Genomic DNA, 57671 nt, shown 5'->3' with positions numbered 1-57671 from the left:
ACCTGCTGCTATCGCCGCAACAAGTCGACTGGGCCGAAGACGGCCAACGCTGCCAGCCGGATCTTGACGATCGCATGGCGTTCTTCGAAGCCACTCGCGACTGGTTGATCCAGCATCAACAGCCGCTGCAGGTTATTGAAGGCAACTGGGTCGAACGCCAGGCCCAAGCCTTTGCGGCGGTCGAGCGTCTGTTGTCCGCCTGAGCCACCACACCGTTATTTTTTGGCGCATCTGTCCGTTTTTGAAACACTCCTGCCCTCGCAAAGCCGCGTCCAAACGCTGTTCATCAATCCGTGACGCCATCTGTTACGTCAATGAAACACATCGGCGCAAACCCTTGTGCCAGAGCTTTCCAAAGTCGATGTCCACTCAAGCGGCTCTCGCTGTGTTTCAAAAGTGAAACAGTAGCCACACACCTGCCTCGCTCAAAATAACTAAGCCCTTGATTTAAATAAACAATCCAAACCCGGCACAGCTTTCGCTCTCTCCTTCACAACGCTGAACAACCCAGCCCACTGAAGAAGGAATCGCCGCCGTGGGGAATCTCAATAAAAGCCTGACCTGCCTCCTGCTGATCGGATCAGCCGCCAGCGCATTGATCAGTGTCAGCGCCCAGGCCGAAGGCAATGGAGTGATCGTCCTCAACCGCGACGTTCAGCCAATCCCGATCGGGCGTAATGGCGGCAAAGACCCCTACCCGACCACCGTCAATGCCAACCCTTCGGCGCGGATCAATCAGACCCTCAGCAGCACCGAACTCAGCGACGGCGATTTCGCCAGTGTCGCCAGTGGCTCGTCGATTCGCGGCAACATGACTACGCCCAGTTCCAACCTGCCAGGCATGAACACCCTGACCAACCAGAACGGCCTGCCCGGCATGCGCAGCGGCAGTGGCGGCGGTTCTGGCGCCTCGATTTCCAACACTGTCAACCGGGCGATGAGCACCGGTCTGGCGCCTCTGACCCGCATGGCCGGAGGCCAATGACATGAATCGCACTCTGCTGCTTCTCGCCCTGCTCGGCTGCACCAGCGCCATGGCCGATTCGACCTCGGTCAACAAAGCGAATATTCAGGATTCCGGCGCTCAGTATCGCGGCAACTTCAACGTCAACCAGGCAGCCGGTGACCAGATGCAACAAGCCAACACCAAGGCGATTGCCATCGGCACCGAATCCCATGCCACCACCAGCGTCAGGCAAACCATCGACACGCCTGCCAGCCGCGCCATCGACGCGAGCGCGAACATCGGCGGCAACTCTTTCAGCAATGGCAACGGCATCCTCGGTGTGAACCAGGGCGCCGGTGCCAACAATCAAATGGCCAACGTGACGCGCGTCAGCATCAGTGCCGGCCCGCAGAGCGTTGACGACAGCGCCCTTTCGCAACAGAACGTGGCGTTTTTACCGAGCTCAGGAGCAACTGGTACCTCGATCGGCAGTCGCCAGGTCACGACAAGTGATCAGGCCTTCACCGGCAGTCGCGGGGTAATCCAGGTGAACCAGAGTGCCGGGGTGGGGAACCGCATGGCTAACACCCTGAGCATCCGGGTCGCTGACTGACCCATACAAAAAAGCAGTGCAATTAGAAAAGTCCCAACACTTAACCAACTAATAAGCACGACGGAGAAACACCATGAAACCTACAATGGCTCTCAAACCACTGGTTTTCGCACTCGCAGCAGTGATGGCAATGGCAGCACAGGCCGGCGGCCGTGGTGACGATAACGGTCATGGTAACGGGCACGGCAATGGTCACGGCCAGCCTCAAGGACCTAACCTTGAACAACTGCTGCAGATCACCGCAGGCGCCGGCGCCGCTGTCCTCGACGCGCAAAACAGCGACGGCAACGTGGTAAAAAACCAGGGCACCCTCAACAACGCCAATGCCAGCGACTCGCTCAATGGCTCCAACGGCAACATGGGCGCCAACGTGGCTGGCGGCGACGGCAACCAGCAGGACAACGCTGCTGCACTGGCCACCGCTGACGAAAGCTTTATCTTCGGTAATGCTGTTGCCGCCTCGAGCGCGACTCAGGTGAACAACAACAACTACGTGAAAAACTCCTCCACCTTCAACAACGCCACGCTCAACAACGCTGGCAACAACGGTTCCGGCAACATTGGCATCAACGTGACCGCCGGCAACTTCAACCAACAGAAAAACAACCTCGCCATCGCCGTTTCTGGTGGTCGTGTAGCGCAGGCTGCTGCCTCTGCCAACCAGTCCTCGACTGGCCTGGTCGTGGAAAACAAAGGCGTGCAGGCTTACAAAACCGACACTCTTACCGGTACTTATGCAGCCGCTGGCGTATTCAAAGCCAAAGGCACCGCGACCATCGAAGACGACAACAACCATGGCGGTTGGGGTAACCGTGGCGGCGGCCACGGCGGCAACGATGATCAGAAAGCCAAGTTCGAAGCCGTGGGCAGCTTTGGCCTCGCTGGCGTCACCACGCAACAAGTGCTGACCAAAGATGGCTGGAAAACCCCAGTCGTCAACAATGCCAACATGACCAACTCGATGAACAACTTCTCCGGCAACGGCGGAGCCAACGTCTCGGCGGGTGTGGGCAACCAACAAAGCAACTCGCTGTCCATCGCCGCAGGTTGCAAAGCCTGCATGTAATCGCGATCGAAACGAAAGCCCCGGCAACGGGGCTTTTTCCCAGGTTCCACAAGGCGTATTCGATCATGCGGACTCCTGCCCTCCTCGCTCTGCTTTGTCTGTGCGGCCTGACTCAGGCAGCCCAGATGCCGGTCGCTGCCCTGCCGGGTGGCGTGCTGGTCTACAAGGACGTGCAAAGCATTCGTGAGCGCAAGTTTGCCGACATCGTCGAACAGAAAACCGATTTCAGCTGCGGCGCTGCTGCACTGGCAACGGTCCTGCGCCAGGCCTATTGGCTCGACGTCGATGAGGAGCACATCATCAAGGGCATGCTGGTCAACGCTGACCAGGACCTGGTGCGAACCCAGGGTTTCTCCATGCTCGACATGAAGCGCTACGTAGAAAGCATCGGCATGCGTGCCCGTGGCTACCGGATCCCGCCCGAGAAACTCGAAGCGGTGACCATTCCGGTGGTGGTCCTGATGGACATTCGCGGCTACAAGCATTTCGTCGTCCTGCAGCGTTCGGACAAGGATTGGGTCTATATCGGTGACCCGGTTCTCGGCCACAAGCGCTACAAACACGATGACTTTGTCAAAGGTTGGAACGGCATTGTCTTTGCCATCGTCGGCCCCGGTTATGACAAGGCCAACGCCTTGCGCAGCCCTCCCGTGCCGCTGACGGCGAAGAATTCGCTGGACGGTTTCAACCCGGTCAAAGATGCGGAATTGATGGATTTCGGGTTCATTCAGAGCGACTTCTTTTAATCGCCGAGTTAGAGAATGGGACTGGATGTCCCGGGAGCAGCAGATGAAAAGCTCATACTGGCTGGCCGCCGCCTGCCTGGCAGCGAGTGCGTCAGGCTTTGCCCATGCCGGATTCAAACCCATCGAAATCAAGGACCAGGAGCTCGCCGAGCTTCGCGGTCGGTACGTCATGCCGGGGCGGATCATCAGCTTCGGCATTGTCATGAGCAGCACCTGGCGCAACGCCAGCGGCGACCTGATCGGCGCGGCCACCTCGATGCAGGTCCAAGCTGCAACGGTCAAACCGGAATTTTATGTCTCGACCATCAAGGAGTCGGGCAATGGCGGTACTCCCACGCTGGGAACGGGCACCGTGATCGGTGGCGCCGGCCTCAACAGCACTCAGGGCGTGACGCAAAGCGTGCGCGCCGCCGGCGATGGCAACACCGCCAACAACAACGTTGCGATCAACGTCAGCGAAGCCAGTCAGGCGCCGGCACTGGTGCCGTCGCAAGGCCAGGCCCTCGTCGCCGGGCAAACCATCACCGGCAGCAACGGCGCCGGCAGCGTCGCGGTTTCGGCCAATGGCGGTGGCGTGCAAATGGCCATTCAGGCCAGCGGCAATCAAGGTAACGCACTGCAACAGGTCGCCCAGGGCGGGCTGCTGCAGAATACCCGTTTGCTGGGCAGTGCCAACGTGGTCAACAACCTTACGCAACTCAACGTCGTACTTAACAATAACGGCAGAAGCGCCGGTGCACTGGACTGCAACCTGACCCAACTCGGGGCCCTACGCAATATCGGATATTGAACTACGCTGAGTCTCGATCATTGGGCTAAAAGGGACGGCTTATTCATGTATCGATCAGTATCACTGCGTGCTGCAGTGTGTTTGAGTACCCTTCTCCCGGCGGCAATGCTGCAAGCAGCACCCGACGCCGATGTAGAAGCCCTGAAACGGGAACTTCTGGAACTGAAGCAACGATACGAACAACAACAACAAGCGCTGGCGGTACTTGAACAACGGGTCCGCCAGGTAGAAGAAACACCCGCCGCCCCACCGCCAAAACGGCTGGCCAAATCGCCGTCCGACATGAAAGGCAATCGCGTCGCTACCGGAGCCGCCACAGGCACCGGTGCGGCCGCTGCATCGGGAGGCGCCGCCGGGGGCAGTGGCGCTTCCTACGGTCAATCGCTGGCTGACGATTCGCAACCGGCGCAAAGTGTTTCCAACCTGTACGACGAGGCCAGCGGCTTTTTCGGTGGCGGCAAGTTCAGTTTCGAAACCGGTGTCACCTATTCACGCTATGACACCCGCCAGTTGATCCTGAACGGGTTCCTCGCGCTGGATTCGATCTTCCTGGGCAACATCAACCTCGACCGGATCAAGGCCGACACCTGGACCCTCGACCTCACCGGCCGCTACAACTTCGACAATCGCTGGCAGTTCGACCTGAACGTGCCGGTGGTCTATCGCGAGTCGACGTATCAGTCCGGCGGCGGCAATCAGGGCGCTGCAGGGGTGACCACCGAAGAAACCGTGACCAAGGATCCAACCATTGGCGACGTCAACTTCGGTATCGCCTACAAGTTCCTCGACGAGTCGGTCAACACCCCGGACGCCGTCGTCACCTTGCGCGTCAAGGCGCCGACCGGCAAGGACCCGTTCGGCATCAAACTGCGCCAGACCGACGCCAACTCCAACCTGTTCGTACCCGACACCCTGCCCACCGGTAACGGCGTCTGGTCGATTACCCCGGGCATCTCGCTGGTCAAGACGTTCGACCCGGCGGTGCTGTTCGGCAGCTTGTCCTACACCCACAACCTCGAGGAGTCGTTCGACGACATCAGCTCCACCGTCAACCAGAAAACCCCGGGCAAGGTACGCATCGGCGACAGCTTCCAGATCGGCGCCGGCATCGCCTTCGCGCTCAACGAGAAGATGAGCATGTCGTTCTCGGTCTCCGACCTCGTGCAGCGCAAGAGCAAGCTGAAACAGGACGGCGGCGATTGGGAATCGGTGGTGTCGAGTGACGCCAACGCCGGTTACTTCAACGTCGGCATGACCATCGCGGCCACCGACAACCTGACAATCGTGCCGAACTTGTCGATCGGCATGACCGATGATGCGCCGGACTTTTCGTTCAGCCTGAAATTCCCGTATTACTTCTAGGTAAAAGCAAAAGATCGCAGCCTTCGGCAGCTCCTACATTCGGATTGCGTAATCCCTGTAGGAGCCGCCGAAGGCTGCGATCTTTTGATCTTCAGCTGACTAACGAATCTGATGCTTATGCAACAACCGATAAAAAGTAGGCCGCGAAACCCCGAGGACCTTCGCGGCCACACTCAAATTATCACTATGCCGGTTAAGCACATCACATAACGCCTGCCGCTCCGCCCGGGTCTTGTAATCCTCCAGCGTGCCCATCGGTGTTGCGATGGAATGCTGGCTGATCAATCCCAGATCCCGCGCCTCGATCTGCCGCCCCTCTGCCAACACCAACCCGCGCCGTACCCGGTTCGCCAGCTCGCGGACATTCCCCGGCCAGTCGTGCTTGCCCATGGCAATCAGCGCATCTTCGCTGAAGCTCCTTGGCCGGCGGCCGGTCTCATGGCTGTAGAAGTGCGAAAAGTGGTTGGCCAGCATCGACAGATCGCCGTGGCGTTCACGTAATGGTGCGGTCACCACTTGCAGCACGTTGAGCCGGTAATACAGGTCTTCACGAAAACGCTTTTTCTCGATCGCTGCTTCCAGGTCGACGTGGGTTGCGGCCAGCACTCGCACGTCGACCGGGATCGGCTGACTGCCGCCGACCCGCTCGATGTGCTTTTCCTGGAGAAAACGCAGCAGATTGGCTTGCAATTCCAGCGGCAGGTCGCCGATTTCGTCGAGGAACAACGTGCCGCCGTTGGCGGCTTCGATGCGCCCGACCTTGCGCTGGTGGGCGCCGGTAAACGCGCCTTTCTCGTGGCCGAAGAGTTCGGACTGGATCAAATGCTCGGGAATCGCGCCGCAGTTGATTGCTACGAACGGTTTGTTGTGGCGCTGGGATTGTCGGTGCAGGGTGCGGGCGACCAGTTCCTTGCCGGTGCCGCTTTCGCCGCGAATCAGCACGGGCGATTCGGTCGGTGCAAGTTTGCTCAGCAGTTTGCGCAGTTCGCGAATCGGTTTGCTGTCGCCCAGCAGTTCGTGTTCCGGCTGGTCGACATGTATCGTGCCCTGCCCGCGCAGGCGCGCCATGCCGAAAGCACGACCCAGGGTGACCTGTACGCGCGAGACGTCGAAGGGCAAGGTATGGAAGTCGAAGAACCATTCACAGACGAAGTCGCCGACGTTCTGCAAACGCAAGACTTCCTGATTGAGTACGGCGATCCATTCGGTGCCGCTGCGGCTGATCAGCTCCTTGACCGCTTCAGGGCGTTCAAGGTGAAACGGCTGCAAGCGCAGCAGGCCGACGTCGCAGGCGCGCGCGCTGGCATTCTCAAGATTACAACTGTCGACATCCCAGCCTACGGCGCGCAATCCGGGCAACAGGCGATGACAGTCGTCGCAGGGATCGACCACCAGTAAACGTCTCGACGCAGGCGCTTCAATCATGACTGTTCCTTGGCGCCAAACATTGGAAATGATTGTAAAAACAGTCATTTGGCAGACCCGGTTGTAACACTAGCAAGATTTTGACGGGGGCTTGTATCGATTGCTTATAGGGGGTTGTTAAAAGAGTTATAAGAAAGATGGTTGTTAGTTAGCTATCGACTATTTGCGTTGTGTCAGAGAGCGGCCGCCTCACCCTAATCCTCTCCCGAGGGAAAGGGAACTGACCGAGGTGTTTGCACGGGGTACGCCGATCTGAAAGACCAAGCCGAACTTGAGTTTGAAAAGCCCACAAATCGGCTCCCTCTCCTCGGGGAGAGGGTTGGGGTGAGGGGTGAATTCAACGCGGTGTTCAGACATGGCAGGATCAACGAAACGAACTTACGTTATGTAAAGAACTTGAAATTTCTTTGTTTCACTTGTGACCCGCCCCCCGGTTGCGTGCATCAGTACAAGTAACCCGCCGCACGGTAAGCCCAACCGCCGGCACATCACTTGATTGGGCGCTAATAGAGAGAAGACCCCATGACTGCCCCGCTCCGTATCAACGAAGCTCTTTTGATTGCCAACCACGCCTTCAAGCCTTTTCAGTGCGTGGCCTGGGCGCCACAAGACGGCAATGGCGAACTGAGCCTGACCGTCGTCGACCGCACCAACTCCCATATCGGTCGCAAACAGATCCCGAGCAGCGCCTATTCTGACCCGGCGCAACTTGAACAACTGCTGCAGCAGGCCCGCGCCGAGTTGAGCGAAGAAGGCCACACGCTGCAATCGTGGTCGATGCCTCACTGATGACAGAACAAGGGCGGATGACGTTAAAGTCATCCGCCCTTTTCATGTGAGATAGCCGTTAGTTCTCGGGTCAGATATTGCTTAAATGCTTGGCTCGCTTGCGACTGGTTCAACAAGACACTGTTCTGGCACAGTGCGACCGTCGTTCTGTTAGTTCTTCCAGTTGTACTTCTCGTGGTTCAGGGATTGAATGTTTCGCTCATGCAGTCAGCCGCCCAATCACTGGGTATCGGCTCACTCGCAAGGAGCCTCGCGCATGTCCACCCTGAGCACTTATGCCCTACCTACCGCTTGGAATAATCCGGGATCGCTCGATTCGGCATTCGCTATCGGTGGCGTTGCGCAAGTGTACTTTGCCGGCAGTCTCTCCAGTCTGACCCAGCACGTTACCCTCGATGCACAGGGCCGAATTCTCGTCGCCGCGAAAGTAGGTACAGCCAACGGCAGCCGTTTTGGCTTGGCACGGTTGCTCGCCGATGGCTCCGCCGATTTGTCCTTCGGCCATCAGGGCAGCGTGATCGGCAGCTTCGTCAAAGGTTTCGAAGCCAGGGCCGGCAAGGTCCAGGTGCTGCCTGATGGCAGAATCATGCTGGCAGGTCTGCACTATGAAAATACCCATCGCACCCTGCCGGCCCTCGCTTTGTTTGATGCCAACGGCCAGCCAGATCAACGCTTCGGTGCTGTCGGCTTCCAGGTCGTGCGGCTGCCCGGCGATTTGTCCATGGGCACCCGTGACAGTTGGTTGCCACCGGGGGTGCCGGGCGTCGAGGCTTGTGATTTTGCGGTGCAGGAAGACGGCCACATTCTGCTGATCGCCAACCATCATTTCAGCCTCGCCGATCATGCCGGAATGCTGATTCGCCTCGAACCCGACGGTGGCCTGGACCAATCCTTCAACGGGCGCGGATTTGTCATGGTCCGCCACCTGCTGCTCAATACCTGGTTGAGCACGCTGCTGTTGAAGCAGGATGGGCGCATCGTCGTGGCCGGCTCGATCGACTTTCCGCAACAGGGACTGCTGGCAGTATATCGGCCCGATGGAAGCCTGGACGAGCGCTTTGCGGTTGACGGCTTCATGGCTTTCAAGGCGCAGGGCAACAGCGCTCAGGTCAATCAGATCATTGAATCTGAGGACAGGCTTTATTGTTTTGGCAGCAGTCGCGATCCGATCCGCTGCCTGACATTTGTCCTGCACACCAATGGCAGACCGGATTTGCACTGCCACCACGGCCTGCCGCAAGTGTTGGACATTGGCCCCAGCGGTTGCCAATGGAATGCGGCTCAGTTGATGAGCGACGGTCGGATCATCGCTGTCGGGGCAACCATCGGCGGGGTTGAGGCGGATTTCATGGTCGCCCGCTATCAACGCAATGGCAGCCTCGACCCAGAGTTTGGCCAAGGCCACGGCTGGCTGCGCACGCGGTTGGGTAGAAGTCTCGATACGGCGAATTCGTTAGCGGTCCAGGCTGACGGGGCCATTGTCGTCGGCGGGTATTCGCTGGATGGCAATTACCGGGCCTTGGTTGCGCGCTATCTGAATCAATAGTGCGTTCGACAGCCAATGCGAGGGGCCGCTTGATCTTCCCTGAAACATCCGGCAACTTTCGCGCTTCTATATAAAAGGAGCAGCCGATGTCCGGTTCAATCGCCCAAGCGTTCGCGCACAACTTCCTCGGGCAATCGCCACGCTGGTACAAGGCGACCATCGTCGGTTTTCTCATTCTCAATGCTGTGGTGCTGTTCACCATCGGTCCGGTTGCGGCGGGTTGGCTGCTGGTGATCGAATTCATTTTCACCCTGGCCATGGCGCTCAAGTGCTATCCGTTGATGCCGGGCGGCTTGCTGCTGATTGAGGCGTTGCTGCTGAAGATGACCACGCCGCAGGCGCTTTACGATGAGTTAGTGCACAACTTTCCGGTGATCCTGCTCCTGATGTTCATGGTCGCCGGCATTTACTTCATGAAGGATCTGCTGCTGTTCCTCTTCTCGCGCCTGCTGTTGGGCGTGCGTTCGAAAGCCATTCTGGCGCTGATGTTCTGCTTCTTGTCGGCATTTCTTTCGGCGTTTCTTGATGCGTTAACCGTGACGGCGGTAATCATCAGTGCGGCTGTCGGGTTCTACTCCGTGTATCACCGGGTCGCGTCGGGCAATGATCCGCGTCAGGACAGCGAGTTCAGTGACGATCAGCATTTACCTTCGCTGCATCATGACGACTTGAATCAATTTCGCGCGTTCCTGCGCAGCCTGCTGATGCATGGCGCGGTCGGCACGGCGCTGGGTGGCGTCTGCACACTGGTGGGTGAGCCGCAGAACTTGTTGATCGGCCACGAGATGGGCTGGCATTTCGGCGAGTTCTTCACCAAGGTGGCGCCGGTTTCGCTGCCAGTGCTGGTGGCAGGTCTGGTCACCTGCGTACTGCTGGAGAAGCTGCGCTGGTTCGGTTACGGCACGTTGCTGCCGGACAATGTGCGGGCTGTGCTGGCCAACTATGCGGCGGAAGACAACGCGAAGCGCACCTCGCGCCAGACGGCGGCTTTGCTGGTGCAAGGTGCAGCGGCGCTGATTCTGATCGGTTGTCTGGCGTTTCACTTGGCGGAAGTCGGCCTGATTGGTTTGATGGTGATTGTGTTGATCACTGCGTTTACCGGAATCACTGACGAACATCGCCTGGGTAGCGCGTTCAAGGATGCGATGCCGTTTACCGCGTTGCTGGTAGTGTTTTTCGCCGTAGTGGCAGTGATTCATGATCAGCAATTGTTCGCCCCGCTGATCCAGTGGGTGCTGGCGCTGCCTATGGATCAACAGCCGGGCATGTTGTTTATCGCCAACGGCCTGCTCTCGGCGATCAGTGACAATGTGTTTGTCGCGACCATTTACATCACCGAAGTGAAACAAGCGTTCCTCGCCGGGCACATGAGTCGCGAGCATTTCGAGGCGCTGGCGATTGCGATCAACACCGGGACCAATCTGCCGAGTGTGGCGACACCGAATGGTCAGGCCGCGTTTTTGTTTCTGCTGACCTCGGCGATCGCGCCGCTGGTACGCTTGTCTTACGGGCGCATGGTGTGGATGGCGCTGCCGTATACCGTGGTGATGGGCCTGCTGGGCTGGTACGCGGTGAGCTACTGGCTCTGACAGAACACTGATTGAAACTGTGCAAGCGGGCTTGCTCGCGAAAGCGGTGTGTCAGTGAACTGATTTGTTGCCTGACCCGGCGCCTTCGCGAGCAAGCCCGCTCCCACACTGGTTTTGTGTTTTTGCCGGGATTTTGTGCACGCCGCTGAAACCTTGTGGGAGTGAGCTTGCTCACGAAGGCGGCGGCACATCCACCCTCTCAGTCGCCTGACCCGGCGCCTTCGCGAGCAAGCTCGTCCCACAATGGTTTCCGGTGAGCCGAATTCCAGGCAGCCCATATCAGGCTTTGGTTTGACTCAGTGCGGGAGGATGTACTTTTTGATCGCCTGGGCCACGCCGTCTTCAGTGTTCGGCGCGGTGACGACGTCGGCCTGGCGCTTAACCGCCTCTTCCGCCTGGCCCATGGCAATCGACAAACCTGCACATTTGAACATCGCCGGGTCGTTGCCGCCGTCGCCGATGACGGCGGTCTGTTCCAGCGGTACGCCGAGGTACTCGGCAATCGTCGTCAACGCAGTGCCCTTGTTGGCCTCCAGCGCAGTGACGTCGAGATACACCGGCTGCGAACGCGACACCTGAGCCATACCGTTGACCTTCGGCAACAGCTGCGCCTCCAGTTCGATCAACAGTTCTGTGTTGTTGCTGGTCGCGACAATCTTGTCGATCCGCTGCAGATACGGCTCAAAACTCTCCACGACCACCGGCGGGTAACCGAGGCCACTTTGCTCACGCGGAACCATCGGCCCGTGCGGGTCCTTGAGCAGCCAGTCACCGCCGCTGAACACCCAAACCTCGACGTCCGACTGATCGGCAAACTGCGCCAGCGCAATCAGTGCGGTCGTCGCCGGCAAATAATGCGCGGCCAACAGTGTGCCGTCCGGTTTGACGATGGTGCCGCCATTGAACGCCGCCGTCGGCAGATCAACGCCCAGGGCCTCGATCTGTTGCAGCATGGCTTTCGGCGGGCGTCCGCTGGCGAGGCTGAACAGCACGCCGGCCTCGCGCAATGAGCGCACGGCGTCAATGGTGTGTTGATTCAGCGTGTGATCGGGCAGCAACAAGGTGCCGTCCATGTCGCTGAGGAGAAAACGGATGGGTTGTTTCGCCAGGTCACTCATCCCAGACCGTGCCAGACGCGGCCATCGCGAGTCAGGAGATCTTCCGCTGCTTGCGGGCCATCGTCACCAGCCGCGTACAACTCGACGCTGGCGTCCTGCTGCCAGGCATCGAGGAATGGCTGAACGGCTCGCCAACCGTTCTCGATATTGTCAGCGCGCTGGAACAGCGTCTGATCACCGGTCAGGCAGTCGTAGATCAAGGTTTCGTAGCCGGTGGAAGGCTGCATCTCGAAGAAATCCTTATACGCAAAACCCAGCTCTATATTGGCCATGTTCAACGCCGGCCCCGGCCGCTTGGCCAGCAGGTCGAACCACATGCCTTCGTTTGGCTGGATCTGGATACGCAGATAAGTCGGCTGCAGCTCATCGACTTCGGTGTCGCGGAACTGCGCGTACGGCGCCGGTTTGAAGCAGATGACGATTTCCGTGTCGCGTACGCTCATGCGTTTGCCGGTGCGCAGGTAGAACGGCACGCCGACCCAGCGCCAGTTATCGATCATCACCTTGAGCGCCACATAGGTTTCGGTGGTGCTGTCGGGCGAGACGTTGGCTTCTTCGCGATAACCGTTCAACGGTGTGCCGTCGCGCTCGCCCGATGTGTACTGGCCGCGCACTGAGTTGGCCCGCGCCTCTTCGGTGGACCAGGGGCGAATTGCCCCCACTACCTTGGCCTTCTCGCCACGCACCGCATCGGCGCCGAATGCGGCCGGCGGTTCCATGGCGACCATGGCCAGCAACTGGAACAAGTGATTGGGCACCATGTCACGCAGTGCGCCGGTGTGTTCGTAAAAACTGCCACGGGTTTCGACGCCAACGGTTTCCGCCGCCGTAATCTGCACGTGGTCGATGTAATGATTGTTCCAGAACGCTTCGAACAGGCTGTTGGAGAACCGGCTGACCAGAATGTTCTGCACGGTCTCCTTGCCCAAATAATGGTCGATCCGGTAGATCTGCTTCTCGGACATGACCTTGAGCAGGCAAGCATTCAAGGCTTCGGCGGTGTGCAGGTCGGAGCCGAATGGCTTCTCGATCACCACCCTTCTGAACGCTTCGGGCGTTTCTTCAAGCAAACCGGCGCTGCCGAGGCGGCGCACCACCTCACTGAAGAAACGCGGCGCGGTGGCCAGATAGAACACCGCATTGCCAGTGCCGCTGTCGGCGATTTTCGCCGCCAGGGCTGAATAAGTGCTGTCGTCGAGGAAGTCGCCCTGGACGTAGCTGATGCCTTTGGCGAGCTTGGCCCACAAGACCGGATCAAGCATCTGATCGCCCTTGCCGACCTTCGCCGCCACTTCGGTGCGGATGAAGTCCTCGAGCTTCTGCGCGAAGGCTTCATCGGTAATGGCGTTGTGATCAACGCCGACGATCCGCAGATTCTCGTCGAGCAGGCCGTCGCGACTGAGGTTGTACAGCGCCGGCATGAGCAAACGCTTGACCAGGTCGCCGTGGGCACCGAACAGGAACAGCGTGGTCGGTGGTGCGGGTTCTGCCTTGGATTTTCTGCGGATCGTACGGGTCATTTTTTCGCGGTCTCCACGTGGCCGCCGAAGCCGAAGCGTTGTGCCGACAGGATCTTGTCACCGAAGGTGCCCTGCCCGCGCGAGCGGTAACGGGAGAAGAGCGAGTTGGACAGCACCGGTACTGGCACCGCTTGCTCCATGGCCGCTTCGATGGTCCATTGCCCTTCGCCGCTGTCAGCCACGGAACCGGAGAAACCGTCGAGCTTCGGATCGCTGGCCAGCGCATCGGCAGTCAAGTCGAGCAACCAGGACGAAACCACGCTGCCACGACGCCAGACTTCGGCGATGTCAGCCACGTTCAGGTCGAAACGCTGATCTTCAGGCAAACGTTCGCTGGATTTGGTCTTGAGGATGTCGAAGCCCTCGGCGAACGCGGCCATCATGCCGTACTCGATGCCGTTGTGAATCATCTTCACGAAGTGCCCGGCACCGGCAGGACCGGCGTGGATGTAGCCATGCTCGGCGCGATGGTCGTCGGACTTGCGGTCCTTGGTGCGCGGGATGTCGCCCATGCCCGGCGCCAGCGCGGCAAACAGCGGGTCGAGGCGCTGCACGGTTTCAGCGTCGCCGCCGATCATCATGCAATAGCCGCGCTCAAGGCCCCAGACGCCGCCGGAGGTGCCGACGTCGATGTAGTGCAGGCCCTTCTCGTTCAAGGTCCTGGCCCGACGGATGTCATCCTTGTAGTTGGTGTTGCCGCCGTCGATGATGGTATCGCCGGGTTCGAGCAATTCGCTCAGGGTGTTGATGGTGTCTTCGGTCGGCGCGCCGGCCGGCAGCATGACCCAGACCGCGCGCGGCTTGTCGAGGCCGGCGACCAGCGCTGGCAAGTCGGCGACGCCAGTGGAGCCCTCGGCGACCAGGTTATCGATGAAAGCGGTATTGCGGTCGTAAACAACGGTGGTGTGCCCGTTGAGCATCAGACGTCGCGCAATATTGCCGCCCATGCGGCCCAGTCCAATAATCCCGAGTTGCATGTGCTGATGCTCCTTACTACAAATAAATGTGTGTCATTGGTTATAGCCCAACGCGACTGATGGAGGTTAGTCCAGAGCGTTGCGATGAAGTTTCCGGGCATTGTGCCCGATCCAGAGTGATAACGCCCCGAATCCTGCCGAAGACACACCGACCATGAAAAATAAAAAAGTTCCCTTTAAGGGCAAAAGAAATCAAAATTGGCGCCGATAGTAAGTCAAGCGCCTCGGCACGAGGAGTGACTTACAGTTGATGCACGCCATTTGCGAGGTGAGCAATGGGCACAGTACACACAGTAATGCCGCCACAAACCCTCTACGTTACGATCCGTCGCGATGAATTGCGCCAGTTGAAAGACGAGCGCGACCAGTTGCAGCACGAATTGGCGCAATTGCGCGCACTGACCCAAGGCTCGCAGCCGCAACCGCGTCCGGTTGTGCAGCGCGCACCGCACGCCTGATCCCCGCTTGCTTCGGGAACGGCCATCGTCGTTCCCGACACGTTGCACCTCTGAACGCCTGATACCCATCATAAGCCGGCTTAACAAATCTTTCACATGCCCTTGGGGATACTCCGCCCCATTCTGGCCGTACCTGCGCGTACGGCCTCTGTTCGTCGGTGTCATGGAAGCGTTCCGGCGTGGGTTTGATGATTGAGCTGGAGCGCGTAATGGCATTGTTCAAACGCAGCAAAACGACTGCGAGCGGTTTCGACTGGGCCGGATTTATCTGGCTGTTCGTCTTCTTCTGGTATTTCTCGGGGATCACCCAACTGCTGATCCAGCTGACCGGCACATCCGGCTTCACCGGATTTCGTCAGGCGTTCGTGATGAGCGCGCTGTGGCTGGCGCCGATGTTGCTGTTCCCCAAACACACTCGCCTGCTCGCCGCCATCATCGGCGTAGTGCTGTGGGCCTGCTCGATGGCCAGCCTCGGCTACTTCTTCATTTATCAGCAGGAATTCTCGCAGAGCGTCATCTTCATCATGTTCGAGTCGAACGTGTCGGAAGCCGGCGAGTACATGACGCAGTACTTCGCCTGGTGGATGATCCCGGCGTTCCTCGCCCATACCGCGTTCGCTTACTTTTTATGGACGCGTCTGCGCCCTGTTTACATGCCGCGCGGTCGCGCGCTTGTAGCGGCGACGGCGATTGTAATCGCCGTGGTCGGCTACCCGCTGGTCAAGCAGACCCTGCGCATGGGCACCTTCGCCCAAGGCTTCGAGAAATTCGAAACCCGCATCGAGCCCGCCGTGCCGTGGCAGATGGCCGTGGCGTATCACCGCTATCAGGAAACCCTCGGTGACATGCAGGGCATGCTCGACAGTGCGAGCAAGATCCCGCCGCTGAAAAACCTCAAGGACGCCTCTGCCGGTCAGCCGGCGACTTTGGTGCTGGTGATCGGCGAATCGACCAACCGTCAGCGCATGAGCCTCTACGGTTACCCGCGCAACACCACGCCGGAACTGGACAAGCTCAAGGATCAACTGGCGATCTTCGACAACGTCATCACCCCGCGCCCCTACACCATCGAAGCGTTGCAGCAAGTGCTGACCTTCGCCGATGAGCAGAACCCGGATCTGTACCTGTCGACGCCATCGCTGGTCAGCGTGATGAAACAGGCCGGTTACAAGACCTTCTGGATCACCAACCAGCAGACCATGACCAAGCGCAACACCATGCTCACGACCTTCTCCGAACAGGCCGACGAGCAGGTGTACCTGAACAACAATCGCAACCAGAACGCCGCGCAATACGATGGCGACGTGATCGAGCCGTTCAACAAGGCACTGACTGATCCGGCTCAGCGCAAACTGATTGTCGTGCACCTGCTCGGCACACACATGAGCTACCAGTACCGTTATCCGCCGACTTTTGACAAGTTTCAGGATCGCCAGGGCGTCCCTGCCGGCGTACGCGACGATCAACTGCCGACCTACAACAGCTACGACAATGCGGTGCTGTACAACGACTTCGTGGTCTCGAGCCTGATCAAGGACTACGCCAAATCTGATCCGAACGGCTTTTTGCTGTACCTGTCCGACCACGGCGAAGACGTCTTCGACTCGGCCGGCCACAGCACGCTGGGCCGCAACGAGAACAAGCCGACCGCGCCGATGTACACCATCCCGTTCATGGCCTGGGCCTCGCCGAAGTGGAAGCAAAACCACGACTGGAACTTCGCTGGCGACCTCAGCCGGCCGTACAGCAGCTCGCAGTTCATCCACACCTGGGCGGATCTGGCCGGGTTGAGTTCGGATGAACTGGATCGCAGCAAGAGTCTGGTCAGCGACCGCTTCGTGCCGCGCAAACTGTTGATTGGTGATCCGTATCAGACGGCGAAACGCTCACTGATCGATTTCAGCTTGATGAAGCCCAAGCAGCCTGCTCCGGGAGAGGTGGCGCAGAAGTAACACGACAAAGGGCCTGCGAGGGCCCTTTTTTGTGTGTGCTGATGGGCGTGCTGCGTCGGCACTCCACATTGAAATACCCGGCAATATTTGCCCTTGACCCGCGTTAACCCATTGTTAATGGCCGCAACGCAGACTCTCTTCCGCGGTCTGCTTCACGGACGAACCGACTCCCACTTGTTCAGTAGGAGGCAACATGAAAATCACCCCTTTCATCCTCACCACCCTGCTCGCCCTCGGTTCCACCAGCGCCTTCGCTGAAGGCGGTGCCGAGCGTATGCGTTATTACTACGACAATTTCCCGGTCCAGCACGCGCAAAGCGAGCAGAAGGCCGACGCCAGCGCGAAGGAAATTCGCGTCCCTGCTGACCAGACGGCGCAGGTGACCGAGTCTTATCGCGACTGAGTTTTATCGAGCAACCGATGGACCTCCCGTGGCTCCGCTCTGGCCCGGGAGATGACAGTTGAGGCGCCCTGATTGGGGCGCCTTTTTTTGGTCAGGCAGATTGGGCCAGTTCGATGTATTGCGCCCGGCCAACTCGGTCAGTCACCTCTCCCTCTGGGAGAGGGTTAGGGTGAGGGGATTTTCAGGCCTGTAAATCCTTTATCCAGAACAGCATCCGTCCGTGATCCGGATTGAACATCCCCGGTGCAAAGCCGAATTTGCGATACGACCCTTGCGCCACCGCATTGCCTTCCAGCACCTCCAGGGTGATTTTGCAGCAACCGCGCTGGCGGGCGATTTCCTCGACTTTCTGCAGCATTTTCTGGCTTAGCCCCAAGCCGCGGAATTTGCCGACCACCGCGACGTCGTGAACATTGACCAGCGGTTTACAGGCAAAAGTCGAGAAGCCCTCGAAACAGTTGATCAGCCCGGCCGGATCGCCGCCAACGAAGGCCAGCACGCTGAAGGCATGCGGGCGGCGGGCGAGTTCTTCGGGCAGGCGTTGCAGCAGTTCAGGGGCGATTGGATGACCGCCGCCCATGGGATCTTCGGCGTAGTGGTTGAGCACGATGCCGATGGCTTCGGCGTGCACCGGGTTGCTGTAGCTGGCCTGAAGTACGAGTATTTCTGCGGAATCCATTTCCATCCCCGATTAAGCAAAGAGCCCCGGCGCGCAAGGTGCTAGCTGAAAGGCTGGAGGGGACATTAGCTTGGGTGCGCCGGAGAGGGCAACTTGAAAAGCTGAAGATCAAAAGATCGCAGCCTCGTTGCACTCGTCAGCTCCTACGGTCCGATATGTGTAGGAGTTGACGAGTGCAACGAGGCTACGATCTTTCGTGGTCAGTGGCCCCAGATAAGCTCTTCAGTCCAGCCCAGTTCGGCGAAGTCTTCGGCGCGCAATGCGCTTTCCCCTGCACAGAAAAACTCATCCAGTTGTGGCGGTTGAACCGTCGTGCCGCTGAGCATTGCGTGCACCTGGCCGCGATGATGGATCTGGTGTTCGAACAGGTGAGAAAGCATGCGCAGGCGGCTGTCATGTTGCGGCGTGTCACGGGCGATGGTGACGATTCTTGGCAGATCGGCATCGCGCAGTTGCTCGCAATAGGCGATCAGCCGGCGATCGACGCGAACCTGTTCTGCACGCAGCGCGGCGGCGGTGGTAAACGGCTCGTCCTGATTGAAGAACACATAGCAATCGGGATGCGGCTCGTCACCGCGCAATTCGCGCTCCAATGCGTCGACGTAGAACCAGTCGCAGGTGAGGATGTGGTTGAGCGTCAAGCGAATGCTCGGGAAGAAACTCACCCGCGGCGCGACCAGTTCAGCGGCATCGAGCCGGGTCCAGGTTTTGGCCAGGCGATGATTGGCCCAGGCATTCTGGTAAGCCATGGTCAGCAAATGATGGGACAGCGGTTGACTCATGTCGGCGCCCTCTTCTGTCAAACTTCGGCGAAACGCTGCAACTGCATCTCCTGCAAACGGCTGAGGGTGCGGCGGAACGGGAATTCCAGATAGCCCTCGGTGTAGAGCGCGTTCATCGGCACGCTTGCCTCGACGTACAGCGGCACCTTGCGGTCGTAGCATTCGTCGACCAGCGCGATGAAGCGGCGCACGCCATCGTCGTGTACTGACAACTGCGGCAGCTCCCGATCGCCGGCGACGACACGCTCGGCGCCGTCTTCGGTACCGCGCGCGATGCGTCCCTCGCGCTTCTTGGCGCTGAGGTTCGGCACTTCGCTTAACAGGATAGCCCGGTAGCGATCACACAGGGCAATGAAGTCCATGGCGGCGAAAGGTTGTTCGCACAGATCGCTGTAACGGCACCACAGTACGGATTCACTGGCCTGTACCACTTTGAGCATTCGATGGCCCACGGCGACGGGCTCTTCGCTGACAGTCTCATCTGAAGCGAGCGACTGGAACACGGCATCGAGTGCACTCGGCGAATCGGTCGTGCTGACAAAATAGCGCTGTGCGATCGCCCCCGGATGCAAGCGATGGTCCTCGGCGCCATTCACCGCGACCACCTGCATATGCGCCTTTATCGCCGCAATCGCCGGCGTAAAGCGATCACGGTTGAAGCCATCGGCGTATAGATCATCGGGCGGCAGATTGGAGGTGCAAACGATCACCACGCCTTCCTCGAACATCACCTGAAACAGCCGGCCGAGAATGATCGCGTCGCCAATGTCATTGATGAACAGTTCGTCAAAACACAGCACACGCACTTCGCCAGCCAGTTCCTTGGCCAGCGCGCGCAACGGATCGGCGATGCCACTGAGTTGAAACGAACGCTGATGCACCCAGCCCATGAAGTGATGAAAGTGTTGACGCCGCGCCGGCACGCGCAGGCTCTGGTAGAACTGATCCATCAACCAGGTCTTGCCACGACCGACCGGCCCCCACAGATACACGCCGCTGACCGAGCGGGCACCGGCGTGCAAGGCTTCATGGCATTTCTGCAAGGCCCAGACCGCGTGTTCCTGGGCTTCATCCTGAATGAAGCCCTTGTAGTCGACCGCGTATTGCCAGGCACTGAGGGGGAGTCGAAAGTCATGCGCGGGAGTATGCCACGGGCGATTGGCCATTGCTGATCGACGCACGCATGATCGTTCCCGCGCTCTGCGTGGGAATGCCTCAAGGGACGCTCCGCGTTCCAGCTCTGGAAGGGACGCGGAGCGTCCCGGGCTGCATTCCCACGCGGAGCATGGGAACGATCAGAAGAGCAGGCTCGCTCCCACAAAGGCAGTAAAACCTGACCTTTCAGGCAGTTATTGCTCGTTGCCCTCGCCGCCCGCTTGCGGCATTCTGCGCACCCATTTTCTGACCCGGCCCCGCCTCGCGGCGCGCACCTGACCATGACCGCCTCTGACAAAGCCTCGCGCAACAACGACCTGATCTACGGCCTCAACGACCGTCCGCACCTGACCGCCACCGTGTTCGCCGCGCTGCAACATGTGCTCGCGAGTTTCGTTGGCATCATCACCCCGACCCTGATCATGGGCGGCGCGCTGGGCCTGCAGAGTGAAATCCCTTACTTGATCAGCATGGCGCTGTTCGTCTCCGGTCTCGGCACTTTTGTCCAGGCCAAGCGCTTTGGCCCGGTGGGTTCCGGTCTGCTGTGTCTGCAAGGGACCAGCTTTTCCTTCATCAGCGTGATTCTCAGCGCCGGGTTCATGGTCAAGGCGCGTGGCGGCGGTACTGACGAAATCCTTTCGACGATCTTCGGTGTGTGTTTCTTCGCAGCATTCATCGAAGTGGTGCTCAGCCAGTTCATCGGCAAGCTGCGCATGCTGATCACTCCCGTAGTGACCGGCACGATCATCACGCTGATGGGCCTGTCACTGATCAAAGTAGCCATGACCGACATCGCCGGCGGCTTCGGTGCGCCCGACCTGGGCGCGGCCAGTCATGTCTTTCTCGCGGCACTGGTGATCGGCACTATCGTTGTGCTGAACCGCGTCGACGTGCCGTTTCTGCGGCTGGGCGCGATCGTCATCGGCCTGACCCTGGGTTACGTGGTGGCATGGCTGATGGGCACGGTGGATTTCGCCTCGATGCCCGAAGTGCCGCTGGTCAGCGTGCCGGTGCCGTTCAAGTACGGTTTCAACTTCGATTGGGTGGCGTTTGTGCCGGTGGCGGTGATTTTTCTGGTGTCGCCACTGGAAGCGGCCGGTGACCTGACCGCCAACTCGATGATCTCGCGGCAACCGGTCAAAGGCCCGCTGTACATCCGCCGGATCAAATCCGGCCTGCTCGCCGACGGTCTCAACTCGGCCATGGCGGCGGTGTTCAACAGCATGCCGATGGTGACTTTCGCGCAGAACAACGGCGTGATCCAGCTGACCGGTGTGGCCAGCCGTTATGTGGCGTTTTTCATCGCCGGGCTGCTGGTGCTGCTCGGTTTGTTCCCGATGATCGGCGCGGTGTTGCAATTGATGCCAAAACCGGTGCTGGGCGGCGCCGAACTGGTGATGTTCGGCACCGTCGCCGTGGCCGGGATCAAGATCCTCGCCGAGGCCGGCCTGCATCGACGCAACATGCTGATCGTGGCGATCTCGCTGGGCATGGGCCTGGGCATCGCGGCGGTGCCGGAAGTCTTGCGCGAACTGCCGCAAGCGCTGCGCAACATCTTCGAATCGCCAATTACTGTCGGTGCGTTGTGCGCTATCGTGCTGAACATCTTCCTGCCGGAAGAATTCATCGAGCTGGAAGAAGATGATTTCGACCCGGAGGCGTCGATTCTGCAGGTCATGGAAAACCCCGACGTCACCGCCAAAGCTGAACCTGACCAAGCGGCGGCTGTCGCACAGTTGAACCGCTGACGTCGCGCCTCGGAGAAAAGGGCTGCACCGGCAACGGTTCAGCCCTTTTTTGTCGAGAGATTCTTATGCGCCGCGTCCACGCCGTCATCCTGTCGCTCTTGCTGTCGTCCCTCAGTGCCTGCGCGCTGTTTCCCAACCGCGACCCGGTCAACATCAACGTGGTCGGCCTCGAACCGTTGCCCAGTCAGGAGCTGGAAGTACGCTTCGCGATCAAGCTGCGCGTACAGAACCCCAATGAAACGGCGATCGATTACAACGGCATCGCCCTGGATCTGGAGGTCAATGGTCATTCGCTGGCTTCCGGCGTGAGCGATCAGAGCGGTTCGATCCCACGCTTCTCTGAAGCCATTGTCACAGTGCCGGTCAGCGTCTCGGCGTTCTCGTTCCTGCGCCAGACATTGGGCCTGAGCCAGACGCAAAGCCTCGATAACCTGCCCTACGTGCTGCGCGGCAAACTGGCCGGTGGGGTGTTTGGCACAATGCGCTTTACCGACAGCGGCAAGTTGAGCCTGCCCAAGGCGAGCGCGGCGACCTGGTAGTCCGCGGTCCAAATCGGCAGAACAACACACAACCCCTGTGGGAGCGAGCCTGCTCGCGAAGGCGGTGGTTCAGGCAACTGCGATATTCATGGTGCCTACGTCTTCGCGAGCAGGCTCGCTCTCACAGGTTCTCTACAAGTTTCAAGGTCAGGAGTTGAACCGCACCCCCGGCTTCGCGCGCTCATCGACGGTCAACTCGAATACATCCGGCCGCGCATAGTGGCCGACCACATCGTAGTCATACCGCGCGCGGACCAGTTCATCCGTGTCGATCTGCGCCGTCAGCAATCCCGCCTCGCCACGCAGCGGTCCCGCCAGTACATCGCCCATCGGCCCGACAATCACACTGCCGCCAGCAATCAACGGTCGATCACCCGGCCAGTTGGCAATTTCCACCCCCAATTCATTCGGCGAGGCCTGCACCTGGCAGGCGCTGACCACGAAACAACGGCCTTCGTGGGCGATGTGGCGCATGCTGACCTGCCACATCTCGCGCTCGTCCACGGTGGGTGCGCACCAGACTTCGACACCTTTGGCATACATCGCCGTGCGCAGCAGCGGCATCATGTTTTCCCAGCACACCACGGCGCCGAGCTTGCCGACCTGGGTGTCGAACGCCGGTAGCGTCGAGCCGTCACCCTTGCCCCAGATCAGTCGCTCGGTTCCCGTAGGCATGAGCTTGCGGTGTTTGCCGACCAGTCCTGCCTGAGGGTCGAAATACAGCACCGTGCAATACAACGTGCTGCCGGCGCGCTCGATCACGCCGATCACCAGATTGGCCCCGGTGCGCGCTGACAATCCGGCCAGTGCGTCGGTTTCCGCGCCAGGCACATCAATGGCGTTGGCAAAATACCGCGCGAAGGCCTCACGCCCCTCGGGCAGTCGATAACCCAACTGGGTGCCAAAGCCCTCGCCCTTCGGATAGCCACCGAGCAGGGCTTCCGGCATCACCACCAGCGCCGCGCCGGATTGGCGGATTGCGTCTTCCCAAGCAAGGATCTGCTCAAGGGTTTCGCCTTTGCCGCCGGGCAAGGCACCGATCTGCAACGCCGCGACTATGGATTTGGCCATCGTGTTTACTCCATCAGGTTCAGGTGTTGCTGATTCTCCAGCGTCACGCGATCATGAATAAAGCCCTACCCACTGCTGAATGATATGAGTCAAATGAATATCGCCGACATCGACCTCAACTTGCTGAAAGTCTTCGAAGCACTGCACGATGAATCCAGCGCCAGCCGCGCCGCCCTGCGCCTGGGCGTAACGCAATCGGCAGTCAGCGCGGCATTGCGTCGCTTGCGTGAGGTGTATGGCGATCAGTTGTTCGTGCGCACCGGGCGCGGTCTGGCGCCGACGCTGCAAGCCAATCAGCTGAAACCGGTGATCAGCGATGCCCTGAACAAATGCCGGCAAAGTCTGGCCATGCTTGATCCCGCGGCCAATCAATACGACGGGCGCACGGTAGCGATTGGTCTGTCAGATGATTTTGAAATTGCCTACGGCCGCCGCCTGATCGAAGAAATCGCCCGTCGCGCGCCAAAGCTGCGGCTGATTTTTCGCCAGACCCACAGCCAGATCGTCGCCCGCGCACTGATGGAACGCAGCATCGACCTGGCGATCACCGCCGGCGGGTTTGCCGAGCGCCTGCTCAGTCGTCAGGTGCTGGGTGAAGGTGGCTACGCGTGTCTGGTCGATCGCGACAGTCTCGCGCCCGGCCAGCAGCAGATCGAGTTGCAGGAGTTTGTTGCGCGCGAGCACATTCTGGTGTCGTCCGGCGGCTTTATCGGCATTACCGACGAGGGATTGGCGGCAGTGGGATTGAGCCGCCGAGTCTGCGCGTCGACCACGCATTTTGCCGCGCTGCCGTTTCTGCTCAAGGGCAGTCAGGCGGTGGCGACGATCCCGGCCCATGCCGCCGCAAGTATCGCGGCCCTGAGCGGACTGGCGCTGCTGCCCTGCCCTTTGGCTTTACCGCGTTATCCGGTGGAGCTCGGCTGGCGCACCAGCACGCAGATCGATCCGGTGCTGGTCAAGGTTCGCGAGGCGATTGCCGCCACGTTCAGCCAGACGTGAAGTGGTTCACTTGTTCGCCGCCATCAGGCGATTGACTTCGCTGCGCACCATGTTGGCGAACTCCGGCGGCGACATGCCGTCCAGCTCGGCGCGAACCCACTCGGCCCATTTGCCCTTGCGCTTGGAGCGCTCGCCAAACAGACGTGCGGCTTCGCCTTTGGCTTTGCCCAGATTGTTCTGCCAGAGTTCGAACAGACGGGATTTCTCATCTTCCAGCGCGGCGCGCTCTGCGAGGGATTTGTCGGCCAGATTGAAACTCATGGGGATTTGTCCTGCTGCGTAAAATGGCGACATCTTACACGCTTGGCACAAATCTCCGGTGCAGGTTTTCCCTCGTCCGCGAATGACATGCAACTTTTCGCCTGCCGCTACACTCCATTGGTCACTGTCCATTCACCTGCAAGGAGTCATCCAATGGCCCGTAAAACCGCCTCGCAAGCTGCCGAAGAGCAAATCAAGGATCAAGCTTTCAGCGAGCTTCAGGCTCTGATCGAAGAATCGGACAAACTGCTCAAGAGCAGCGCTTCACTGGTAGGCGAAGAAGCAGAAACGCTGCGTGCACAAATCGCCCAGAAACTGCAGCTGGCGCTGGACTCGGTGTCCAGCGTGCGCGACCGCACCAAACCTGCCGTCGAAGCCACAGAGAACTACATTGGTGGCCATCCATGGCAGACCGTAGCGATCTCCGCCGGTTTCGGCCTGGTGGTGGGCCTGCTGCTCGGCCGCCGCTGAGTTCAGCGTCACAAAAAAAGGCGAACCTTGCGGTTCGCTTTTTTATGCCTGCGCAATCGACTCCTCCGCCATTTCTCGCAACTGCCGTAACGTTTGCTCATCCAGGGCGATCCCCTGTGCCATCGAGCGACTGCGCTGCAGATGCCGTCGATCCCCCGGCAGGCGCTTGAGCCCGACGCCGTGCATCTGCCGCACCAGTTCCTCGCTGCGCTGGGCAAAACTTTGTCCGGCCGCCTTGTCCGGGTCGATCACAATCAATAGCTGACCGGTCCACGGTGTTTTCGCGCCGGGATGGTTGGACCAATCGAACTCGAAGGAAAAATTGCCGCCGGTCAACGCCGCCGCCAGCAGCTCGACCATCATCGACAGTGCCGACCCCTTGTGCCCGCCAAACGGCAGCAACGCCCCGCCCTCGAGAATCGCCTTGGGATCCTGGGTCGGTTGGCCGAGGCTGTCGACGCCCATCCCGGCCGGAAGTTTCTCACCTTTGCGCGCGGCGATCTGCACATCGCCATGGGCGATGGCGCTGGTGGCGAGGTCGAAAACAATCGGCGCGGCATTGGCCCTTGGCGCGGCGAAGGCGATCGGGTTTGTGCCGAACAGCGGCCGATCAGCCCCATGAGGTACGACGCAAGTCATGCTGTTGACCACGCTCAACGCCACCAGGCCTTCATCGGCAAACGGTTCGACATCCGGCCATAGCGCAGCGAAGTGATGCGAGTTACGAATCGCCAACACCGCGATCCCGGCATGACGGGCCTTTTCCATCAGCAGCGGTCGGGCCGCGGCCAATGCCGGCTGAGCAAAACCATTGCCGGCATCGACGCGGACAAACCCAGGCGCAACGTCTTCCACCTGGGGTACCGCATGACCGTTGACCCAGCCGCTTTGCAGCGTCGAGACATAACCGGGCATACGGAACACGCCATGGCTATGAGCGCCATCACGCTCGGCGCCGGCGCAGTTGGCCGCGAGCACGCGCGCCACTTCGCTGGAAGTGCCGTGCCGCAGAAATATCGTTTCAAGCAATTGCGTGAGTGCTTCGAGGGATAACGAGGACGAGCCCTGATCGTGTGGCGCAGACATCTGAAGCTCCAGAATGATTATTGGAGGGAACAACAGCGTACGGTCGTTTTGCCCACCGATTAACTGCGCCCGGGCTGTCGGCTGTCAACCCTTGGGTTGATCGACCCTGCGGTCGCCGTCCGGATGCACATTCAGCGTTGGCGGGTGCGGTAACTGAATACCGCAAGCGTGGCCGGCCGCGGATTTATGGTTGAGTCCCTGCCCGATGGCGCCCCGTTCAGAGTCCTTATGATGTCCAGTTCGCCCACCCCACTGTTGTTTCCCGACATTTTGAGATCCCCCGGCCTGCATCCCGGTCTGGCCAAAGCGCATGGTCTGAACAGCAAAGACTTCAGCTGGCTGGCGCATGTGCGGCTGGCGACCCACGCCCTGCGCAGTGAACAAACCCCGCCAATGCTCGCCGAGCGCATTTTGCTCAACGCCGAGAAGCAATCACCTGTGCCGCTGGCTGGCAGTTTCGTCCTTGGCACCGGACCGGATGACGGCGGGGTATTTCTCTATACCCCCTACGATGGCTTGAAAAAATTCAGTGACGATCAGGCGCTGACGCAGGCGTTGCAAACGCGCCTGGACAACGCCGATGAAGAGGACGATCTGCTGGCCTTTCTCACGGTATCGATGCGCAAGGAGCTGGTGGAAAAACGCGGCATAACCATGACCCGCGAAACGATCACAGGGGATGTGTTCGACGACCAGTCAACCGCCATCAAAGCGCAATTGGGTGCTTGCGCGAACGATATGCTGGACGAGCTCAAACGCCTGCCTTCGCTCTCCAGCCTGTTGCAAACCATTCTCGATGCACAACTCGAGACGCACTTTGGCGACCTGCAACAATCGGCAACTCGGGTCAGTTTTTACCCGACTACTGCGCAGACCGCCGGTGAAGTCAGGCAGCCAACCCAGTCGCTGTCGCTGAGTGAAGCGCTGCTGCTGCACTTTCGCCGGCAGGGCTGGCCCCGTGGCCAGACCGTCGAGTTTTCTCACCCCGCCAGGTCAGCCGCCGCAGATGACCAGTCAGCCTGGTCAACTGCGATCAAGTCAGCATCGGGCAAGCTGACCATTCTGCTTTTTCGGCAACTGGAAACGTATTGGAATGCCGCCTCATTCGAGGGATCCTCACGACGCGCGTTCTTCAGTCGGACGCTGCAGGATCAGGCCCGTGCGGACCTGATGATCAAACGTGAAACGGAAATCCTCTCCGCTGGCGAGTTCGATGCCCTGCATACCTTGATCCGCGAGCCCGCCGTGGCGGTGCAGCGTCCGACCTTTGAAACAGTGTGTTTAAGCGAAGAGACGGCTTCCGTCGAGTTGGCCGGCTCGCTGATGATCAACCACGACAAGGCTTACCTCTACACGCCCAGCCAAGGCATGCAGGTGCTCACAAACTACGTCGATCTCCAGCGAACGCTGACTGCCAAGCTCGCGGCGGTTGGCCATGAGGACGAACTGTACGGGCTGATGAGCCTGGAGGAACGCAATCGCTATCTGGGTTTCACCCACGCTCGGGTATCCGGTGAAAACATCGCCGGCGAGATCATGACCACGCTGTTCGAGGCGATCATTACCAAACAACGGCAGAACGTCGAATTTGCCTTGCAGTGTTTTCGCCAGAGCGAGCGTGCCACCGACATTCATGCGCTGTTGGACAAGGCGCTGGATATCCGATCGATGATTCACCAACGTCTGCTCAACATTGACGTCCACGCGCGCTGGAGCACCCGACCGCTGTTTTCCAGTACTCCACCGGCCTCGCGTGTCCAGGCAGACAAGGCCAGGCAACTGACACGAAGCCTGAACGCCACTTTGGACAGTCTCGCCAGCAGCTTTGTAGATCAGCCAACCCTGACCGGCGACGATCAGCGAGCCTTTGTGCAAAGCATTCGCTGGAAGCTGGCGCGAGCATTCGAGGATGGCCTGCGCAGTGAAGCGCAGATGCGTGGCCTCAAGGATTCTTCGCCAGGTATTGACCGCAAGATTGTCGAAACCGTCTTCGATGCGAGGCGCACGACACGTAACGATCGTCAGTCAATCAACGGTTTCCGTCCGGACGCCTGGTCACTCTCGCTGACCTGCTCTGGCCAAAGCGGTGCGCTACCGCTTGCGTATTGTCTGCTGATGACCGAACGCGGAGGAATGGATAACGCGCATTCCGGGCACTGCGTGCTCTGGACACCGACCGCAGGCCTGGAGTCGTTCAAAGACATCGACACTGCGCGCACGCAATTGCAACGCCGACTGGACGACAACAACCAGAGCCACACACTGTTGGAAAATCTGCCGCCAGCGCAACGTCGACTGGATCAGCAATACACGCTCAGCACTTTTCAATTGATCGAAGGCAGCGTCGCAAGCGAGCGCATGCAATCGGCCATTGAACATTACCTGGCGGAGTGTGAGCTGTTGCGCACGTGTATCAAGGACAGACAAACGCTTGCAAACTTCCTGGACTGCATGAAAACCAAGGGTATCAATACCAATCTGCGTCGGGCCATTGACCTTGCGCAAACAGTTTCCACTCACCTGGACTACCCCGACTGGTTGCGCATGGCGCCCATAACAGAGCAACGCACACACCTTGCGCTGCTGGATGAAGTGCGTCGCGCGTTTCTTGACGGCAAGGATTTTCTCGACGACGTTCCGGCCTTGGCCACCTATGTCGAGCAGACCCTCAAAACATTGCTCGACGCCAGATTTCCCGACAATGGGCTAACGCCTCAGGACATCTTGATCACGCCCAACCTGACCCTCGCCGGACCTGCATGCGATCTGTTGGAGTTTGCCCTGCATCATTACAACGTTGTGCAAGGCACCGGTTTCAAAGTGGCCTCGAAAACCGCCACGGTATTACCGGAAAAACTTGACCCGGCCGCCGTGCGCCAACTGTTGCAGTCGCTGGAGGTGGCCACGACCTACACGAGCAAAGTGACCGAAGCACTGACAGCGGACGATGACGCTGCGCGCGCGCGCAAACAACGGTTCTTCCGTCAGTTGCCCTGGCAGTTGATCCAGCACGCACACGCGTTGAAGTTACAACAACAACTGTCAGATACCGGCTACGACTATGTGTGCCAGGTGCTCGATATGCCGGACGGGATGGCGCGTACGATGGTCGAGGGTGCCGATGCGATTGTCAGCCCCCTGGCGTTGATCAAAACCGCGCACGCCGATCCCGTCGAGGCGCTGGGCATGTATGTCTTCGGGCCTGGCGCAGGAACAAGCGGCCCACGGGTGCTCTATGCGCCCTACTCCAGGTTCGTATTTCGCGAGTTCGAGAATCAGAGCCAGTTGATCGATGCGCTGAACACTCCCGGGCATTTTCAGGATCTGGTGATCCGGCGCCTGCCGGTCCCCCAGCAAAGTGTCTTCAAGAATTTATTGAACACCACAATCGGCCAAACCAGCGAAATCACCCTCCAGGACACCGCCATCAAAGGCAATGCACTGGAGCGATTCCACAAAGATACCCTCAGCCTCTTGCCGCGACTGCTGAGTAGCCAGCCGCAGATCAACGCCCAGTCCGATTGGGAAGCAGCCAAGTTTCTGTTCAGCCACGGGGTCCGCCTGGTTCCGCATTTGCTGCCAGGAAAACTGGCGTCGCTGTTTTTCCTCTGGAAAAGCTACCAGGACTTCAAGGAGTCGGCCGATGACCTTCAGGATCATCACTGGGCCAACGCTCTCAAGAGTTTTATTGCCGGTGCCATCTCCCTGTTGAGTCTGGGGCGCGTGGCTTGGGATCCGGAGCGCGAAGGCGCAACGTCCGAATTCGCCGCTGAGCCAGTGTCAACCTCGTCGACGCCGACTAAGACCCGAACAGAGACGCCGGTGAAGGCTGTCTCGCGCTGGTCCAGAGTCCCGCCAGCGACGTCCTCTCGCGCCAATCTGCAACGCTTCGAAACTGCCACCGCGCTGGAAGACCTCAAGCTGGAGAGCAATAAACTGGTGTACGCCGACGCGTCGAAATTGCATAGATACGCTGCGATTGCCGGCAAGGTCTATCCGGTAGCGCAATCGGATAACGCCTGGTTTGTGCGCAAACCGGATGGCGGCGAAGGGCCGGCGCTTGAACAGAAAAATTCCAGGCTGGTTGTTGCACGCCCAGGCCATTCCATCCAGCGCTGCCGATCAAAACGCGGCAAGATGCAGCAAGAAGAAGTCGAGCGCAGCCGCTCAATCCTGATGTACGTTCAGGCCCAGGGCATGACACAGATCCATCGGCGATATCCGGCCAGGGCCTTCGTCATACAGCAGGCAGTCGGCCGGGCGCGAACCTATGCCCTGAACTGCCTGCATAACTTCGTCGTGCATCGCGACAACCTGGGTGGCACCCGGGTAGAAACAGTGCTCAGGCAGTTCTTCGAAGTGCCACAAGTGACTTCCTTCCTGCTGCGCAAGATCGAAAAGGTGATTCTGCCGATTTGTCGCGAGCTGACCGATCCGAAAGACGATCTGCTCTATACCGAACGGTTTTTCGCCGGGCTCAATGCCTACTATGACGACGACACCGTGGCCTTTGTGTTCAAAGAGGACAAGCGACGGATTGTCCACCTGACCGAACATTTCTTTAATCCGGACATGGATGCCTATACGCCTGTGTTGCCTGCCAGGTTCAACGTTGATTCCCACGCTCGTGCGGTCACGTTGATCCACGAGCTGTCGCATCTGATTTGCGACAGTGAAGACTTGGCTTCCGTCGAAGCGAGGGCGCCTTACACGAATCTCATTGACACGACTTCCTCGGACGGGCAGCTGATCAAAGCCGACCTTGAACGTCTGCGCAAGTCCCTGTCGAGATCTACGCCGCCGTCGCGTTTGTTCACCGGAATTGGCCCGAACGGGAAACGGATGGATCTGGACCAATTGCCACTGCAGATCAACGAGTACAAGAAGCTTCTCAAACTGACGAAAACCACAACGCTTGCCGATGCCCGCAAAGTTTTTCGCAATCCGCTTGGGGTTGAGCCGCGCATCGAGGTGATTCTGGCCAATGCCGACTCGATCGCGCTGCTGATCAGCGAACTGGGGCAAGTCCTTGATCCGCTCCCGGCGCCTATTCCCTTACCGGCACCTGAAACAAGCGGGACATCATCCCCGCCGTCATCTTCATAAACGCTGTTACAAAAAATGCGCTGGCTCGACGCCAGCGCATTTCGTACATACAGCAAAGGTTGTAACGGTGCGTTAATCCTTCTGATCACGCAGCACGTTGCCCGACGCCCCATCGATGCGGAATTCGTAAACGCTGCCATCGGCCTTGCGCCCTTCGCCTTCCCAGTAACCGTCATTGTCGGCACCGATCTCATAGAGCTCGACATAACCGGCCTTGGTCTTGGCGACTTCGATGGCTTTTTCGATGGTGATCCAGCCTGCGCCTGGCTTGTCCGCGAGAGCGGCACCGGCGCTGAGCAAACCGGCGGTGGCAATCAGGGCTGCGAATGTCTGTTTGATCATTTTTTCACTCCATTTATGGATAGTAGGCAGTTGCTTCCTGTTTTTTGGGCGCCACAGGGAAAAATAAGTTCCACGTTGATGGGTAAATGCCATGACGGATGTTCTCGGCAGCCTGCCGGCGAGGTTAGAATGAGCGAAATCAGGACGAGTCAATGACCCAAGACACTCTCTCGGAAGCCGAATACGATGCGATCACCGATGCCGCCGCGCACTGGTGCATGCGTCTGCACGCCGCTGACTGCACGGACGAGGAGCGTCGCGCATTCCAGGAATGGCACGATGCCCATCCCCTGCACGCCTTCGAATACGAAGCGATGCAGGAAATCTGGGAAGTCGCCGGGGACCTGCCTCGAACCGAACCGGGGGAGCTGGTCGCGCAACGCAAACCGTCGCGTCCGTGGCGCAAGTTCGCGGTCATCGCTGGCACCTGTGCGCTAGCCTTGCCACTGGCGGGCTACAGTGGCTGGAGTCTGGGCTGGTTGCCCGACAGTTATCAGCATTACGCCGCGACCGACAGTGTGCGTCATGTCACCCTGAGTGACGGCAGCCAGCTGGAACTCAACCTGAACACCGACCTGACCTTCAGCAATTACAAACATGAACGTCGCGTGACCCTGAACAAGGGCGAGGCGTTTTTCCATGTCAGTCACGACACCGTGCATCCGTTCGTGGTGCGCGCCGGCGAAGGCAAGATTCGCGTCACCGGCACCCGGTTCAATGTGTGGATGTATGAAGATCAGGTTCGCGTGAATCTGGTCGAAGGTTCGGTGCTGGTCAGCAGCAATCGTGATCTGCCGGGTGACGGTTTGCGCCTGACGCCTTCGATGCAGGCACGCTACCGGCATGGCGATTACGCCCCGCAAATCAGCCAGACCTACCCTGGCGACACCTCGCTGACCTGGCGCAGCGGCCGACTGGTACTCGACAACCTTGCCCTGCACGACGCCCTGCCGCTGATCAACCGATACCTCGACAAACCGTTGATGCTGGCCGACACCGGTACCGGCGCGATTCGCGTGGGCGGCGTGTACAACATCAAAGAGATGAGCAACCTCGCCAACAGCCTGCCGAAAGTGCTGCCGGTCTACCTGACCCGCAACAAGGAAGGCAACCCGGTGATCAATTCGATGCCGCAACGCCCCTCCAAAAGCTGAAGGCCGCGTCCCTTGCGGGAGGCGGCCTTCGTTTGTTTCAGGCGATGACTGTTCTACTGCGCTGCCACTTTCCCTGCCTGATCCTGCTTGATCGTCTGAACCTGATATTGCGGATCCGCCTGGATCTGTTGTTCGGTGAACGGCAGCAGACTCCACTGTTTCTTCGAAAACGCCTCGGTCTGATCACGCGAATATTTCGACACCGGGTCACTGGATAACGAGAACGCCAGCAGCCCTTGGGCATGTGGGCCTTTTTCGTCGAAGCTCACCACTTGCAGATAGCTGGTGCCGCTGACCACCTCAAGTTTGCCGTCCTCACGGGGCACGCTTTGCATCGCGTTGTAGATGCCCAGCGTACCCGGCCCGCCATGAATCGGCGTTTGTTGGCCGCCGCTGCTGACCACCTGGATATCACCCCAACGCATGTCTGGCTTCAGGCCCATTTTTCCGACCTGCTCGACCGACGCCAGCATCGCCTCGCGCAGCGCTTTGGCAACCGCCGGTTGCTCGACCGCCAGACCACGCGGCGTGTTCTGCGCATCAGCGGGATTGAATGCCACCCGCCAGATATCCGGTGATTCAAGCAGCGTTTGCATGATGTTTTGAAAATGCACCAGACCAAGCCCGGCATCCAGATTGGCGCGGCTGTCCCAGGCTTTGAGGCTGGCGCAGGCCGGCTTCAGCGTGGCCGCATCGCTGCCCAGATCGGATCCGCAGAACCTCAGCAGATCCGGCATGACCTGCGCGGCCAGATAAACCTGATCGTCCATCACCATGTGCTGTAGATCCTTGACCGCCAGTGGGCCTTTTTTCTCAGGTCAGCCAAACGATCAAGGGCGAATCGCGAGCGCAGGCCGAGCGGTTGGCCGTCCTGGCTGATCAGCGGCGAATAACCAGCGAGCGGCTGCGCCGGGTTGGCCAGCCATGCCGAATCGTTGGAGTGCTGGACGAAATCCTTGCGCAGCAATTGCGGTAGCTGGCTGGAAGCGAATATGCCCTTCTGCGCCGCTTGCGGATCGATATCCCAGGCACAGCCGCTGTTGGAGCCGTCCAGCACGATCATGCGCAGACCGAGGCGCGGGTCGCTGCACTTGGCCAGTTTTTCCACGCTGACGTTCGGCACCACCGACAGGTTCATGTACAGCGTCTGCCCCTTGTCATCCACTGCAAGGGTATTGACCCACGGAATGCCCTGTATCTGCTGCACCGCGTCTTGCAGATCCTTGAGATTGCCGGCCTGGTTCATCGCATACCACTGTTTGAGCACGCGATCATTTTCCAGGTTGGCATCGCGCAAGCTGTAGGCGTATTGCTTGTCCCAATCGAGCTTGCCCGGCCATTGCACAATCGGCCCGAATTGCGAACTGTAAACATCGCGGGCCACCGGCACGACCTGGCCGTCAGCCTGCTTGACCTGCACGGTAACCGTCTGTTTGCTCAATGGCAGCGACTTGCCGTCCAGCAAATACCGGGTCGAATCCTTCGGATCGAGTTGCAGGCGATACAACGTGAAGTGCTTCGACGAATCGACGGTGTGGGTCCAGGCCAGATGCTGGTTGAAACCGATGTTGATCATCGGCAATCCCGGCAAAGCGGCACCCATGACATCGAGCTTGCCGGGAAGGGTCAGGTGCATCTGATAGAAGCGCATGCCGCCGACCCAGGGGAAATGCGGGTTGGCCAGTAACATGCCGCGGCCGTTGAACGAGCGCTCGCTGCCGACCGCCACGGCATTACTGCCACGATCCAGGGCGAAACGCTGCTGACGTGCGTCGGCCAACTGGAACGCCTCGGTGCCATGCTGGACCTGAGCAGTAGCTTGCGGCGGCGTCGCGCCAGCCAGGGCTTCAGCGAATTGGCCCACACCGCCTTCAACCAGTAGGCGCCGCGTCAGCTTGACCAGATCCTCGGCGTGGATATCACGCACCCATTCACCCTGGCATTGCTGCGGCAACCCTTGCGGACGGCGTTCAGCCAGATAACGGTTGTAACCGGCGGCGTAACCCTCGACAAGATCACGCACCTGAACCGGTTGCGCCTGCCAGAATGCGTTGACCGCCTCGGGTGTGTTGAGCCAAGTGAAGAACACATCACTGACACGGTTTTCCCGTTGCTCGACCGTGAACTGCTCGGGACCGAAATACCGCGAGCGCTGACCATTGACGGTGACTATCTCGTTAGCCAGCAGGCACAGATTGTCCTGGGCGTAGGCGTAGCCGATGCCGAAACCCAGACCGCGTTCGTTCTCGGCGCGAATGTGCGGCACGCCAAACGTGGTGCGGCGAATGTCCGCGCGGGTGTCCGCAGACGGACTCAGCGCGTGGGCCGACAGGCTCAGCCCGAATAAGGTGCCGGCAATGGCCAGCCCGGTGAGTTGCCTGGAAATAATCACGCTCGCTCCTGATCGATAGGTCGATTGCCCCTGCGTCCACGCGCAATGAGCCTGTCGAAGAAACGAAGCTGAGGAAAAAAATTTAGCGGGCAATCCAATCAGGCAAGGCCGGCATCACAAGGCCGAGACGAATTTGCGACGAAATTTCTACATCTTTTCTTTCATGATTTGTCGAGCTGAAACGTCTTGTTTAGAGAGCGCAACAAAACCTTTCCCGATCTGGCTCTGAAAAGGAGTAATCGCATGTACAACTCGCAACTACCATCGGACGGTAGCCAGACGCCACAGAGCGTTTCCATGAGTTCGCACACCGGCAATTTCACCCAGCGCGGCGAACGCCCGGGCAATGAGCGTATCCGGGTTCTGCTGAAGAGTTTCGGCCTGCGCACCAGCCTGATTCGCTTGAAGGTCATCGACGCCCTGTTGGTGGCGGCACAGAGCGATCGTCGTCTGGGCGTGCGAGGCGTGCATAGCCAGTTGCTCGATCTGGACGTGCCGTTGTCGTTTCTCAGCGTGCGCGAAGTGCTCAAACGCTTGTGCGCCGAAGGCGTGATCACCTTCAACGCCGACAAGAGTTACAGCCTGCACCCGCAGGCTGCGGCGGTCCTCAACCACGATTGAGGCCCCGGGGGCTCGCCGTCAGGGCTTGACCTTGCGGCGCATCACGCCGTTGATTACCACCACCACGACCGCCACGCCGATCGCCACGTACTGGAAAGTCTTCTCGGTGATCATGCCGGTGTTCTGCAGCCAGGACAGGCCCAGCATGATCGCCAGGACGGACAGAGCGATCAGAATCGAGTAAATCAAGCGTTGCTTCTGGGTCATTGCGGTTTCCTGAAACGTTGGAATGTATGCGCTTGCCGGGGTAAGCGGGGCCTCATGTTACCGCCACTGAAGGTTTTTCGCTGCATGACCGGCCGACCCTGAGGCTCGGACCGCTCAGTCGATTGGCTGCAAACAATGCCCGCACCGTCGCGGGCATTGTTGTTTCTGCGTGGGTGGCAGCCAGGTAACCATGTTTGCCGCCGCGCCAAACGTTTAAACATTCCGTAAGTTTTTGAAATCTGCTGACGCAGCAAACGCCTAGGTCCGCCGTGCGTCTGCGCCTAGGCTCTGCGAACTTCCTACAACTGATAAACAGGGATGTTCATGCAGAGAACACTGATAAACATCGGCCCCAGACAGGTAGCAGGTTTCTGCCTGGCGTTGACCGCTTTCGAACTCCTCACCTACATGGCCAGCGACGTGATCATGCCGGCGATGCTTGACGTCACGACCGAGCTCGAGGCGGACGCGCGGCATGTTCCCAATGCCTTCAATCTCTATCTGTTAGGTGGCGTCTGCCTGCAATGGCTACTGGGCCCCTTGTCCGATCAATTCGGGCGCAGGCCACTGTTATTGATCGGCAGTGCGCTCTTCGGCGTGTCGTGTGCTGCAGCCTTTTTCATTGGCAATATCGAAGCTTTCAACCTGTTGCGTCTGTTGCAAGGCATGGGGCTGGGGTTCGTTGTCGCGGTCAGCTATCCGGCATTGCAGGAGGTCTTCTGCGAAGCCGACGCCGTCAGGCTGATGGCGTTGCTCGGCAACGTTGCGTTGTTGTCGCCGCTGCTCGGCCCGCTACTGGGAATCCTCTTGCTGGAATGGCTGAGCTGGCGGGGAATTTTTCTACTGCTTGGTCTCGCAGCGGCGCTGGTCTGGTTCGGCCTATTGTTGTGGATGCCGGAAACCGTTGGCGTTGAGCGCCGCGATGGTCGACGCACTCCCGCTGTGCCCTTCTCCTGGCGCCTGACTTCTCGCCGCTACGCAACGCTGTTCAGCAATCCACGCTTCCTCTGCGCCAGTCTGGCGCTAGGCCTGATGAGTCTGCCGCTGATCGCCTGGATCGGTCTGGCACCGTTGCTGCTGGTGTGGGTGCTGGAACTGTCGCCGCTGGAATATGGCCTGTGGCAGATTCCGGTGTTCTCGGCAGTGATCGCCGGCAATCTGCTGCTCGACCGCTTACTCAAGACCCGCTCGTTGCAGCAGTTGATCCTGCTAGCTCTGTGGCCGTTCTGTCTGGGCCTGCTGCTGCTGACCGTGTGCGCATTGTTCGGGGCCGGACTTGGACCCGTGGTGGCTAGCCTCGCGTTGTACGCCGTAGGGTTGGGCATGAGCAATGCAGCGGTGTATCGCCTCGCGCTGTTTGCCAGTGATGACAGCAAAGGTCTGGTCTCGGCGCTGACCGGCATGCTCTCGATTGCCGTCATGGGGCTCGGCGGTTCGCTGATTGCTGCCATCGGAGGCGGCAGCCGTCTCGAACATTTTGCGCTCTGGGCGGCGTTTGGCGGGCTGATGTGCCTGCCTTTTCTGCACCGGCTCCTGCAAACCCCCACGCCTGATGTGGCCTCGCCTCAATAAGGAACATTGATGACTCATTTACCCTATGCCGACGCGTTGTGCGCGTTGCCGCAACCCTATTGCCTGAATTCCGCCCCGCCCGGTCTGTTCGATCGGGCGATGGCTGAAATCAGCCGCTTTCACTGCGAACACACGCCCGGTTACGGCCACTGGCTCAACGCCCATGGACTGTCGCCGCAAGACCTCGACAGTCTTGATGACTGGTCACGGCTGCCGCCGATTTTTGCCAGCTTCTTCAAGCAGCACCTGCTGCTCAGCAGCACTGCCACGGACGCCCTGGAACTGACTTCGTCGGGCACCAGCGGGCAGAAAAGCCGGATGCGTTACGACGAGCGCAGCCTGGCGCGGGCGCAATTCATGGTCGCGCGAATCTTCCGCCATTATGGCTGGGACGCCCCGGACACACCGTGCAATTACCTGCTGCTCAGCTACGAACCGGAAGGCCGCATTACCCTCGGCACTTCGTTCACCGACCAGTTTCTGTGTCGGTTCGCCCCGGCCAACCGGGTGGTCTATGCCTTGCGCAACACCGGTAGCGGCCACCAGTTCGACGTGTTCGGGGTGATCGCCGCGTTGCAGTCATTCGCTGAAGAAGGTTTGCCGGTGCGGATCTTCGGTTTCCCGGCGTTTTTGTGGCAGACCCTGCAACGCATGCAGGACACCGGCGTGCAGGATTTGCAAATGCCGGCCGGTTCGCTGGCCTTTTTTGGCGGTGGCTGGAAAACCCACGCCGCGCAGGAAATCCCCAGACAGCAGCTCTACGCCCATATCCATCGGCAACTGGGCATCGAACCCGCTCGCTGCCGCGACGGTTACGGCGCTGTCGAACACGCCGTGCCTTACATCGAATGTGCTCATCACCGCTTTCACGTGCCGGTGTACGCGCGGGTGTTGATCCGCAACCCGGCGGATTTTTCCCTGCTGCCCTACGGCCAACAAGGCCTGCTCGGCTTCGTTTCGCCCTATATCTCCTCCAGCCCCGCCCATGCCGTGGTCATGAGCGACCTGGCGACGCTGCACCCGGGCGCAAGCTGCGGCTGCGGATTGACCACCGACTGGTTTGAACTGCACGGCCGCGCCGGGACCACAGCGGGCAGAAGCTGCGCAATGGCCGCCGCCGAATTACTGGGAAATCACTGACATGTATCTGATCAATGGACAACTGCACGACAGTTACAGCCTCGACCAAGCGCTGCAAGACCTGCAACAGGCGCTGCCCCACCGGTTGGCGACGGCACTTGAAAGCGGCACGGTCATCCAGACCGTGACGTGTTTTGCCCGGCAGCTGCGTAGCGCGGCCACCGATTTGCCGCTCGACAACCAACAACGGCAAGCCTTGATCGATTTCTGCCAACCGCAAGCGCTGAGGCACAAGCGCCAGCGCGAACTCGGCGCCGATGCCGATTCGCTGCGCCGTATCGATTATCGCCAGCCACGCTTCGAAGCCTGGCGTGCGCTCGGTCTGGTGGTGCACATCACCCCCGCCAATGCGCCGCTGCTGGCGTTCTGCGCAGTGGTCGAAAGTCTGCTGGCCGGCAACGTTAACTGGTTGCGGCCCAGCCGCAGCGATGGAGGCCTGACGGCGCGACTGCTGAGCACATTGGTAGCGTGCGATGCCAGCGGGCAACTGGCTGGTTATGTAGCGGTGATTCCAGCCAACACCGGCGAGATTGGCCTACTGTGCAAGCACGCCAACGGTGTCGCAGCGTGGGGTGGCGAAGCGGCTTTGCAAGCCATTCGACAGCAACTGGCGCCGGGTTGTCGCTGGATCGACTGGGGACATCGCGTCAGCTTCGTGTATCTCTGTGCGCAAACTGCCACGCCCGAGGCGCTCGACGCTGTGGCCGACGAGGTCTGCCGACTGGATCAGCAGGCCTGCTCCAGCCCGCAATGGTTGCTGGTGGACAGCGATGATCCACAGGTTTTGCGCGATATCGGTGAACGCTTGGCGCAAGCGTTGAAGCGCCGCGCCGCACAATGGCCCGCACTGGTGCCGACACTGCAGGAAGCTTCACAAATCACCACGCATACGCAGATGGCCCGCCTCGGCCAGAGTTTTGCCGGACACACCGGCCAAGTCTGGAACGGCCCAGGCTGGCGGGTGATCTGGAGCCATGATCGGCAACTTGCACCTTCACCGCTGTTCCGCAGCGTGTTGCTGCACCCGGTGCCACAGGCCTTGCTGACCGCCACCCTGCTGCCATGGCGCAACGTGCTGCAAAGCTGTGCTTTGGTGTGCGCGCAATCGCGCATTGTCGAATTGACCCATGCACTCATCGGCGCCGGGGTCACGCGTATTGCTCCGATCGGCAGCATTCACGACGGTTACGCAGGCGAACCCCATGACGGCGTCTACGCGCTGCAACGTCTGAGTCGCCGCGTATCGGTGAGTCTGGCGGCGACGCAACTGCCGAATCAAGCCTCTCTCGATACAGCGTCATCACCCGCGAAGCCGGGCGCTGCGATCATGGACAAAGCGGCTTTCGTCGCCCAGCCCGTCAACGATCAGGCGCAGTTGTATTTTCGCTCCGGAGGCAGCAGCGGCACCCCGGCGCTGGCCGGCTACAGCTATCGCGACTTCGATCGGCAGATGCGCGCAACCGCAGATGGCCTGTTCGCCGCCGGTCTCGATCCGGCGCGGGATCGGGTCATGAACCTGTTTTTCTGTGGCGGGCTGTACGGCGGTTTTCTCAGCTTCGGCAAAGCACTGGAATGGCTCGAAGTGACGCACCTGCCCATGGCCGCGCCTACTGATAACGACTATCGGGAAATTGCCCGACTGATCATCGACCAGCGGGTCAATGTGCTGGTCGGCATGCCGGGCACGCTGCATCGCCTGTTCCTCAACGAGCAAAAGCATTTGCGTGCTTATGGCGGGGTCGAAAAAGTCTTTCTCGGTGGCGAGCACGTGAGCGAACAGAACCGTGAATTGCTGCGCAGTTGTGGCGTGTCGACGATCCGCTCGGCGATTTACGGCAGCGTCGATGCCGGCCCGATTGGCCATGCCTGCCAGGTTTCAGCGGACGGAGTTTTCCATTTGATGAGTGATATCCAGCAACTGGAAATCGTTGCGCTGGATGAAGATGTCGCGGTGGTCGACGATCAAGTGGGTCGGCTGCTAGTGACTTCGCTTGCCCGTGAAGGTGGCCAGCGCGTGCAGCGTTACGAAATCGGCGACACCGGGCGCTGGCTGCCGGGTGTCTGCGCCTGCGGGTTGCAGTCGCCACGTTTCGAACTGCTGCAACGCCACGGCACGCTGCTGCGTATTGGCACCGACTTCATCTCGGCAGGCGAGCTTTCTGCACGGCTGCAGGCACCAATTCAGTTGCACCTGGACCACACCTGCGACGGGATTGAGCGTCTGCAGTTGCACTGCGAACTTGCAACTGACGTGGTTAAAGCCCGGCTCGCGGATTATTCAACTCTGAATACGGTCATCGACAGCGGCTTGCTGGTCATGCAGACCCGACAATGCTCGCCCGCCGATTTCATTCAAAACAAACACAGCGGCAAGACGCCACTGGTCATCGACTCGCGCCGCTGACGTTTGAGCGCAAGTCAGATCATTCAGGAAGAACACTTTGTGAAAATAACCCAACCGATTCGCGGACTGATGAGTTTTGCCCGCCAGCATTCACGCTACTACCAGAACTGTCTCGATGATGTTCCCGAGGCAATAAACTCACTGACCGAACTGCCTTTGCTTGATCCTGCGAGTTTCTGGATTGGCAGCGAGAACCTCGACCAATGGCCGGTACTGACCGCGCCGATCGGCTCGGCGGTGGTTTTCAAGACCGGCGGATCCACAGGCAGCGGCAGGCTCTCGGTCTACACCCGTGCCGAATGGCAAGCCACCGTAGAGAATTTCGGTCGCAGCCTGAATGGACAATTCAGCCCGGGCGACCGGGTCGCCAATCTGTTCTTCGCCGGCGACCTCTATGCCAGTTTTCTGTTTATCCACGATTCACTGGCCCATGTCGATACGCCGATCACCGAGTTCCCGTTCAGCGGTGAAGTCGACCCGCCGAAGCTGGCCGATGCCATCGCGCAACACGGGATCAACGTGCTGGCTGGCGTGCCCGCGCAATTATTGACCTTCGCCAGTTGGTTGGGGCAACGCAACCTTGTATTGCCTCGGGTTGATACAGTGCTTTACGGCGGGGAGAGCCTGTTCGCCTCACAGCGTCAACGCCTTGCGCAAGTGCTGCCCAATGCACGCATCGCCTCCATCGGCTACGCCAGCGTCGACGCTGGATTTATCGGCGCCAGTCATCGCGACTGCGAGGAAGGCGAACATCGCACGCCTGACGGCCACGTCCTGCTGGAGATCATCGATCAGCACACGGGCAAGCCGATCGAGGCCTGCGATCAACACGGCCTGCTCGTATTGACCAACCTTCATCGGCGCTTGATGCCGCTGATCCGCTATCCCGTGGGAGACCTGGCGTGCTGGCGCGAACCGATCGGTGCGCCGCAACGCAAGTTCGCCCTCAGGGGCCGCAGCGGCAACAGCCAGCGCGTGCGCGTCGGCATCCTGTCGCTGATGACGGATGAAATCAGCGAAACCGTAAGGCGCACTGCTGGCAGCGACGACTGGCAATTGTTGATTGAACAGGCCGACGGCACCGACGTGTTGACGTTGAAATACGTAGTCGAAGAGCGATCAACACAGATCGATAACAAACTTGAGGCCCGCTTGATCGAACGTTACCCGCAGATCACCCACCTGCGAAGCGCTGGATTACTGGAGCTACGTATCCAGAGCTGCCGCTTCGAGGATCTCGCGCGCCACCCTCGCGCCGGCAAGAGCCTGCCGATCGTCGATTTACGCTGCTATGAGCAACATGACGGGGAGGTGCCTGATGGAATCGCTGATCCTGCGCAATTACCGTGAAAGCGACGCCGCCGCCGTCAGCGAACTGTTTCGCCAGGTATACGGCGACCATTACGTACAAAGCGACGTGTATCTGCCGTGCCTGATCAGTCAGAACCATGCGAAAAAACGCTGGCACTCGCTGGTTGCGGTCGAGGGAGAACGGATACGTGGTCATGCCACTTTGTACAGGCAAAGCGAGGCATCGTACGACGCTGAGCTGGCTTTGAGTGCCGTCCATCCTGACACCCGTGGGCAGAACATCGCCACGCGCCTGGGTGAGCAATTGCTGACTCACGCACAGGCGTTGGGTTGTCGCAGCGTTTCGATCAAGCAAGTCACCCACCACCCTTACACCCAACGCATGGCGATCAGCCTCGGGTTCCATAACACCGGACTGCTACCAGACTATGTCCGCTCGCCTTTTGGTTGCAAAAAACCGGAGTCGATCGTTTTGGGCGTTCGGGCGATCGATGGCTACCAGCGGCCGTTGCCTGACCAGGTCTGGCCTGCCAGTTGTAGGCCCTTGATGGAGCGTCTGACGGCCGTGTTCGGCATCGGAGCCAATGCTGGACGCTGGCGCGGGGCCTCGGTTCAGGTTGAACAACACGGCGATCGCCACGAAATGCTCCTGGAAAAACTCGATCCGGAACTGCTGAACCAATTGCGCTCACTGCCCGGGCACTGGCTGATTTCGATTCGCCTGCAGCTGTCGCGACAATTTGCCGTGGATCTGCACAGTCTCAACGCCATTGGTTTTGTCTTCACCGGTCTGGCGCCGGTGCAAGGCAATCAGGGCGGCTGGCTGGCGTTGTTCCATCGCGGTTTTCGCCCGCGCAGACTGGCCTTGCACTGCGCGTACATGCAAGACCTGCATGCTCAGACGCAACGGCAATTTAGCGTTCGTGATTTATCGCCGGTCTGAACGTGCGCAATACAAGGCTGAGCCCGCTTCATGCGTGCGGGCTTATGCCTTGGCTTTGATGCCACTGTCCGACGGCACGGCGGCATTGCCTTCACCGTAAGTCTTGAGGTTTTGCAAGACGTAAATGGCTTTCTTGAATTCGGGAATCAGGCTCTTGCCGTAGTAATTGCCATTGAGACTGTTGGTCTGAATGGCATCGAGCTGCGTGGCGAAATATTCCAGCGCGTTGAACTTCGCCTCCGGGTCTTTCTGCACGCCGAAACGGTCGAATTTGTCGCCGGCATTGAGCAAGGTGATCGAGGTGATTTCGGAAATCAGGCCGCGCCCGCGCAGGAACTCGCTGAGGTTGCCCAACTGCTTGACGGAAACGTTGGCCGGGTCGAAACCCTTGATCTGCTTGCGCAAACCCTGTTTGTCCATCTCCGCGACATTCAGTGCATTCGGATCGTTACCGACCAGGGTCAACATCTGCTGCACTTTGACGCTCTGCGAAACCTGCTTCTTCGCGCCGGTATCACGGACCATTACGCCCGCCTTGCTTTCCCAGGCGCCGGTATAGCCGATCGTCATGCGAGGATTCCTTGTGCAATGAGCATGAAATGTCCTTGTTCCAACCAATTGAATGGGCGCGAGTATCGGCCGCTTCGCTGATCGCACCAACTCTTTTGTGCGCTTTTTTACAAATCTCGTACATTCATGACACCGAGCTTAAGGCCCGCAAACATTGCTTCAGAGCCGTCATCAGGATGTAACAACTGTGGCGATTGCTGGTGATGTACCAATTCCGATACCAGCCGGTCATCGCCCTGAGCTCTTTCGGCACGCAAGTACCTAAAGCTTCCGCCCGCAACGACGATACGCTGTGATACCCGCCCTGTTTTTATTCCTGCCCTCCAACAAAAAGCCGCTCAAGGATCAGTTCCATGCCCGCACTGCGCACTATTCAGGCTCGCTACACGCTGTTTCTGATTCTGTTCATCCTGTTGTTGTCCGTGCTGACCGTGGTCGGCATCAGCCAACTGGTCGCACCGACCCTGCGCGATACCGAAGAGAAGGTCGTGCTCAACCGCATCGCCGAAGTCGCCGTGCAGATTCAGGGCGAACTGAACAAGGTGCAGGCGCAGCAACGCAGCATCACCCAGACCATCCCCCTGCTCGACAGCGCCGCCATCGACGTGGTGCTGCCAGGGCTGGTGGATCAGTACGGCGAACTGAAAGTCTTTGGCGGCGGCATTTGGCCGTTGCCCGGCCAGCGCGAAGCCGGGCGCAACAAGTTCAGCACCTTCTGGCACCGCGACGCCTCGGGCCAGCTCAAGGTCAACACTTTCTGGAACAGCGACGCTGCACCGAATTATTACGACCAGAGCTGGCACAAGGGCGGCATGGCCACCCCGCGCGGTCAGTGTGCCTGGGCTGCCGCCTATAAAGATGATGCCAGTGCCGAGCCACGCACCAACTGTGCCATGGCGATCTACAAGAACGGCAACGCCTGGGGCGTGTCGACTATCGACGTGACGCTGGGCTTCTTCAACGACCTGGTGGCACGCAAGGAAAAAGATCTCAACGCCGAAATGCTCATCGTCGAGGCTGACGGCAAGATCATCAGCAACAGCTCGCGCATCAGCGGCCCGATCGTGTTGAAGAACATCAGCGAACTGGCGGCCAGCTCCACCTTCATCAATCAGATCAAGACCGGCCTGCAGAACCGCGATAAAGCGCAACGCGTCGAGTTCGATAACAACGGTGAAGACGCCACATTCTTCATGCGCCCTATCGAGGGCACACCGTGGTTCCTCGCCACCGCCCTGCCGACCAAAATGCTCACTGCCCAGCGTGACGATGTGCTCAACAGTCTCAGCCTGATCCAGATTCCGCTGGTGATCCTGCTGGTGCTGTTGCAGGTTTACGCGATTCGCAAACTGGTACAGCGCATGAAGGCTCTGAAAGCCAACATCGATTCACTGTCCAGCGGTGACGCCGACCTGACTCGCCGCATCACCATTCGCGCCGAAGACGAACTGGGCGCCATCGGCCATTCGGTCAACACCTTCATCGTCTATTTGCAGAACATGATCGGCGAAGTCACCCAGGCCACCGGCGCCATGGCTTCCAGCCTCGATAATCTGCAACGCACCTCGGCGCACACCAGCCAGATTCTGCTGCGCCACGCCTCGGAAACCGACCAGACTGTCACCGCGATTACTGAAATGAGCTCCACCGCCGAAAGCGTTGCGCAAAACGCTGCAGAAACCGCAGCTTTCACCCAGCGCGCCAATGAAAACGCCGATCGCTCGCGCGTCGTGGTAGGGGAAGCGACCAACAGCGTAGTCGCGCTGATCGACGAAGTGGCCAGCGCTACACACAAAGTTGAAAACATGCAGCAGGACGCCCAGCGCATCACCGAAATCCTCGGCGTCATCGGCGCGATTGCCGGGCAGACCAACCTGCTCGCCCTTAATGCCGCAATTGAAGCGGCGCGTGCAGGGGAACAGGGTCGCGGCTTTGCGGTGGTGGCGGATGAAGTCCGCGCCCTCGCCGCCCGCACTCAGGCCAGCACCTCGGAAATCAACGAGATGTTGACCCGCCTGACCCAAGGCGTGAGTTCGTCGGTCAGCGCCATGGAAAACACTCAGGCCAGCTGCCAGTCCGCTGCTGACGCCACCGCCCGAGTCAACTCGGGGCTGGACGAAATGGCCGGTTCGGTCAGCCACATCAACAGCCTCAGCACGCAGATCGCCACCGCCGCCGAACAGCAAAGCGCCGTTACCGAAGAGATTAACCGCAGCATGGTGCAGATCCGTCACATGGTCGATGAACTGGTGCAGAGCGGCCAGGCCAGCGAACTGAATACCCGCCAGTTGCTCGAAGCCAATAGCCGCGTGAGCGCGATCATGGGACGCTTCAAGGTCAGTTAAGCCAACCGCGACCACGGGGATTTTGCCCTTTACGCCAATCCCCTGTGGGAGCGAGCCTGCTCGCGAAAGCGATTTTTCAGTCACTGTATCTGCGACTGGTCAACTGCATTCGCGAGCAGGCTCGCTCTCACATTGGCTCGGCTGTCTTGTAGCAACTGGAAACACTCAGTTGATGCCGGGATGGAAAAACCGGTCAAAATGCGTGCTTTCTGACCTTCACCGAGTCGAGAGCCCATTCCCATGCGAAGCCAACTGCGTCTGCTCGCCCTGAGCACCCTGTTCATCTCCTCCCTGGCGCAAGCCGCCGAACTGATCCCGATCGAAGTGCACCGCGATGCCAATTGCGGTTGCTGCAAAAAGTGGATCAGCCATCTCGAAGCCAATGGCTTCAAAGTCGAAGATCACGTCGAAAGCGACATGAGCAGCTTTAAACAGCAGCACGGCGTACCACCGCGTCTGGCGTCCTGCCACACGGCGATCATCAATGGCAAATTCGTTGAAGGCCATGTACCGGCCGATCAGGTGCTTGCGTTGAGCAAGCGCGACGATCTGCTGGGTGTGGCAGCGCCAGGCATGCCAATGGGCTCGCCGGGCATGGAAATGGACGGCATGAGCGACGCGTATCGAATCATCGGTCTGAAGAAGGACGGCGCTGACATAGTGGTGGCGGACTACCCGGCCCGTTGATGGGCGCGGCTTATTTCGGTCTGTTCTTTGCTGCGTTTGGCGCGGCGACATTGTTGCCATTGCAATCCGAGGCGCTGCTGGTCGGTCTGATTGTCAGCGAGCGTTACTGGCTGTGGGGTTTGCTCGCGGTGGCGACGCTGGGCAACGTGCTCGGGTCGCTGGTCAACTGGTGGCTGGGCCGTGGCATCGAGCGGTTTCAGGATCGACGCTGGTTCCCGGTCAGCCCGCGGCACATGGCCATGGCGCGCACGCATTACGAGCGCTACGGGCACTGGTCGCTGCTGCTCAGCTGGCTGCCGGTGATCGGCGATCCGCTGACCTTGATTGCCGGGGTCATGCGCGAACCGCTCGGGCGTTTTCTGCTGATCGTGACACTGGCCAAAGGCGCGCGCTATGGCGTACTGGCCTTGCTGACCCTCGGCTGGCTCGGTTGAACCAACCGCCCATGTGATTGCCTTTGTTTAACGTCGGCGTAATCCCGGCCTTCCAGAGTCGGCCAATTTTCAAGGAGTTTGTGCTTATGTCCGTCACGCTTTCCCGCTGGCTGCCCGGCCTCGTCCTCAGCGCTGCACTGCCATTAATGGCGCACGCGGCCACTGAAAACGCTCCCGCCGAAGGGCCTGCCTATGGTCCGGAGCTGCAAGGTTTTCAATATCCCTACACGCTTAAACACTTCGCCTTTGAATCCCAGGGCCAAAAACTGCAAATGGGTTACATGGACGTCGCTGCCAATGGCAAGGCCAACGGTCGCACCGTAGTGCTGATGCACGGCAAGAATTTCTGCGCGGCGACGTGGGACAGTTCGATCAAGGCCTTGAGCGACGCCGGCTACCGCGTGATTGCGCCGGATCAGATCGGTTTCTGCACCTCCAGCAAACCTGCGCACTATCAATACAGCTTCCAGCAACTGGCAACCAACACCCAGCAATTGCTCAAGGCGTTGGGCATTCAGAAAGCCACAGTGCTCGGCCACTCCACCGGCGGCATGCTCGCCACCCGTTATGCGCTGCTGTTCCCTGAGCAGGTTGATCAATTGGCAATGGTCAACCCGATCGGTCTGGAGGACTGGAAAGCCCTCGGCGTTCCGTATCGCACCGTCGATCAGTGGTATCAGCGTGAATTGAAGGTCACGGCCAAGGGCATTCGCGACTATGAGCGCACCACCTATTACGACGGCCGCTGGAAGCCGGAATTTGATCGTTGGGTCGACATGCTCGCCGGTCTGAGCAAAGGTCCGGGCAAGACCCAGGTCGCGTGGAACTCGGCGCTGATCTACGACATGATCTTCACCCAGCCGGTGTACTACGAGTTCAAGGATTTGAAAATGCCGACCCTGCTGCTGATCGGCACCTCCGACACCACCGCCATCGGCAAAGACCTCGCACCGCCGGAAGTGAAAGCGAAAATCGGCCACTACGAGGTGCTCGGCAAGCAAGTCGCCAAGCTGATCCCGCAGTCGACGCTGATTGAATTCCCGGGTATGGGCCATGCGCCGCAAATGGAGGAACCGGGGAAATTCCATCAGGCATTGCTCGGCTGGCTGGGCAAAACCCCTTCCGCTCCTTGATGAGGTAAGGCGATGACAGTGCAGATTGCAGTGATCGATGACTGGCAGGACGTGGCACGCGACGTGGTCGACTGGTCGGTGCTGGAAGGCACTGGTGAAGTGACCTTTGTGCACGATTACCCCGCCGACAACGCCAAACTGGCCGAGCGCCTCGGCAAATATGAGGTGATCTGCGTGATGCGCGAACGCACGCGGTTCGACGCCGATTTGCTCGGGCGCTTGCCCAATCTGAAGTTGCTGGTCACCGGTGGTATGCGCAATGCAGCGCTGGACATGCCGGCCGCAGCGGCGTTGGGCATCCAGGTCTGCGGCACCGACAGCTATAAACACGCCGCGCCAGAGCTGACCTGGGCGCTGATCATGGCGGCGACCCGGAATCTGGTTACCGAAGCCAATGCTCTGCGCGCCGGCCAGTGGCAGCAGGGGTTGGGCGGTGATCTGCACGGCAAGACGCTGGGGATTCTCGGTTTGGGCAGTATCGGCCAGCGGGTCGCGCAGTTCGGTCAGGTGTTCGGCATGCGCGTGATTGCCTGGAGTGAAAACCTCACGACCGAACGCGCTGAACAGGCCGGCGTGACGTACGTCAGCAAGCAACAACTGTTCGAACAGGCCGACGTGCTGTCGGTGCATCTGGTGCTCAGCGAACGCAGTCGCGGACTGGTCGATGCGCAAGCACTGGAGTGGATGAAACCGACCGCGCTACTGGTCAACACCGCGCGCGGGCCGATCGTCGATGAAGCGGCACTAATCAAGGCGCTACAGAAACGGCGCATTGCCGGGGCGGCGCTGGATGTATTCGAGCAAGAGCCTTTGCCTGCCATGCACCCGTTTCGCACGCTGGACAATGTCCTCGCCACGCCCCATGTGGGCTATGTCAGTCGGCAGAATTACCAGCAGTTCTTCCGGCAGATGATCGAGGATATTCAGGCTTGGGCAGCTGGGGAGCCGGTGCGTCTGTTGAATTGATTCCATCACTTTAAAGTTGAGTTGCTGCAACAGGCCTCTTCGCGAGCAGGCTCGCTCCCACAGGTTGTACGCGTTCCAATGTGGGAGCGAGCCTGCTCGCGAAGGTCTCATCTCAGATACCGCTCTGAAATACCCTCGCACCACAACGGTGCAACCGGCCCATCCCCTAGCACAAAACCGTGACTACCCAGTCACCGTTTTGGCCCACTCCGACCGAAAAACATGCCCTTCGTCGGAGCGTTTCCCCTCCTGAACCCTCGCTTACATCCCGACACAACCGATTGTCGAACAATTTACCCATTTGCCCCTGCCCGCTCTAGGATCTGGCCTAGACTCATTTTTCAGTGGCCAAACCACTCGGTCATACCGACAAAAAAAAGTCGAAACTTTTGCTTCACGCCACAGGTCATCAGAACAACTGGGCGAAAGCGACTGGTGTAATCCTTGCAACGGCCTCACCACCCATTCTGCTTGCGCGTGTTGGGTCAGCATTTGCTCACCGATGCGTGGCGCCTTTGCGCCCGGCCACAGGACTTGGCCATGAAACAGCTTGTTTGAGACAAGAATCAGATCACACACGGGAGATACATATGATCAGTGCGGCATTGGATATTCAGGGAGAGCGTGCTCACCAGTCGCTTGGAGAATCGAGCACCATCAGTGTTCCCGGCAGCCGACAGATCAACGTACCCGGCACCAAGACGCTTGCTCCGGTAGCAAGCCAGAATCCCAACAAGAAAAAAGTGTTGTTCGTGACGTCGGAAATCGCCGATCTGGTCAAGACCGGCGGTCTGGGTGACGTTTCCGCCGCCCTGCCCCGGGCCATGGCCCATCTGCATGACGTACGGGTGTTGATTCCCGGTTACCCGCAGGTGGTGCACAGCGAAAACCCGATTCACATCATCGGCGAGCTGGGTGGCCACGCTGCGCTGCCACCTTGCAAGATCGGGCGCATGGACATGCCCGATGGCCTGGTGATCTACGTGTTGATCTGCCCTGAATTGTACGAGCGTGAGGGTGGCCCCTACGGCGCCAACAACGGTCGCGACTGGCCGGACAACCATATCCGCTTCGCCCGTCTCGGCCTGGCCGCTGCCGACATCGCCGCCAACCTTGCGCAAATCCATTGGCGCCCGGATCTGGTGCACGCCCATGACTGGCCGGCCGGTCTCGCTCCTGCCTATATGCACTGGCGCGGGCAGCGCACGCCGACCCTGTTCACTATTCACAACCTTGCCTACCAGGGCGTGACCAGCCTCGGTTCCTGCCCCGAGCTTGGGATTCCCGCCCACGCGCTGCAGCAGGAAGGCATGGAGTTCTACGGCAAGATGTCGTTCCTCAAGGCCGGCATGGCCTATTCGAGCCACATCACCACCGTCAGCGCCACTTATGCGCAGGAAATCACCACCCCGGACTTCGGCTGCGGCCTCGACGGTTTCCTTGCCGCCAAGACCCAGCAAGGCTTGCTCAGTGGTATCCCGAACGGCATCGACGAAAGCTGGGATTCGGCTACCGACCCGCACCTGTTCGCCCCGTTCGCCATCGGCGACTGGGAAGGCAAAGCGGTCAACGCCGCCCATGTCCGTGAGCTGTTCGGCCTGAATGACTCTACCGGCCCACTGTTCGCCGTGGTTTCGCGTCTGGTCTATCAGAAAGGTCTCGACCTCACCGAAGCGGTGTCCGAGTTCATCGTGCAGAACGGTGGCCAGATCGCGATCATCGGTCGCGGCGAGCCGGAAGAAGAGCAAGCCATGCGCGAATTGGCCCTGCGTTTCCCAGGCCAGATCGGCGTGCGCATCGGCTTCAACGAGACCGATGCGCGGCGCATGTTCGCCGGCAGCGATTTCCTCCTGATGCCGTCGCGTTACGAGCCTTGCGGCCTGAGCCAGATGTACGCCCAGCGTTTCGGCTCGCTGCCGGTCGCGCGCAATACCGGCGGTCTGGCCGACACCATTGAAAACGGCGTCACCGGTTTCCTCTTCGATGAGTCCAGCGTTGATAGCTATAAAGAAGCCCTGAGCCGCGCGTTCAAGGTCTTCGCCTTTCCGGAATTGCTCAATGCCATGCGTTGCCGTGCCATGGCCGCGCCGTTCAACTGGAGCAAAGCGGTCGAACCGTACGCCGAACTTTACGAACAACTGGTCGCCAAGGCGTTGGGTAAAGCCAGCCACAAATAACCAGGGAGTTGCAGAAAATGCCGTCAAGGACCCAAGAAACCTGGCCCCACGGCGCGATCATGCTGGATGCCGAGCACACGCAATTTGCGTTGTGGGCGCCTGACGCGTTCTACGTCAGTGTGGAACTGGAAGATGGAAAATCGTTGCCCATGCTGCCTCAGGGCGACGGTTGGTTTGTAATCAAGGCCAACTGCCCGGCTGGCAGTCGCTACCGTTACTGCATCGATGGCGAGCTGGAGGTGCCGGACCCGGCCTCCGGGGCGCAGGATGGTGACCTCGACCGCCACAGTGTGGTGGTCGATCCCCATGCCTACCAATGGCGGCACACGACATGGAATGGTCGGCCGTGGAGCGAAGCGGTGATCTACGAGTTGCACGTCGGTGCGCTCGGTGGTTTTGCCGAAGTCGAACAACATCTGGCGCGGCTGGTGGCGCTGGGCGTCACCGCCATCGAACTGATGCCGCTGGCGCAGTTCCCCGGTGATCGCAACTGGGGCTACGACGGGGTGCTGCCCTATGCACCTCAAGCTTCCTACGGCACACCCGAACAACTCAAACACCTGATCGACACCGCCCACGGCCATGGCCTGGCGGTGATTCTCGACGTCGTCTACAACCACTTCGGTCCCGACGGCAACTATTTGCATCGTTACGCCAAAGGTTTTTTTCGCGAAGACAAGCACACGCCCTGGGGCGCGGCGATCGACTTCCGTCGCCCGGAAGTGCGTGAGTTCTTCATTGAAAACGCGCTGATGTGGTTGCTCGAATACCGCTTCGACGGCCTGCGTCTGGATGCGGTGCACGCGATTGAAGACCCGGATTTCCTCAGCGATCTGGCCCGACGCATTCGCCAGCAGATCGACCCAACCCGGCACGTCTGGCTGACCGTCGAGAACGAGCTGAACCAGTCGAGCCTGCTGGAAAACGATTACGACGCGCAGTGGAACGACGACGGTCATAACGCCCTGCATGTGCTGCTGACCGGCGAAACCGACGCCTACTACGCCGACTATGCCGCGCAACCCACCGAGCAATTGGTGCGCTGCCTGAGTCAGGGCTTCGTGTTCCAGGGCCACATCACTCGGCATGGCGAACCGCGCGGCGAACCGAGCGAACATCTGCCCTCCACCGCTTTCGTGTTGTTCCTGCAGAACCATGACCAGATCGGCAACCGCGCGTTTGGCGAGCGCCTGCATCAACTTGCCGACCCGCGCGCAGTTCAGGCGGCGACGGTGCTGTTGCTGCTGTCGCCAATGATTCCGCTGATCTTCATGGGCGATGAATTTGCCGCCGAGCAACCGTTCCTGTTTTTCACCAGCCACCACGGTGAACTGGCAGAACTGGTGCGTGAAGGCCGGCGTAATGAATTCGCCGCGTTCAGTGCCTTTACCGATCCGCACAAGCGCGAGCAGATTCCCGATCCGAATGCCGAAGAAACCTTCCGCGCCTCGCAGCCGCATTTGTCCGGCAGCGGCACGCCATTGCAACAGCAGACCCAGGAGCTCTACCGTCAACTGCTGAAGTTGCGTCACCAGTACATCATTCCCAATCTCTCCGGAACCCAGGCTCTGGGTGCGCAGATGCTCGGCTATGGCGCGGTCAGCGCACGCTGGCGGCTGGGCAATGGCAGTGAGCTGCGAATTGACCTGAACCTCAGTGATACGGCAGTGGTCAACCCTGCACAGACCCATACCGAGTGGTTGTTCCAACAGCCGCCGGCCCTTGATCTGTCGGACCCGAATCAACTGCCGGCGTACACCGCGCTCGTCAGCCTCACGGCCGCACCCGTTATGCACCCCCTGGATGGAGAGCGCCTATGAGCGATGCGCAACTGGAAATACTCGCCAGCCGAGCCGGCCTTGCCGTCGACTGGATCGACGCCAACGGGCGTCAGCAAAAAGTCGCTCCTGCTGTGCTGCGCAATGTCCTGATCGGACTCGGCCACCCCGCCAGCACCGCGCAAGAAATCGATGCCAGCCTGCTGGAACTGCAAGAGGTCCAGCAAGACCGCCACTTGCCGCCCCTGCTGACCTGCGACGTGGGTGTTGCCCTCGATCTGAGTCGCTACTTTTCACCGGAAACGCCTTGCGAAATTCATCTTGAAGACGGCTCGCAGATGAGTCTCAAGCTGGACAACGAAGCGATGCTGCCGGGTCTGATTCCGGTCGGTTATCAGCAAGTGCACATTGGCGATCAGTACTTCACTTTGGCGGTCGCGCCCGAGCGCTGCTTCAGCGTCGGCGATGCGGTCGACAGCCCGATCCCGCGCGCCTGGGGTCTGAGCGCACAGCTGTATGCGTTGCGCCGTCCCGGCGACGGGGGTTTTGGCGACACTCAGGCGCTGGAAGAACTGGTCCGCGTGGCCGGCGAACGTGGCGCCGATGCGCTGGCGATCAGCCCGATGCACGCCATGTTCAGCGCCGACACCGGCCGTTACAGCCCCTATTCACCTTCAAGTCGTTTGTTTCTCAATTCCCTGTATGCGGCGCCGGGGAGCATTCTTGGCGAACGCGCTTTGCGTGATGCGATCGATGCCAGTGGCCTGGCCGCGCAGTTCGAGCAACTGGAAAATCTCAAACTGATCGACTGGCCGGCTGCCGCTGAGGCCAAGCAGAAGCTGCTGCAAGCTTTGTACGACGGTTTTGTCGCTGGCGAGCACCCGCTGCACGCCGACTTCGCCAGTTTCCGTCACGCCGGTGGCGAAGCGCTGGAAAACCATTGCCGCTTTGAAGCGATTCAGGAAATGCGCGCCGCCCGTGGCGAAAGCCTCGATTGGCGCGAATGGCCTGAGCACTGGCACGACCCGCGCGGCGCAGCGCTGAGCGCGTTTGCCGAGGAGTACGCGGATCGCATTGGCTATTTCGCCTTCTGCCAATGGCTGATCCATCGCTGCCTCGAGCGCGCACAAACCGCCGCGCGCAGTTCCGGCATGGGCATCGGTCTGATCGCTGACCTCGCCGTCGGTGCTGATGGCGCCGGCAGCCAGGCCTGGAGTTTTCAGGATGAACTGCTCGCCTCGCTGACCGTTGGCGCGCCGCCAGACATCCTCAATCGCAGCGGTCAGGGCTGGGGCATTTCCGCGTTCTCGCCCGAAGGTCTGATCCGCAATGGTTTCCGCGCTTTCATCGACATGTTGCGCGCCAACTTCGCCCATGCTGGCGGCCTGCGCATCGACCATGTCATGGGCCTGCAACGCTTGTGGGTGATCCCCAACGGCGCTGACCCGGCCGACGGTGCCTATCTGTATTACCCGTTCGACGACATGCTGCGTCTGCTGACCCTTGAGTCGCATCGGCACCAGGCCATCGTGCTCGGCGAAGACCTCGGCACCGTACCGGAAGGTCTGCGCGAGAAACTCGCGGCGCGTTCGATTCTGGGTATGCGCGTGCTGTTGTTCGAGCAGGACAACACTCGTTTCAAACCGATTCTCGACTGGCCGGATGACGCGCTGGCCACCACCAGCACCCATGACCTGCCGACGCTCAACGGTTGGTGGCATGGCCGCGATATCGACTGGAATGCGCGCCTGGGTCTGGTCGATGCCAATGGCGAAATTGATTGGCGTCGACATCGCGAACGCGAACGCGAAGGCCTGCGCGATGCGCTTCGCCAGGATCCGCAGAATTTCCGTGAAGAGTCCCACGAGGCCGATCAAGTGGTCGATGCCAGCGTGCGTTTCCTCGGCCACACCCGCGCTCCGCTGGTGCTGCTGCCGCTGGAAGATGCGTTGGGTATCGATGAACAGGCGAATCTGCCCGGCACCACCGACTCACATCCGAACTGGTCGCGACGTTTGCCCGGTCCCAGCGAAGCATTGCTGGACGGCCCCGATGCCGCCCGCCGCCTGGAACTGCTGGCTTGCGCGCGCCTACAAGCCACTGAGCGTGACCAATGAATCAACAGCAAATCCAGCCATTGCGCGCCACCTTGCGTCTGCAATTTCACAAAGGCTTTACCCTCGAACAAGCGGTGCCATTGGTGCCGTACTTTGCCCGCCTCGGCATCAGCCATATCTACGCCTCGCCATTGCTGGCGGCGCGCGCCGGTTCCATGCATGGCTACGACGTGGTCGACCCGACCCAGGTCAACCCTGAGCTGGGCGGCGAGCCGGCATTGCGCCGACTGGTCAGCACCCTGCGCGAACACAACATGGGCCTGATCCTCGACATCGTGTCCAACCACATGGCCGTGGGTGGCAACGACAACCCGTGGTGGCTCGACTTGCTGGAATGGGGACGCCTGAGCCCGTACGGCGAATTCTTCGACATTCAGTGGCACTCGCCGGACCCGTTGATGGAAGGCCAGTTGCTGCTGCCGTTCCTTGGCAGTGATTACGGCGTGGCGTTGCAGGAAGGCACGCTGAAGCTGAAATTCAACGCGCAGACCGGCACGTTCTACGTCGAACATTACGACCATCACTTCCCGATCTGCCCGAACAACTATGGCGAGCTACTCAAGTCCGACGACACGCTGAAGTCTCTGGCCGATCGCTTCAGCACACTCAGCTACCAGACCGATGCCCATTCGCTGGCGATGCCGCTCAAGCAAGAGTTGCGCGAACTGGCGAGCGATCCGCGCGTTCTCGCAACTGTCGAGAGCAACCTCGCTCAGTACGATTCCACCACCGAGGAAGGCTTTCACAAGCTTCACGAACTGCTGGAACGGCAAAGTTATCGCCTGACCAGTTGGCGCACGGCGGCGGACGACATCAACTGGCGGCGCTTCTTCGACATCAACGAGCTTGGCGGCCTGCGCGTCGAGCGCCCGGCGGTGTTCGAAGCGACCCACGGCAAGATCTTCCAGTTAGTTGAAGAAGGTCTGGTCGACGGTCTGCGCATCGACCACATCGACGGCCTCGCCGACCCGCGTGGCTACTGCCGCAAGCTGCGCCGGCGTCTTGATCACCTTGCACCGGGACGGCACCTGCCGATCTATGTCGAGAAGATCCTCGGCGAGGGCGAAACCCTGCGCCGCGACTGGAGCGTGGACGGCACCACCGGTTATGAGTTCATGAATCAGCTGTCGCTGCTGCAACACGACCCGGACGGCGAACATGTGCTGGGCGAGCTGTGGCAGCGCCGCACCGAGCGCCCGGCAGCGTTTATTGAAGAAGCGCAGTTGGCTCGTCAGCAGATCCTCAACGGCTCGCTGGCCAGCGATTTCGAAAGTGTCGCGCAGGCGCTGCATCAAGTCGCGCGGGATGACCTGATGACCCGCGACCTGACCCTGGGCGCGATTCGCCGCGTGCTGCACGCGTTGATCGTGCACTTCCCGGTTTATCGCACCTACATCAGCGCCATGGGGCGTTCCGAGCAGGACGAAGCAATTTTCCAGCACGCCATGGACGGCGCGCGGCAGACCCTCAGCGAGGCTGACTGGCCAGTACTCGACTCGGTCGCCAGTTGGCTCGGCGGCACGCCTTGGCGCCGCAAGCCACGGGGGCGTTCGCGCAAGATCCTCAAGCATGCTTGCGTGCGTTTCCAGCAACTGACCTCGCCGGCGGCTGCCAAAGCCGTGGAAGACACCGCGCTTTATCGTTCGGCGGTGCTGCTGTCGCGCAATGATGTCGGTTACAACACCGAGCAATTCAGCGCGCCGGTCAGCGAATTCCACGAGGTCAATCAGCAGCGCATGGCGGAGTTTCCCGACAACCTGCTGGCCACCGCCACTCACGACCACAAGCGTGGCGAAGACACCCGCGCCCGCTTGGCCGTGCTCAGCGAGCGCAGTCATTGGTACGCCGACCAGGTCGAACTGTGGCGCGCCCTCGCCCGCCCGGTCCGCATCGAAGATGACGCACCGTCCGCTGGCGACGAACTGATCCTCTATCAGGCACTGCTCGGCAGTTGGCCGCTGGATCTGCGGGACGACGACAAGGCCGGTTTCACCGAGTACGCCAAGCGCATCTGGCAATGGCAGCAGAAAGCCTTGCGCGAGGCCAAGCTGCAAAGCAGTTGGAGCGCACCGAACGAAGCCTATGAAAGCGCGGCGCAGGCCTTCACGGAAAAACTCCTGACCGGCGAAGAAGGCGAATTGCTGCGCGCGGCGCTGAGCAAAACCGTCAACAGCATCGCAG

The 57671-nt window shown here is 59.9% G+C and carries 46 protein-coding genes and 3 pseudogenes (2 of these 49 running past the window's edge); 35 read left to right on the top strand and 14 right to left on the bottom strand.

Going from position 1 to position 57671, the window contains the following annotated elements; all coding sequences use genetic code 11:
* The 7 genes from ACZZZ4_RS22485 to ACZZZ4_RS22455 all read left to right on the top strand — a co-directional run.
* A protein-coding gene (locus ACZZZ4_RS22485; RefSeq protein WP_463548810.1) for an AAA family ATPase crosses the window boundary here: on the top strand, window positions 1–203 show its 3' portion. The gene continues 322 nt to the left of window position 1, outside the view; 203 of the gene's 525 nt are visible here — the last part of the coding sequence; its start codon lies beyond the left edge, outside the window; the stop codon is at window positions 201–203.
* A 332-nt stretch (window positions 204–535) separates the two neighbouring features.
* Window positions 536–985, top strand: a complete 450-nt coding sequence (locus ACZZZ4_RS22480; protein ID WP_310404692.1) for a hypothetical protein — start codon at window positions 536–538, stop codon at window positions 983–985.
* A gap of 1 nt (window position 986) precedes the next feature.
* On the top strand, window positions 987–1559 hold the full coding sequence (locus ACZZZ4_RS22475; protein WP_129998706.1) for an adhesin: 573 nt from the start codon (window positions 987–989) through the stop codon (window positions 1557–1559).
* Window positions 1560–1632: 73 nt separating this feature from the next.
* Window positions 1633–2625 carry a hypothetical protein gene (locus tag ACZZZ4_RS22470; RefSeq protein ID WP_039760560.1) on the top strand — a complete coding sequence of 331 codons (993 nt, stop codon included), beginning with the start codon at window positions 1633–1635 and terminating at the stop codon, window positions 2623–2625.
* Between the two features lie 65 nt (window positions 2626–2690).
* Entirely contained in the window at window positions 2691–3371 is a 681-nt protein-coding gene (locus ACZZZ4_RS22465; protein WP_039760558.1) for a C39 family peptidase, read from the top strand.
* Between the two features lie 43 nt (window positions 3372–3414).
* Window positions 3415–4161, top strand: a complete 747-nt coding sequence (locus ACZZZ4_RS22460; RefSeq protein WP_463548809.1) for a hypothetical protein — start codon at window positions 3415–3417, stop codon at window positions 4159–4161.
* Window positions 4162–4206: 45 nt separating this feature from the next.
* The gene (locus tag ACZZZ4_RS22455) at window positions 4207–5523 is read left to right on the top strand and encodes a transporter (RefSeq protein ID WP_129998705.1); all 1317 of its coding nucleotides are present in this window, start codon (window positions 4207–4209) and stop codon (window positions 5521–5523) included.
* 99 nt (window positions 5524–5622) lie between these two features.
* On the opposite strand, the gene ACZZZ4_RS22450 is transcribed toward ACZZZ4_RS22455, so the two are convergent.
* Entirely contained in the window at window positions 5623–6948 is a 1326-nt protein-coding gene (locus tag ACZZZ4_RS22450) for a sigma-54 dependent transcriptional regulator (RefSeq protein ID WP_434768931.1), read from the bottom strand.
* Between the two features lie 522 nt (window positions 6949–7470).
* Here ACZZZ4_RS22450 and ACZZZ4_RS22445 point away from each other — a divergent pair.
* The 3 genes from ACZZZ4_RS22445 to nhaB all read left to right on the top strand — a co-directional run bounded on the left by ACZZZ4_RS22445 (window position 7471) and on the right by nhaB (window position 10872).
* A complete protein-coding gene (locus ACZZZ4_RS22445) occupies window positions 7471–7737 on the top strand; it encodes a hypothetical protein (protein ID WP_039760548.1) in 267 nt (88 codons plus the stop codon).
* 256 nt (window positions 7738–7993) lie between these two features.
* Window positions 7994–9283: an NHL repeat-containing protein gene (locus tag ACZZZ4_RS22440; protein ID WP_463548808.1), complete on the top strand. Its 1290-nt coding sequence runs from the start codon at window positions 7994–7996 to the stop codon at window positions 9281–9283.
* An 86-nt stretch (window positions 9284–9369) separates the two neighbouring features.
* Entirely contained in the window at window positions 9370–10872 is a 1503-nt protein-coding gene (gene nhaB / locus ACZZZ4_RS22435) for a sodium/proton antiporter NhaB (protein ID WP_415762514.1), read from the top strand.
* A 296-nt stretch (window positions 10873–11168) separates the two neighbouring features.
* On the opposite strand, the gene ACZZZ4_RS22430 is transcribed toward nhaB, so the two are convergent.
* The 3 genes from ACZZZ4_RS22430 to gnd are packed head-to-tail and all read right to left on the bottom strand — an operon-like array spanning window position 11169 to window position 14487.
* Window positions 11169–11990, bottom strand: a complete 822-nt coding sequence (locus tag ACZZZ4_RS22430) for a Cof-type HAD-IIB family hydrolase (protein ID WP_039760540.1) — start codon at window positions 11988–11990, stop codon at window positions 11169–11171.
* Complete coding sequence (gene zwf / locus ACZZZ4_RS22425; protein ID WP_463538164.1) at window positions 11987–13510, bottom strand: glucose-6-phosphate dehydrogenase; 1524 nt, start codon at window positions 13508–13510, stop codon at window positions 11987–11989. The genes ACZZZ4_RS22430 and zwf overlap by 4 nt, the downstream gene beginning before the upstream one ends.
* A complete protein-coding gene (gene gnd, locus ACZZZ4_RS22420) occupies window positions 13507–14487 on the bottom strand; it encodes a phosphogluconate dehydrogenase (NAD(+)-dependent, decarboxylating) (protein WP_039760537.1) in 981 nt (326 codons plus the stop codon). Before gnd ends, zwf begins: the two co-directional genes overlap by 4 nt.
* A 275-nt stretch (window positions 14488–14762) precedes the next feature.
* Here gnd and ACZZZ4_RS22415 point away from each other — a divergent pair, with 275 nt between their 5' ends.
* The 3 genes from ACZZZ4_RS22415 to ACZZZ4_RS22405 all read left to right on the top strand — a co-directional run bounded on the left by ACZZZ4_RS22415 (window position 14763) and on the right by ACZZZ4_RS22405 (window position 17300).
* Entirely contained in the window at window positions 14763–14945 is a 183-nt protein-coding gene (locus tag ACZZZ4_RS22415) for a DUF6026 family protein (RefSeq protein WP_463548807.1), read from the top strand.
* A gap of 209 nt (window positions 14946–15154) precedes the next feature.
* Window positions 15155–16897: a phosphoethanolamine transferase CptA gene (locus tag ACZZZ4_RS22410; RefSeq protein WP_463548806.1), complete on the top strand. Its 1743-nt coding sequence runs from the start codon at window positions 15155–15157 to the stop codon at window positions 16895–16897.
* Between the two features lie 193 nt (window positions 16898–17090).
* Entirely contained in the window at window positions 17091–17300 is a 210-nt protein-coding gene (locus ACZZZ4_RS22405) for a hypothetical protein (RefSeq protein WP_463548805.1), read from the top strand.
* Window positions 17301–17481: 181 nt separating this feature from the next.
* Here the strand turns inward: ACZZZ4_RS22405 and ACZZZ4_RS22400 are convergent, their stop codons facing one another.
* From ACZZZ4_RS22400 to zapE, 3 genes are all read right to left on the bottom strand, one after another.
* Window positions 17482–17979 (bottom strand): GNAT family N-acetyltransferase, encoded by a 498-nt coding sequence (locus ACZZZ4_RS22400; RefSeq protein ID WP_415762518.1) that lies wholly within the window; start codon window positions 17977–17979, stop codon window positions 17482–17484.
* Between the two features lie 200 nt (window positions 17980–18179).
* Window positions 18180–18761 carry a DinB family protein gene (locus tag ACZZZ4_RS22395; protein ID WP_463548804.1) on the bottom strand — a complete coding sequence of 194 codons (582 nt, stop codon included), beginning with the start codon at window positions 18759–18761 and terminating at the stop codon, window positions 18180–18182.
* A gap of 17 nt (window positions 18762–18778) precedes the next feature.
* Window positions 18779–19927 carry a cell division protein ZapE gene (gene zapE / locus ACZZZ4_RS22390; protein ID WP_463549306.1) on the bottom strand — a complete coding sequence of 383 codons (1149 nt, stop codon included), beginning with the start codon at window positions 19925–19927 and terminating at the stop codon, window positions 18779–18781.
* 270 nt (window positions 19928–20197) lie between these two features.
* Here zapE and ACZZZ4_RS22385 point away from each other — a divergent pair, with 270 nt between their 5' ends.
* Together ACZZZ4_RS22385 and ACZZZ4_RS22380 are read left to right on the top strand one after the other, a co-directional pair.
* Window positions 20198–21664 (top strand): nucleobase:cation symporter-2 family protein, encoded by a 1467-nt coding sequence (locus ACZZZ4_RS22385; RefSeq protein WP_463548803.1) that lies wholly within the window; start codon window positions 20198–20200, stop codon window positions 21662–21664.
* 65 nt (window positions 21665–21729) lie between these two features.
* A complete protein-coding gene (locus tag ACZZZ4_RS22380) occupies window positions 21730–22203 on the top strand; it encodes an LEA/WHy family protein (RefSeq protein WP_463548802.1) in 474 nt (157 codons plus the stop codon).
* Between the two features lie 147 nt (window positions 22204–22350).
* Here the strand turns inward: ACZZZ4_RS22380 and ACZZZ4_RS22375 are convergent, their stop codons facing one another.
* Window positions 22351–23274 (bottom strand): carbon-nitrogen hydrolase family protein, encoded by a 924-nt coding sequence (locus ACZZZ4_RS22375; RefSeq protein WP_463548801.1) that lies wholly within the window; start codon window positions 23272–23274, stop codon window positions 22351–22353.
* Between the two features lie 84 nt (window positions 23275–23358).
* On the opposite strand from ACZZZ4_RS22375, the gene ACZZZ4_RS22370 reads away from it, so the two are divergent.
* A complete protein-coding gene (locus ACZZZ4_RS22370; protein ID WP_463548800.1) occupies window positions 23359–24273 on the top strand; it encodes a LysR family transcriptional regulator in 915 nt (304 codons plus the stop codon).
* Window positions 24274–24279: 6 nt separating this feature from the next.
* Here the strand turns inward: ACZZZ4_RS22370 and ACZZZ4_RS22365 are convergent, their stop codons facing one another.
* A complete protein-coding gene (locus tag ACZZZ4_RS22365) occupies window positions 24280–24534 on the bottom strand; it encodes a hypothetical protein (RefSeq protein WP_003224595.1) in 255 nt (84 codons plus the stop codon).
* A 153-nt stretch (window positions 24535–24687) separates the two neighbouring features.
* On the opposite strand from ACZZZ4_RS22365, the gene ACZZZ4_RS22360 reads away from it, so the two are divergent.
* Window positions 24688–25005, top strand: a complete 318-nt coding sequence (locus tag ACZZZ4_RS22360; protein ID WP_016774661.1) for an ElaB/YgaM/YqjD family protein — start codon at window positions 24688–24690, stop codon at window positions 25003–25005.
* Window positions 25006–25047: 42 nt separating this feature from the next.
* On the opposite strand, the gene ACZZZ4_RS22355 is transcribed toward ACZZZ4_RS22360, so the two are convergent.
* Window positions 25048–26091 carry an Ldh family oxidoreductase gene (locus ACZZZ4_RS22355; protein WP_463548799.1) on the bottom strand — a complete coding sequence of 348 codons (1044 nt, stop codon included), beginning with the start codon at window positions 26089–26091 and terminating at the stop codon, window positions 25048–25050.
* Window positions 26092–26259: 168 nt separating this feature from the next.
* Here ACZZZ4_RS22355 and ACZZZ4_RS22350 point away from each other — a divergent pair, with 168 nt between their 5' ends.
* Window positions 26260–31197, top strand: coding sequence for a dermonecrotic toxin domain-containing protein (locus ACZZZ4_RS22350; RefSeq protein ID WP_463548798.1), 4938 nt, complete (start codon window positions 26260–26262; stop codon window positions 31195–31197).
* Window positions 31198–31269: 72 nt separating this feature from the next.
* Here the strand turns inward: ACZZZ4_RS22350 and ACZZZ4_RS22345 are convergent, their stop codons facing one another.
* Window positions 31270–31539, bottom strand: a complete 270-nt coding sequence (locus ACZZZ4_RS22345) for a PepSY domain-containing protein (protein WP_129998693.1) — start codon at window positions 31537–31539, stop codon at window positions 31270–31272.
* Between the two features lie 152 nt (window positions 31540–31691).
* Between ACZZZ4_RS22345 and ACZZZ4_RS22340 the strand changes: the two genes are divergently transcribed.
* On the top strand, window positions 31692–32693 hold the full coding sequence (locus ACZZZ4_RS22340; RefSeq protein WP_415762527.1) for a FecR family protein: 1002 nt from the start codon (window positions 31692–31694) through the stop codon (window positions 32691–32693).
* Between the two features lie 53 nt (window positions 32694–32746).
* Here ACZZZ4_RS22340 and pvdQ read toward each other — a convergent pair.
* Window positions 32747–35085: pseudogene (pvdQ, locus tag ACZZZ4_RS22335) on the bottom strand (bifunctional acylase PvdQ).
* Window positions 35086–35328: 243 nt separating this feature from the next.
* Here pvdQ and ACZZZ4_RS22330 point away from each other — a divergent pair.
* Complete coding sequence (locus tag ACZZZ4_RS22330; protein WP_415762529.1) at window positions 35329–35706, top strand: fe2+ zn2+ uptake regulation protein; 378 nt, start codon at window positions 35329–35331, stop codon at window positions 35704–35706.
* Window positions 35707–35724: 18 nt separating this feature from the next.
* On the opposite strand, the gene ACZZZ4_RS22325 is transcribed toward ACZZZ4_RS22330, so the two are convergent.
* Window positions 35725–35913: a hypothetical protein gene (locus ACZZZ4_RS22325; protein WP_039760509.1), complete on the bottom strand. Its 189-nt coding sequence runs from the start codon at window positions 35911–35913 to the stop codon at window positions 35725–35727.
* Window positions 35914–36237: 324 nt separating this feature from the next.
* Between ACZZZ4_RS22325 and ACZZZ4_RS22320 the strand changes: the two genes are divergently transcribed.
* Genes ACZZZ4_RS22320 through ACZZZ4_RS22300 form a run of 5 tightly spaced genes read left to right on the top strand, consistent with a single transcriptional unit; the run spans window position 36238 to window position 43283 of the window.
* Entirely contained in the window at window positions 36238–37485 is a 1248-nt protein-coding gene (locus tag ACZZZ4_RS22320; RefSeq protein ID WP_463548797.1) for an MFS transporter, read from the top strand.
* 9 nt (window positions 37486–37494) lie between these two features.
* A complete protein-coding gene (locus ACZZZ4_RS22315; protein WP_463548796.1) occupies window positions 37495–38625 on the top strand; it encodes a LuxE/PaaK family acyltransferase in 1131 nt (376 codons plus the stop codon).
* 1 nt (window position 38626) lies between these two features.
* Window positions 38627–41029 carry an acyl-CoA reductase gene (locus ACZZZ4_RS22310; protein WP_463548795.1) on the top strand — a complete coding sequence of 801 codons (2403 nt, stop codon included), beginning with the start codon at window positions 38627–38629 and terminating at the stop codon, window positions 41027–41029.
* Window positions 41030–41068: 39 nt separating this feature from the next.
* Window positions 41069–42379 (top strand): phenylacetate--CoA ligase family protein, encoded by a 1311-nt coding sequence (locus ACZZZ4_RS22305; RefSeq protein ID WP_463548794.1) that lies wholly within the window; start codon window positions 41069–41071, stop codon window positions 42377–42379.
* Window positions 42348–43283 carry a GNAT family N-acetyltransferase gene (locus tag ACZZZ4_RS22300; protein ID WP_415762534.1) on the top strand — a complete coding sequence of 312 codons (936 nt, stop codon included), beginning with the start codon at window positions 42348–42350 and terminating at the stop codon, window positions 43281–43283. Before ACZZZ4_RS22305 ends, ACZZZ4_RS22300 begins: the two co-directional genes overlap by 32 nt.
* A gap of 42 nt (window positions 43284–43325) precedes the next feature.
* Here ACZZZ4_RS22300 and ACZZZ4_RS22295 read toward each other — a convergent pair whose 3' ends face one another.
* Window positions 43326–43853, bottom strand: coding sequence for a hypothetical protein (locus tag ACZZZ4_RS22295; RefSeq protein ID WP_039760503.1), 528 nt, complete (start codon window positions 43851–43853; stop codon window positions 43326–43328).
* 353 nt (window positions 43854–44206) lie between these two features.
* Here ACZZZ4_RS22295 and ACZZZ4_RS22290 point away from each other — a divergent pair.
* The 10 genes and pseudogenes from ACZZZ4_RS22290 to ACZZZ4_RS22245 all read left to right on the top strand — a co-directional run.
* Window positions 44207–45337 (top strand): annotated as a pseudogene (locus tag ACZZZ4_RS22290) (HAMP domain-containing protein); the annotation flags it as partial.
* Window positions 45338–45670: 333 nt separating this feature from the next.
* A pseudogene (locus tag ACZZZ4_RS22285) lies at window positions 45671–46198 on the top strand (methyl-accepting chemotaxis protein); the annotation flags it as partial.
* A gap of 240 nt (window positions 46199–46438) precedes the next feature.
* Window positions 46439–46885: a DUF411 domain-containing protein gene (locus tag ACZZZ4_RS22280; RefSeq protein WP_463548793.1), complete on the top strand. Its 447-nt coding sequence runs from the start codon at window positions 46439–46441 to the stop codon at window positions 46883–46885.
* Window positions 46885–47319, top strand: coding sequence for a YqaA family protein (locus ACZZZ4_RS22275; protein ID WP_463548792.1), 435 nt, complete (start codon window positions 46885–46887; stop codon window positions 47317–47319). The genes ACZZZ4_RS22280 and ACZZZ4_RS22275 overlap by 1 nt, the downstream gene beginning before the upstream one ends.
* An 86-nt stretch (window positions 47320–47405) precedes the next feature.
* A complete protein-coding gene (locus tag ACZZZ4_RS22270) occupies window positions 47406–48452 on the top strand; it encodes an alpha/beta fold hydrolase (protein WP_129998683.1) in 1047 nt (348 codons plus the stop codon).
* A gap of 12 nt (window positions 48453–48464) precedes the next feature.
* Window positions 48465–49418 (top strand): D-2-hydroxyacid dehydrogenase family protein, encoded by a 954-nt coding sequence (locus ACZZZ4_RS22265; RefSeq protein WP_463548791.1) that lies wholly within the window; start codon window positions 48465–48467, stop codon window positions 49416–49418.
* 590 nt (window positions 49419–50008) lie between these two features.
* On the top strand, window positions 50009–51595 hold the full coding sequence (glgA, locus tag ACZZZ4_RS22260) for a glycogen synthase GlgA (protein WP_463548790.1): 1587 nt from the start codon (window positions 50009–50011) through the stop codon (window positions 51593–51595).
* A 17-nt stretch (window positions 51596–51612) separates the two neighbouring features.
* A complete protein-coding gene (treZ, locus tag ACZZZ4_RS22255) occupies window positions 51613–53415 on the top strand; it encodes a malto-oligosyltrehalose trehalohydrolase (RefSeq protein WP_463548789.1) in 1803 nt (600 codons plus the stop codon).
* Complete coding sequence (gene malQ / locus ACZZZ4_RS22250) at window positions 53412–55490, top strand: 4-alpha-glucanotransferase (protein WP_463548788.1); 2079 nt, start codon at window positions 53412–53414, stop codon at window positions 55488–55490. Before treZ ends, malQ begins: the two co-directional genes overlap by 4 nt.
* Window positions 55487–57671, top strand: the 5' portion of a protein-coding gene (locus ACZZZ4_RS22245; protein ID WP_463548787.1) for a malto-oligosyltrehalose synthase. It continues 590 nt past the right edge of the window; the window shows 2185 of its 2775 coding nt (coding positions 1–2185); the start codon lies at window positions 55487–55489; its stop codon lies off the right edge, out of view. Before malQ ends, ACZZZ4_RS22245 begins: the two co-directional genes overlap by 4 nt.

This window comes from Pseudomonas sp. AC252 (assembly GCF_979258105.1).
Note: the sequence above shows the minus strand (reverse complement) of the source record. Positions and strands in the feature narration are given on the sequence as shown.

Coding starts and splice junctions, on each gene's coding strand:
- ACZZZ4_RS22395 (WP_463548804.1), bottom strand. CDS start 18,761: ATGAGTCAACCGCTGTCCCATCATTTGCTGACCATGGCTTACCAGAAT.
- glgA (WP_463548790.1), top strand. CDS start 50,009: ATGATCAGTGCGGCATTGGATATTCAGGGAGAGCGTGCTCACCAGTCG.
- ACZZZ4_RS22440 (WP_463548808.1), top strand. CDS start 7,994: ATGTCCACCCTGAGCACTTATGCCCTACCTACCGCTTGGAATAATCCG.
- ACZZZ4_RS22385 (WP_463548803.1), top strand. CDS start 20,198: ATGACCGCCTCTGACAAAGCCTCGCGCAACAACGACCTGATCTACGGC.
- ACZZZ4_RS22345 (WP_129998693.1), bottom strand. CDS start 31,539: ATGATCAAACAGACATTCGCAGCCCTGATTGCCACCGCCGGTTTGCTC.
- ACZZZ4_RS22340 (WP_415762527.1), top strand. CDS start 31,692: ATGACCCAAGACACTCTCTCGGAAGCCGAATACGATGCGATCACCGAT.
- ACZZZ4_RS22315 (WP_463548796.1), top strand. CDS start 37,495: ATGACTCATTTACCCTATGCCGACGCGTTGTGCGCGTTGCCGCAACCC.
- ACZZZ4_RS22400 (WP_415762518.1), bottom strand. CDS start 17,979: ATGGATTCCGCAGAAATACTCGTACTTCAGGCCAGCTACAGCAACCCG.
- zapE (WP_463549306.1), bottom strand. CDS start 19,927: ATGGCCAATCGCCCGTGGCATACTCCCGCGCATGACTTTCGACTCCCC.
- gnd (WP_039760537.1), bottom strand. CDS start 14,487: ATGCAACTCGGGATTATTGGACTGGGCCGCATGGGCGGCAATATTGCG.
- ACZZZ4_RS22430 (WP_039760540.1), bottom strand. CDS start 11,990: ATGAGTGACCTGGCGAAACAACCCATCCGTTTTCTCCTCAGCGACATG.
- treZ (WP_463548789.1), top strand. CDS start 51,613: ATGCCGTCAAGGACCCAAGAAACCTGGCCCCACGGCGCGATCATGCTG.
- ACZZZ4_RS22330 (WP_415762529.1), top strand. CDS start 35,329: ATGTACAACTCGCAACTACCATCGGACGGTAGCCAGACGCCACAGAGC.
- ACZZZ4_RS22365 (WP_003224595.1), bottom strand. CDS start 24,534: ATGAGTTTCAATCTGGCCGACAAATCCCTCGCAGAGCGCGCCGCGCTG.
- ACZZZ4_RS22310 (WP_463548795.1), top strand. CDS start 38,627: ATGTATCTGATCAATGGACAACTGCACGACAGTTACAGCCTCGACCAA.
- ACZZZ4_RS22375 (WP_463548801.1), bottom strand. CDS start 23,274: ATGGCCAAATCCATAGTCGCGGCGTTGCAGATCGGTGCCTTGCCCGGC.
- ACZZZ4_RS22320 (WP_463548797.1), top strand. CDS start 36,238: ATGCAGAGAACACTGATAAACATCGGCCCCAGACAGGTAGCAGGTTTC.
- ACZZZ4_RS22455 (WP_129998705.1), top strand. CDS start 4,207: ATGTATCGATCAGTATCACTGCGTGCTGCAGTGTGTTTGAGTACCCTT.
- ACZZZ4_RS22280 (WP_463548793.1), top strand. CDS start 46,439: ATGCGAAGCCAACTGCGTCTGCTCGCCCTGAGCACCCTGTTCATCTCC.
- ACZZZ4_RS22410 (WP_463548806.1), top strand. CDS start 15,155: ATGGCATTGTTCAAACGCAGCAAAACGACTGCGAGCGGTTTCGACTGG.
- ACZZZ4_RS22475 (WP_129998706.1), top strand. CDS start 987: ATGAATCGCACTCTGCTGCTTCTCGCCCTGCTCGGCTGCACCAGCGCC.
- ACZZZ4_RS22265 (WP_463548791.1), top strand. CDS start 48,465: ATGACAGTGCAGATTGCAGTGATCGATGACTGGCAGGACGTGGCACGC.
- ACZZZ4_RS22270 (WP_129998683.1), top strand. CDS start 47,406: ATGTCCGTCACGCTTTCCCGCTGGCTGCCCGGCCTCGTCCTCAGCGCT.
- zwf (WP_463538164.1), bottom strand. CDS start 13,510: ATGACCCGTACGATCCGCAGAAAATCCAAGGCAGAACCCGCACCACCG.
- nhaB (WP_415762514.1), top strand. CDS start 9,370: ATGTCCGGTTCAATCGCCCAAGCGTTCGCGCACAACTTCCTCGGGCAA.
- ACZZZ4_RS22275 (WP_463548792.1), top strand. CDS start 46,885: ATGGGCGCGGCTTATTTCGGTCTGTTCTTTGCTGCGTTTGGCGCGGCG.
- ACZZZ4_RS22470 (WP_039760560.1), top strand. CDS start 1,633: ATGAAACCTACAATGGCTCTCAAACCACTGGTTTTCGCACTCGCAGCA.
- ACZZZ4_RS22445 (WP_039760548.1), top strand. CDS start 7,471: ATGACTGCCCCGCTCCGTATCAACGAAGCTCTTTTGATTGCCAACCAC.
- ACZZZ4_RS22380 (WP_463548802.1), top strand. CDS start 21,730: ATGCGCCGCGTCCACGCCGTCATCCTGTCGCTCTTGCTGTCGTCCCTC.
- ACZZZ4_RS22465 (WP_039760558.1), top strand. CDS start 2,691: ATGCGGACTCCTGCCCTCCTCGCTCTGCTTTGTCTGTGCGGCCTGACT.
- ACZZZ4_RS22405 (WP_463548805.1), top strand. CDS start 17,091: ATGAAAATCACCCCTTTCATCCTCACCACCCTGCTCGCCCTCGGTTCC.
- ACZZZ4_RS22370 (WP_463548800.1), top strand. CDS start 23,359: ATGAGTCAAATGAATATCGCCGACATCGACCTCAACTTGCTGAAAGTC.
- ACZZZ4_RS22300 (WP_415762534.1), top strand. CDS start 42,348: ATGGAATCGCTGATCCTGCGCAATTACCGTGAAAGCGACGCCGCCGCC.
- ACZZZ4_RS22295 (WP_039760503.1), bottom strand. CDS start 43,853: ATGACGATCGGCTATACCGGCGCCTGGGAAAGCAAGGCGGGCGTAATG.
- ACZZZ4_RS22325 (WP_039760509.1), bottom strand. CDS start 35,913: ATGACCCAGAAGCAACGCTTGATTTACTCGATTCTGATCGCTCTGTCC.
- ACZZZ4_RS22450 (WP_434768931.1), bottom strand. CDS start 6,948: ATGATTGAAGCGCCTGCGTCGAGACGTTTACTGGTGGTCGATCCCTGC.
- ACZZZ4_RS22415 (WP_463548807.1), top strand. CDS start 14,763: ATGGGCACAGTACACACAGTAATGCCGCCACAAACCCTCTACGTTACG.
- ACZZZ4_RS22360 (WP_016774661.1), top strand. CDS start 24,688: ATGGCCCGTAAAACCGCCTCGCAAGCTGCCGAAGAGCAAATCAAGGAT.
- malQ (WP_463548788.1), top strand. CDS start 53,412: ATGAGCGATGCGCAACTGGAAATACTCGCCAGCCGAGCCGGCCTTGCC.
- ACZZZ4_RS22355 (WP_463548799.1), bottom strand. CDS start 26,091: ATGTCTGCGCCACACGATCAGGGCTCGTCCTCGTTATCCCTCGAAGCA.
- ACZZZ4_RS22460 (WP_463548809.1), top strand. CDS start 3,415: ATGAAAAGCTCATACTGGCTGGCCGCCGCCTGCCTGGCAGCGAGTGCG.